The 56,450-nt window shown below is 71.4% G+C and carries 51 protein-coding genes and 2 pseudogenes (1 of these 53 running past the window's edge); 27 read left to right on the top strand and 26 right to left on the bottom strand.

The annotated features are described in order from the left end of the window. Both ACH4F2_RS24565 and ACH4F2_RS24560 read right to left on the bottom strand, forming a co-directional pair. Nucleotides 1–116, bottom strand: the 5' portion of a protein-coding gene (locus tag ACH4F2_RS24565; RefSeq protein ID WP_398134889.1) for a hypothetical protein. It extends 100 nt beyond the left edge of the window; 116 of the gene's 216 nt are visible here — the first part of the coding sequence; its start codon is at nt 114–116; its stop codon lies beyond the left edge, outside the window. 337 nt (nt 117–453) lie between these two features. Continuing rightward, a complete protein-coding gene (locus tag ACH4F2_RS24560) occupies nt 454–765 on the bottom strand; it encodes a hypothetical protein (RefSeq protein WP_398134888.1) in 312 nt (103 codons plus the stop codon). A 240-nt stretch (nt 766–1,005) separates the two neighbouring features. Here ACH4F2_RS24560 and ACH4F2_RS24555 point away from each other — a divergent pair. From ACH4F2_RS24555 to ACH4F2_RS24545, 3 genes and pseudogenes are all read left to right on the top strand, one after another. Continuing rightward, nucleotides 1,006–1,461 (top strand): annotated as a pseudogene (locus ACH4F2_RS24555) (methyltransferase domain-containing protein); the annotation flags it as partial. 466 nt (nt 1,462–1,927) lie between these two features. Next, nucleotides 1,928–2,584, top strand: a complete 657-nt coding sequence (locus ACH4F2_RS24550) for a hypothetical protein (protein ID WP_398134887.1) — start codon at nt 1,928–1,930, stop codon at nt 2,582–2,584. Next, complete coding sequence (locus tag ACH4F2_RS24545) at nt 2,572–3,600, top strand: hypothetical protein (protein ID WP_398134886.1); 1,029 nt, start codon at nt 2,572–2,574, stop codon at nt 3,598–3,600. Before ACH4F2_RS24550 ends, ACH4F2_RS24545 begins: the two co-directional genes overlap by 13 nt. Before the next feature lie 416 nt (nt 3,601–4,016). Here the strand turns inward: ACH4F2_RS24545 and ACH4F2_RS24540 are convergent, their stop codons facing one another. Next, entirely contained in the window at nt 4,017–4,388 is a 372-nt protein-coding gene (locus ACH4F2_RS24540) for a DUF192 domain-containing protein (protein ID WP_398135004.1), read from the bottom strand. 117 nt (nt 4,389–4,505) lie between these two features. Here ACH4F2_RS24540 and ACH4F2_RS24535 point away from each other — a divergent pair, with 117 nt between their 5' ends. From ACH4F2_RS24535 to ACH4F2_RS24520, 4 genes are all read left to right on the top strand, one after another. Beyond that, nucleotides 4,506–4,850: a hypothetical protein gene (locus ACH4F2_RS24535; RefSeq protein WP_398134885.1), complete on the top strand. Its 345-nt coding sequence runs from the start codon at nt 4,506–4,508 to the stop codon at nt 4,848–4,850. A 254-nt stretch (nt 4,851–5,104) separates the two neighbouring features. Continuing rightward, entirely contained in the window at nt 5,105–5,362 is a 258-nt protein-coding gene (locus tag ACH4F2_RS24530) for a hypothetical protein (protein WP_398134884.1), read from the top strand. Nucleotides 5,363–5,613: 251 nt separating this feature from the next. Then, nucleotides 5,614–6,405: a class I SAM-dependent methyltransferase gene (locus ACH4F2_RS24525; protein ID WP_398134883.1), complete on the top strand. Its 792-nt coding sequence runs from the start codon at nt 5,614–5,616 to the stop codon at nt 6,403–6,405. Nucleotides 6,406–6,638: 233 nt separating this feature from the next. Further along, the gene (locus ACH4F2_RS24520; protein WP_398134882.1) at nt 6,639–6,989 is read left to right on the top strand and encodes a hypothetical protein; all 351 of its coding nucleotides are present in this window, start codon (nt 6,639–6,641) and stop codon (nt 6,987–6,989) included. Between the two features lie 80 nt (nt 6,990–7,069). On the opposite strand, the pseudogene ACH4F2_RS24515 reads toward ACH4F2_RS24520, so the two are convergent. Further along, nucleotides 7,070–7,330: pseudogene (locus tag ACH4F2_RS24515) on the bottom strand (winged helix DNA-binding domain-containing protein); the annotation flags it as partial. Nucleotides 7,331–8,387: 1,057 nt separating this feature from the next. On the opposite strand from ACH4F2_RS24515, the gene ACH4F2_RS24510 reads away from it, so the two are divergent. From ACH4F2_RS24510 to ACH4F2_RS24500, 3 genes are all read left to right on the top strand, one after another. Beyond that, nucleotides 8,388–9,713 carry a PhoH family protein gene (locus ACH4F2_RS24510; RefSeq protein ID WP_398134881.1) on the top strand — a complete coding sequence of 442 codons (1,326 nt, stop codon included), beginning with the start codon at nt 8,388–8,390 and terminating at the stop codon, nt 9,711–9,713. 438 nt (nt 9,714–10,151) lie between these two features. After that, nucleotides 10,152–10,847, top strand: coding sequence for a transglycosylase SLT domain-containing protein (locus ACH4F2_RS24505; RefSeq protein WP_398134880.1), 696 nt, complete (start codon nt 10,152–10,154; stop codon nt 10,845–10,847). Nucleotides 10,848–11,005: 158 nt separating this feature from the next. Next, nucleotides 11,006–12,421, top strand: coding sequence for an AI-2E family transporter (locus tag ACH4F2_RS24500; protein WP_398134879.1), 1,416 nt, complete (start codon nt 11,006–11,008; stop codon nt 12,419–12,421). A 73-nt stretch (nt 12,422–12,494) separates the two neighbouring features. On the opposite strand, the gene ACH4F2_RS24495 is transcribed toward ACH4F2_RS24500, so the two are convergent. Further along, nucleotides 12,495–13,031 (bottom strand): alkyl hydroperoxide reductase, encoded by a 537-nt coding sequence (locus ACH4F2_RS24495; protein ID WP_398134878.1) that lies wholly within the window; start codon nt 13,029–13,031, stop codon nt 12,495–12,497. A gap of 6 nt (nt 13,032–13,037) precedes the next feature. After that, nucleotides 13,038–13,592, bottom strand: a complete 555-nt coding sequence (locus tag ACH4F2_RS24490; RefSeq protein ID WP_398134877.1) for a peroxiredoxin — start codon at nt 13,590–13,592, stop codon at nt 13,038–13,040. A 137-nt stretch (nt 13,593–13,729) separates the two neighbouring features. Here ACH4F2_RS24490 and ACH4F2_RS24485 point away from each other — a divergent pair, with 137 nt between their 5' ends. Then, nucleotides 13,730–14,668, top strand: a complete 939-nt coding sequence (locus ACH4F2_RS24485) for a LysR substrate-binding domain-containing protein (RefSeq protein WP_398134876.1) — start codon at nt 13,730–13,732, stop codon at nt 14,666–14,668. Nucleotides 14,669–14,773: 105 nt separating this feature from the next. Here the strand turns inward: ACH4F2_RS24485 and ACH4F2_RS24480 are convergent, their stop codons facing one another. The 5 genes from ACH4F2_RS24480 to ACH4F2_RS24460 form a co-directional block, all read right to left on the bottom strand. Continuing rightward, nucleotides 14,774–17,116, bottom strand: coding sequence for an ABC transporter permease (locus ACH4F2_RS24480; protein ID WP_398134875.1), 2,343 nt, complete (start codon nt 17,114–17,116; stop codon nt 14,774–14,776). Then, nucleotides 17,113–17,802: an ABC transporter ATP-binding protein gene (locus ACH4F2_RS24475; protein WP_398134874.1), complete on the bottom strand. Its 690-nt coding sequence runs from the start codon at nt 17,800–17,802 to the stop codon at nt 17,113–17,115. Before ACH4F2_RS24475 ends, ACH4F2_RS24480 begins: the two co-directional genes overlap by 4 nt. After that, a complete protein-coding gene (locus tag ACH4F2_RS24470; protein WP_398134873.1) occupies nt 17,799–18,323 on the bottom strand; it encodes a PadR family transcriptional regulator in 525 nt (174 codons plus the stop codon). Before ACH4F2_RS24470 ends, ACH4F2_RS24475 begins: the two co-directional genes overlap by 4 nt. 189 nt (nt 18,324–18,512) lie before the next feature. Further along, a complete protein-coding gene (locus ACH4F2_RS24465; RefSeq protein ID WP_398134872.1) occupies nt 18,513–18,827 on the bottom strand; it encodes a hypothetical protein in 315 nt (104 codons plus the stop codon). Continuing rightward, nucleotides 18,824–19,771, bottom strand: a complete 948-nt coding sequence (locus ACH4F2_RS24460) for an SPFH domain-containing protein (RefSeq protein ID WP_398134871.1) — start codon at nt 19,769–19,771, stop codon at nt 18,824–18,826. Before ACH4F2_RS24460 ends, ACH4F2_RS24465 begins: the two co-directional genes overlap by 4 nt. 271 nt (nt 19,772–20,042) lie before the next feature. On the opposite strand from ACH4F2_RS24460, the gene ACH4F2_RS24455 reads away from it, so the two are divergent. Continuing rightward, nucleotides 20,043–22,355 carry a transglycosylase domain-containing protein gene (locus ACH4F2_RS24455; RefSeq protein ID WP_398134870.1) on the top strand — a complete coding sequence of 771 codons (2,313 nt, stop codon included), beginning with the start codon at nt 20,043–20,045 and terminating at the stop codon, nt 22,353–22,355. 60 nt (nt 22,356–22,415) lie between these two features. Here the strand turns inward: ACH4F2_RS24455 and ACH4F2_RS24450 are convergent, their stop codons facing one another. From ACH4F2_RS24450 to ACH4F2_RS24435, 4 genes are all read right to left on the bottom strand, one after another. Continuing rightward, entirely contained in the window at nt 22,416–24,539 is a 2,124-nt protein-coding gene (locus ACH4F2_RS24450) for a SpoIIE family protein phosphatase (RefSeq protein WP_398134869.1), read from the bottom strand. Nucleotides 24,540–24,819: 280 nt separating this feature from the next. Further along, entirely contained in the window at nt 24,820–25,536 is a 717-nt protein-coding gene (locus ACH4F2_RS24445; RefSeq protein ID WP_398134868.1) for a DUF402 domain-containing protein, read from the bottom strand. A 129-nt stretch (nt 25,537–25,665) separates the two neighbouring features. Next, the gene (locus ACH4F2_RS24440; protein ID WP_398134867.1) at nt 25,666–27,069 is read right to left on the bottom strand and encodes a class II fumarate hydratase; all 1,404 of its coding nucleotides are present in this window, start codon (nt 27,067–27,069) and stop codon (nt 25,666–25,668) included. A gap of 78 nt (nt 27,070–27,147) precedes the next feature. Continuing rightward, nucleotides 27,148–28,815: a fumarate hydratase gene (locus ACH4F2_RS24435; protein WP_398134866.1), complete on the bottom strand. Its 1,668-nt coding sequence runs from the start codon at nt 28,813–28,815 to the stop codon at nt 27,148–27,150. Nucleotides 28,816–29,036: 221 nt separating this feature from the next. Here ACH4F2_RS24435 and ACH4F2_RS24430 point away from each other — a divergent pair, with 221 nt between their 5' ends. Further along, on the top strand, nt 29,037–29,744 hold the full coding sequence (locus ACH4F2_RS24430) for a DUF1707 domain-containing protein (protein ID WP_398134865.1): 708 nt from the start codon (nt 29,037–29,039) through the stop codon (nt 29,742–29,744). 104 nt (nt 29,745–29,848) lie between these two features. Further along, entirely contained in the window at nt 29,849–30,226 is a 378-nt protein-coding gene (locus tag ACH4F2_RS24425; RefSeq protein ID WP_055418078.1) for a WhiB family transcriptional regulator, read from the top strand. A gap of 195 nt (nt 30,227–30,421) precedes the next feature. On the opposite strand, the gene glpX is transcribed toward ACH4F2_RS24425, so the two are convergent. After that, a complete protein-coding gene (gene glpX / locus ACH4F2_RS24420; protein WP_398134864.1) occupies nt 30,422–31,453 on the bottom strand; it encodes a class II fructose-bisphosphatase in 1,032 nt (343 codons plus the stop codon). A gap of 125 nt (nt 31,454–31,578) precedes the next feature. On the opposite strand from glpX, the gene ACH4F2_RS24415 reads away from it, so the two are divergent. Next, nucleotides 31,579–32,115 (top strand): DUF4245 domain-containing protein, encoded by a 537-nt coding sequence (locus tag ACH4F2_RS24415; RefSeq protein ID WP_398134863.1) that lies wholly within the window; start codon nt 31,579–31,581, stop codon nt 32,113–32,115. A gap of 216 nt (nt 32,116–32,331) precedes the next feature. Here ACH4F2_RS24415 and ACH4F2_RS24410 read toward each other — a convergent pair whose 3' ends face one another. After that, the gene (locus tag ACH4F2_RS24410; protein ID WP_398134862.1) at nt 32,332–32,922 is read right to left on the bottom strand and encodes a malonic semialdehyde reductase; all 591 of its coding nucleotides are present in this window, start codon (nt 32,920–32,922) and stop codon (nt 32,332–32,334) included. 213 nt (nt 32,923–33,135) lie between these two features. On the opposite strand from ACH4F2_RS24410, the gene ACH4F2_RS24405 reads away from it, so the two are divergent. From ACH4F2_RS24405 to ACH4F2_RS24390, 4 genes are all read left to right on the top strand, one after another. After that, entirely contained in the window at nt 33,136–34,602 is a 1,467-nt protein-coding gene (locus tag ACH4F2_RS24405) for a nucleotide sugar dehydrogenase (RefSeq protein WP_398134861.1), read from the top strand. Continuing rightward, a complete protein-coding gene (locus ACH4F2_RS24400) occupies nt 34,599–36,062 on the top strand; it encodes a glycosyltransferase (RefSeq protein ID WP_398134860.1) in 1,464 nt (487 codons plus the stop codon). The genes ACH4F2_RS24405 and ACH4F2_RS24400 overlap by 4 nt, the downstream gene beginning before the upstream one ends. A gap of 252 nt (nt 36,063–36,314) precedes the next feature. Then, the gene (locus ACH4F2_RS24395) at nt 36,315–37,853 is read left to right on the top strand and encodes a polysaccharide deacetylase family protein (protein ID WP_398134859.1); all 1,539 of its coding nucleotides are present in this window, start codon (nt 36,315–36,317) and stop codon (nt 37,851–37,853) included. A gap of 98 nt (nt 37,854–37,951) precedes the next feature. After that, the gene (locus ACH4F2_RS24390) at nt 37,952–38,164 is read left to right on the top strand and encodes a DUF4287 domain-containing protein (RefSeq protein ID WP_398134858.1); all 213 of its coding nucleotides are present in this window, start codon (nt 37,952–37,954) and stop codon (nt 38,162–38,164) included. Nucleotides 38,165–38,350: 186 nt separating this feature from the next. Here the strand turns inward: ACH4F2_RS24390 and ACH4F2_RS24385 are convergent, their stop codons facing one another. The 3 genes from ACH4F2_RS24385 to ACH4F2_RS24375 all read right to left on the bottom strand — a co-directional run bounded on the left by ACH4F2_RS24385 (nt 38,351) and on the right by ACH4F2_RS24375 (nt 41,350). Beyond that, on the bottom strand, nt 38,351–38,605 hold the full coding sequence (locus tag ACH4F2_RS24385; protein WP_398134857.1) for an exodeoxyribonuclease VII small subunit: 255 nt from the start codon (nt 38,603–38,605) through the stop codon (nt 38,351–38,353). A 9-nt stretch (nt 38,606–38,614) separates the two neighbouring features. Continuing rightward, a complete protein-coding gene (xseA, locus tag ACH4F2_RS24380; RefSeq protein ID WP_398134856.1) occupies nt 38,615–39,823 on the bottom strand; it encodes an exodeoxyribonuclease VII large subunit in 1,209 nt (402 codons plus the stop codon). A gap of 111 nt (nt 39,824–39,934) precedes the next feature. Then, nucleotides 39,935–41,350, bottom strand: a complete 1,416-nt coding sequence (locus ACH4F2_RS24375) for an APC family permease (protein WP_398134855.1) — start codon at nt 41,348–41,350, stop codon at nt 39,935–39,937. A gap of 127 nt (nt 41,351–41,477) precedes the next feature. On the opposite strand from ACH4F2_RS24375, the gene ACH4F2_RS24370 reads away from it, so the two are divergent. Next, nucleotides 41,478–42,494, top strand: coding sequence for a 4-hydroxy-3-methylbut-2-enyl diphosphate reductase (locus tag ACH4F2_RS24370; protein ID WP_398134854.1), 1,017 nt, complete (start codon nt 41,478–41,480; stop codon nt 42,492–42,494). Between the two features lie 29 nt (nt 42,495–42,523). Next, complete coding sequence (gene ppgK / locus ACH4F2_RS24365) at nt 42,524–43,288, top strand: polyphosphate--glucose phosphotransferase (protein WP_398134853.1); 765 nt, start codon at nt 42,524–42,526, stop codon at nt 43,286–43,288. Nucleotides 43,289–43,346: 58 nt separating this feature from the next. Here ppgK and ACH4F2_RS24360 read toward each other — a convergent pair whose 3' ends face one another. Further along, on the bottom strand, nt 43,347–43,844 hold the full coding sequence (locus ACH4F2_RS24360) for a DUF6542 domain-containing protein (RefSeq protein WP_398134852.1): 498 nt from the start codon (nt 43,842–43,844) through the stop codon (nt 43,347–43,349). 447 nt (nt 43,845–44,291) lie between these two features. On the opposite strand from ACH4F2_RS24360, the gene ychF reads away from it, so the two are divergent. Then, nucleotides 44,292–45,380 carry a redox-regulated ATPase YchF gene (ychF, locus tag ACH4F2_RS24355; protein WP_361733924.1) on the top strand — a complete coding sequence of 363 codons (1,089 nt, stop codon included), beginning with the start codon at nt 44,292–44,294 and terminating at the stop codon, nt 45,378–45,380. A gap of 159 nt (nt 45,381–45,539) precedes the next feature. Here the strand turns inward: ychF and ACH4F2_RS24350 are convergent, their stop codons facing one another. The 4 genes from ACH4F2_RS24350 to ACH4F2_RS24335 form a co-directional block, all read right to left on the bottom strand. Then, nucleotides 45,540–46,187: a response regulator gene (locus ACH4F2_RS24350; RefSeq protein ID WP_398134851.1), complete on the bottom strand. Its 648-nt coding sequence runs from the start codon at nt 46,185–46,187 to the stop codon at nt 45,540–45,542. Nucleotide 46,188: 1 nt separating this feature from the next. Continuing rightward, a complete protein-coding gene (locus tag ACH4F2_RS24345) occupies nt 46,189–47,367 on the bottom strand; it encodes a histidine kinase (protein ID WP_398134850.1) in 1,179 nt (392 codons plus the stop codon). Nucleotides 47,368–47,373: 6 nt separating this feature from the next. Next, nucleotides 47,374–49,539, bottom strand: a complete 2,166-nt coding sequence (locus tag ACH4F2_RS24340) for an MMPL family transporter (RefSeq protein ID WP_398134849.1) — start codon at nt 49,537–49,539, stop codon at nt 47,374–47,376. Nucleotides 49,540–49,798: 259 nt separating this feature from the next. Further along, nucleotides 49,799–50,569 carry a TetR/AcrR family transcriptional regulator gene (locus ACH4F2_RS24335; protein WP_398134848.1) on the bottom strand — a complete coding sequence of 257 codons (771 nt, stop codon included), beginning with the start codon at nt 50,567–50,569 and terminating at the stop codon, nt 49,799–49,801. Nucleotides 50,570–50,658: 89 nt separating this feature from the next. Here ACH4F2_RS24335 and ACH4F2_RS24330 point away from each other — a divergent pair, with 89 nt between their 5' ends. Further along, nucleotides 50,659–51,624: an ATP-binding cassette domain-containing protein gene (locus tag ACH4F2_RS24330; protein ID WP_398134847.1), complete on the top strand. Its 966-nt coding sequence runs from the start codon at nt 50,659–50,661 to the stop codon at nt 51,622–51,624. Then, nucleotides 51,617–52,360, top strand: a complete 744-nt coding sequence (locus ACH4F2_RS24325; RefSeq protein WP_398134846.1) for an ABC transporter permease — start codon at nt 51,617–51,619, stop codon at nt 52,358–52,360. The genes ACH4F2_RS24330 and ACH4F2_RS24325 overlap by 8 nt, the downstream gene beginning before the upstream one ends. Before the next feature lie 203 nt (nt 52,361–52,563). Here the strand turns inward: ACH4F2_RS24325 and ACH4F2_RS24320 are convergent, their stop codons facing one another. Beyond that, entirely contained in the window at nt 52,564–53,508 is a 945-nt protein-coding gene (locus ACH4F2_RS24320; protein ID WP_398134845.1) for a LysR family transcriptional regulator, read from the bottom strand. 95 nt (nt 53,509–53,603) lie between these two features. Between ACH4F2_RS24320 and ACH4F2_RS24315 the strand changes: the two genes are divergently transcribed. The 3 genes from ACH4F2_RS24315 to ACH4F2_RS24305 form a co-directional block, all read left to right on the top strand. After that, on the top strand, nt 53,604–54,434 hold the full coding sequence (locus ACH4F2_RS24315; protein WP_398134844.1) for an oxidoreductase: 831 nt from the start codon (nt 53,604–53,606) through the stop codon (nt 54,432–54,434). A gap of 226 nt (nt 54,435–54,660) precedes the next feature. After that, nucleotides 54,661–56,253, top strand: a complete 1,593-nt coding sequence (locus tag ACH4F2_RS24310) for a S8 family peptidase (RefSeq protein ID WP_398134843.1) — start codon at nt 54,661–54,663, stop codon at nt 56,251–56,253. 15 nt (nt 56,254–56,268) lie between these two features. Continuing rightward, on the top strand, nt 56,269–56,450 hold a 182-nt coding region (locus ACH4F2_RS24305), incomplete at its 3' end, for a hypothetical protein (protein ID WP_398134842.1).

Genomic DNA, 56,450 nt, shown 5'->3' with positions numbered 1-56,450 from the left:
GCCGACTGACCACCGGCGCCGCGTTGGGAGCGGCGGTTGGCGCTCTGGGGCTTCAGCTCTTCGGCCTTTGGGTCATGGCCGAGCTCACATTCGCCAGCATGGGCTGAACTCGACACTCGGAGATCTTGGAGTTTTCCGGTGCGTCGCGGTGGCCGGTGGGCATGCGACCGGCAAGCTGCTGAGGCGGTTCGCTGCCGCACGTATCGTTCCGCTACCGCGACGAAGGCCTCCGCGTGACCCTCTACGACGCACACCCCCGCCACACGCACCCCCGCCTGGCGACGGCCTGCGACACCCGCTGCCGAGCCGCGCTCCGCGTCCTCGCCTGTGTCGTCAAGGCGTGCGCCGGCGGCTGGGGTTTCGGTGACGCGAGGGGGCCCGGTGGGGGCACCCGGATGTGGGCCGTCCTGCCGAGGGCGGGTACGCGCACGTACACGTCGGCCCAGCGGCCGGTCAGCAGTTGTAGGAGTGCAGGACGCGGTCGTAGCGGCCGGCGAGCAGGTCCTCGCGGCGGATGATCCAGCCCAGTTCGCCGTCACCCTGGCGGAAGACCGCGTCCTCGCCGAACTCCACGAGGTTCAGCCACGGTCCTCCCTCCCGTTCCTCGACAGCCTCCTCGAGGGCCCTGCTGTACAGCTCGTCGAACCTCTCCGGGTCGTCCCTGAGCGTGATGACGGCTTCTTCCCTCTTCCTCAGGAAGTCACGTCCGTAGTCGGCCCGCCAGTAGGGAGGATTCATCTCCACGCCGCGCAGTTTGTCGGCCATGCGATTCACGACCGGTTCGTCCCCGACCTTGGAGCGGTACTCCTCGATGGCCGACGCGAGTTGGGCGTACCACTCGTTCTCCTCGTCGTGTGCGTGCGGAGTTGCGCCGCCAGCGCGGCGAGGGTCTGGGCGGTCTCGGACAGGCTCGCGACGGCGGCCTGGAGCTCCGAGGCGACGCGGGGAGCGGCGGGAAGGGCGGAGGGCTCAGCGGCGACCGGCCTGCCGCGATAGCCGATGGAGCCCTCGTGGAGGTATGCCACGACGATGGCCGGGTGGCTGGGCCGGGCCGACGCCGTGCTCGACATCCGGACCGGGGGAGGGGAGGTCCTGGACTTCGCCCTCGCCGAGGCCTCTCGACGGCCCCGGCTCGCCGTCGCCACCGAGGGGCTGGGCGCCCAACGTCGCCACGGCCACGGCCCTGCTCCGGCCGCGCGGTGTCGCCGTCGTCGCCCCGCCCGAGGACGCGCCGCTGCCCTTGCGGACGGGGCCTTCGACCTGGTCGTGAGCCGGCATCCCGTCGAGCCGCACTGGGCCGAGATCAGCCGCGTGCTCGCGCCCGACGGCACGTACTTCGCCCAGCACGTCGGCCCCGGCAGCGTCTTCGAGCTCGCCGAGTACTTCGTCGGACCCCAGCCGGAGGAGAGCCGCAACCACCGCCACCCCGACCGTGAGCGCGCCGACGCCGAGGCCGCCGGTTCGCAGGGGAAAGCCTTTCACGGGCTGACGGCAGCTCCGGCCGTCCCACTGTCCCCCGCCCTCGGCACGGGGACCGTGCCGTCGCTCACCAGGTCCGCGACCGCGTCGGCGTGTTCCCTGATCAGATAGTCCATCGCATGCTCGGTGGACGACTGGTACTCAAGCTGCTCGCTGTAGAAGCGGAGCCGTTCATGAGCGTCCTCGATGATTTCGCCCCAGGTACGTACCCAGATCCGGTAGGCAGGCTGTGTGACAGCGCATCCGGGCAGCCGGTCCGGTTGCTGGGCGAGTTGGCGGAGGTTCTCGTCCCCTGTGACGGAACCGTTATTGCTGACGAACCCCCACGTCCGGTTGCTGCGAACTCACTGCGCACCACCGGGCGCCAGGTTTCACCCTGGTGCCGCCTGGCCTCGGTGGATAGCGTTGCTTCGCTCAAGAGAAGCCCCGTCCCACCCAGGAGCCGACTGTGAATCGCCGCCCCACCCTGCTTGCAGCGCTCACGCTGACCGCCGCAGCGGCCCTGACGCTGTCCGCATGCGGAAGCGACGACAGTCCCTCCAGCGACAAGGACACGATCGCGGGGGCGGATACAGGAGGCAAGCCGTCGGTTTCGCCCAGACCGAGTGAGACGGCTGCCGGTGACCGTCCCGAGATCGCCTTCCCGTCCGACGCCAAGAACGTCTTCGAAGGCGGGAAGACAGGCGATGCAACGAAGGATGCTGTTCTCGCGGACAGCGCGCTGAGCATCAACGCCGTGGACGAAGCGATCTTCGAAGGAAGTACGGGGACGAAGGCGCTCGGGTACTACAACACCGAGAAGGCCTTGAGCTCGTCGATCACCTACGTGCAGGGCTACATCGACGACAACGACACGTGGACCGGTGTTACCAGGTACTTCAGCCGAAAGGTCACCCTCTCCGGAGACAGTCAGGCATACGTCAGGTACTGCTCCGACGAGAGCAAGTCCTACATCAAGAACAAGAAGACCGGGAAGGTCGACAAGTCGGCGGCGACCGCGGACAGCTACGTCCTCTACAACGCGAAGCTCGCCAAGAATTCCGCCGGGGTCTGGCAGACCACCGACATCGTCTCGAACAGGGGAGACAAGGCGTGCCAGCCGTAAGAGCGACTGCGAGGGCCCTGACGGTCCTGACTCTCGTCTGTGCTTACGCCTTGGTCGCGCAGACGGCCTACGCCGACCGCGGCAAGCACGGCAGCAACGGCCAGACGGACCAACGCGCCGAAACCGGTGCTGACGGAACCGTGTCGGTCACCGTCGGAGGCGTCGTCTTCGACCGTTCGAAGAATGGCTCCGGCGGTTCCGCCGGGGCGTTGACGTCGTCCACGTCGTGGAGCCCGCCACCCTGCTGGTACGGCCCCAAATACACCCCCGAGCAGTTGCAGAAGTACCTGGAGCCGATCTGGGAAGCCGGCTCCACCGGGCACGAGTGGGACGCCGAGCAGCGCCAGGAGTACAACGCCGACGACGAGAAGAAGGGCTTCAACAAGGACAAGTCCGGCAAGGGCTACTGGTGGGGCTCGTACGTGAACGAGAGCTACCCGCCGGGCTGGGACTCCTGCGACAAGGACTACTTCTGGGTGGACACGGGCGATGCCCCGCCCCCGGACGTCGAGAACGCCCTCACCCCCGAGATCCTCGCCGAACTCGCCTACGCGGAGATCCGCGTCCCGAGCACCGAGGTGACGCTGGCGCCCGCGGAAGCCACCAAGGTGAACCTTCCGACGTGGGCGTGGCTGAACGGTGCCGAGTTCCGGCCGGTGTCGGTCACCGCGTCCGTGGAAGCGATCGGTATCGAGGCGACGGCCACGGCGGAGCCGGTCGCGCTGGAGATCGAGCCGGGTACCCCGGACGCCTTGGCCTACCCGGCCTCGGGTGTCTGCGGGATCGAGGGCGGTCGCATCGGCGAGCCGTACGAGAAGGGCCGGGCCGACGACACGCCGCCGTGCGGAGTGAAGTACCTGCGCTCCTCGGGTGACGGGACGTTCCCGCTCCAGGCGACGGTCACGTGGAAGATCCACTGGACCGGCAGCGGCGGCGCGGGCGGTGACCTTCCGGACGGTACGTTCGGGGCCACCCAGGACGTCGTCGTACAGGAGATCCAGGCCGTCAACCGCTGACCAGGCCCCCCGGGGCCACCCGGTGATGGTGTCGTCCCGCGCACTGGGTTCCGGGTAGGAAGCGGCATGACTGGACTCGGTGCCGTATCCGCCCCCAGTTCGTCCCCGAGCGGCTGCGTTCGAGGCCGAAGGCCCCTTCGTCGCCCACGGCGCGCGTCACCTTTTCGTGGGAGGCCCGCCTGTAACGGCCGACTTACTCGCGAGATTTCGTTGAACTCTTGAATACCTGCTCGCCGGTCACCGAAAATACAGTCGAAGCTCGTCCCTCGAAACGCCTCCGTCGACCTGCGGCCCACCGACCGCGAGGAGGTCGCCGCCGTCGTCCGTGCCGTCTCGACCGGCACCACTGAACAGGATCGACCGGGCGGTCCTCGGACGAGAGCAGGGTGAGCGGACCTCTCGGACGCCGCGTGCCCTCACCCTTCCACCACCTCGATCCGCACCCCCACCCGCACTCCCCACCCGGCCATCGCCCCGGCCTCGGCCTCCAGTACATGCCGGGCACGCAGGCGGGGCAGCCCCAGCCGGCCCGGCCGCATGGTGCGTACGGCTATGACGGTGAGGCGCCGGTCGAGGTAGGCCACGTCGATGGGCATCCGCATCCGGAAGGTGTGCACGCTGTTGGCAGGCGACAGGAGGATGGCCCCGTCGACGAAGGACCGCCCCAGCAGTCCCTTGGTGCGCGCGCGGTAGGAGCCGGCGATCTCCAGCGGAACACGGACACCCCCACCGCCGGCCTCTTCTTCCACGACCAACACCCCTGCCCCGTCCCGCCGGCGCCGTCCCATGCCGATGCCCCTCCCGCAGCCCTGCCGTCCCACCGAACGTATCCGCCCCGAGGGGATCGAGAACAACGGCTGGGCACGGATCGTCACGGACAACTATCTGTCCCCTCCCATGACGCGATGGGCATCCGGGTCGGTTTTCCCGGCCGTCGTGTCATCGGCATGCACGTGACCGGGTTCAGCCACCCGTACATACGTGAGTACTTCGTGAACGGCCCGGGCTTCACGCACGGAGACGGCCACGTCGAGCTGCCCAAGGTGGAGCTCGAGCGCGGTGCCCACTACCAGGTGCTGGTGCTCCTGGACCGCGCGGAAGGCTTCATGGAGCCGATGTTCCCCGATCCGCGGGTTGTCGCAGGCATCGCGGGCGGAGTGCGGGGCAGGGCCGTGTGGGAGTCCCGGGCAGGCCCACGACGTCGCGTCGGGTCCTGGCCCTGGTTGCCTTTCTCGTCGCCGTCATCCTGACTCAGCTGTTGCCGCGGTGAGCGGGGACGGAGGCGATGCCCCCGTGGTGGACGTCGACGTGAGCGACCATGCCATCAGCTGGGTGGCGTTGCTCTTCGGCCTGGTCGCCGTCGCCATGGTCTCGTGGCTGTTGCTCACTCGCCGTCCGGGCGGCACACCGTTCAGCCCCCCCCTCTCGCCCCCTCCGCGTCGGGCGCGGCGCGACATCGACGCGTCGAAGCATGGGTCGCGGTGTGGCTGACCGTGGTGCCGGTGTGGCCTATTTGGTGGCCTACCTCGCCGGTCGTCCCGTGCTGGACAGCATTCAGAGCGATCAGCTGGGACCGTCGGAAACCGTTCAGGTGATCGCGGCCATCGGCGCGCTGGGCTCGGCCATCGGCATGAGCACGGCCGCGGTCAGCAAAGCCGTGGCGTTGCTGATCCACGCGCGAGCGGACATGGAGCGAGCCCGGTCGGGACAGCCGCGATCGGAGCAGGAACTCGAGCCGGGTCCCGGGGACGAACAGGCGTGAGTCGTCGAGTCACTTCACCATGGCGGCCCGGCGGGAAAGACGTTGCCCCGCCGCTCCGTCAAAGGTAGGAAGACCTCATGACCGGACTCGGCGCCGTGTTCCGTCCTCAGCTCGCCGACGGGTGACGAGCCCGACCCCGAGAGGTTCGTGCGGTTCACCGCCGAGCAGGTCCGGCCCCTGGCCGGCTGAGCTCCGCCGCCGGTCACCGACACCGCACCCACCCTCGTACCCATCGATCGGATCGCACTTCCATGACGCCCGCACCCTCCCGCTCCTTCGACGACCTCGTGGCCGAGGGCGCCTCCGTCCCCACCGCCGGTTGGGACTTCTCCTGGTTCGAGGGGCGGGCCACCGAGGCCCGGCCCTCCTGGGGGTACGCGCGGTCCATGGCCACGCGGCTGACCGGGGCCACCGCCGTACTGGAGGTGCAGACCGGGGGAGGGGAGGTCCTGGACCAGGCCCTCGAAGCCGCCGCCCCTCACCGGCCGCCGCTCGTCGTGGCCACCGAGGGCTGGCCGCCCAACCTCGCCGAGGCCACCGCACTGCTCCGCCCGCGCGGCGTCCCCGTGGTCGCCTCGCCCGACGACGCGCCCCTCCCCTTCGCGGACGGAGCCTTCGACCTGGTCGTGAGCCGGCACCCCGTCCAGCCGCACTGGGCCGAGATCAGCCGCGTGCTCGCGCCCGGCGGCACGTACTTCGCCCAGCACGTCGGACCCGGCAGCGTCTTCGAGCTCATCGAGTACTTCCTCGGTCCCCAGCCGGAGCAGAGCCGCAACCACCGCCACCCCGACCGTGAGCGCGCCGACGCGGAGGCCGCCGGTCTGGAGGTCGTCGACCTGCGGGCGGAACGGCTGCGGATGGAGTTCCACGACATCGGCGCCGTCGTCCACTTCCTGCGCAAGGTGGTGTGGATGGTCCCCGGCTTCACCGTCGAGAAGTACCGGGACCGACTGCGCGACCTGCACGAACTCATCGGGGTCGAAGGCCCCTTCGTCGCCCACAGCGCGCGCCACCTCTTCGACGCCCGCAAGCCGCATCACTAGCCCCGGTCTCCCGGGCCGGGCCGGGCAGGGCGAGCCACGGCGTCCGGGCCGGCAGGCCGAGGGGGCCCTGGACGATCTCCCAGCCAGACCCCGTCCCCCAGCGGGACACCCGTCGCCAACGGCCGGCTCACTCGCGAGATTTCGTTGAACTCTTGAGTATCTGCTCCCCGAGCACCGACAATGCAGTCGAAGCTCGCCCCTCGAAGCACTGCTGAAGAGAGGAACCGAAGCAGATGAAGAGCCGGTCCAGATTAGCCCTGGGTACCCTGACGGCCGTCGCGCTGACTACCGCACTTTCCGGATCGCCCGCGTTCGCCACCGACGAGCTCGACTGTGGCGCCAGTGACGACTACGTCGCGGTGACGTACGTGCAGAACGGCGCGGAGCACATCCGATGCTGGGACAACCCCGACGTCGTTCCCCTCAACCTGGACAACGTCACCTCCTTCTACTCGGGCGCCAACAAGGTGGTCGTCTTCTGGACGACGGGACGTGGCTGGGAGGTCGACGTGCTGGAGCCCCACACGTCGGTCCCCTTCACCGGTGCTGACACCTACCGCGTCTTCGGCTTCGAAGTCGTGTAATCGCGGGACGCGGCAGTGACGGGCGGTGGCCGGTCCCCTTCCCGGAGGACCGGCCACCGGCCGCCCCGACCGGCCGGCGTCCCACCCGTCTTCACGGGTGACGGTGGTACGCGAGGCGATCCGGCCGGCCACAGGACCGTCCGTACGTCCACGCGGGTGACGCCGTCGGTCCGCAGGCCGACGGACAGCTAGGCCGCCGACAGTACCTGGGCGTGGACGCCGAGCATCGCGCCGACCACGTCGGCGACCGGAGTGCCCGCTCGGGCGGACATGGCCAGGAACTGCCGTTCGAGCCGCCGTGCGCCCGCCGCGCTCCGAGTGATCCACACGGTCTTCGTCATGAGGAGACGTCAGAAGGGGAGTAGGACGGAAGGCGTCCCAACGGGTGGCCGGAGCGACGTCTCTTCAGGGCGTATGGGGCGTACCTTCGCAAATATCTCCGTGCCAGGAAGAGTGTGCGGAATCACCCATCGATCCTCACAGGGTTTCCACATCGTTATTCATCGTTGTCCTCCTTGGGTCGAAAGCGTCCCGCCCGATCGCATAAGTTCGAGCCCAGGTAATTCGCGTGAGCAAAGCTGCACGTGTGGCACCGCGCAGCGGAGGGGGCTGCGCGGTGCCCGGTCAAGCGGGCGTCCGCCGACGGGTTCACCCGGTTGGGGGAACCGAGGGGGTTAGTCGGCCGGGGTTCGGTGCGCACCGGATCCGCTTCGGATGCGCCGCAGAATCACTCCGGGCGGCCCCTCGGCCTCGTCAGACACCCTGGTCACCCATGGGTTCAGTGTGTTCTGGCCATGATTCAGCGCGGAATAAGCAGTTCCGTGGCCACCCGGGCGTCGCCGGGTGATTTCGGAGAGTAGTTTTGGCACGCCGATGCGCGCGACATCACTTACAAAGGGTTATGGTGGAAACCCCCCCTCGGGCCGGTCCGTCTCCCCCCCACGGACCGGCCCGTTTTTTCTGCCTCCCCGTGCCCGCTCCCCGTCCCCCGGCACGCCCCCTCCCCGTCGCCCCGGCGCGGCCCACTTTCCGCCCCCCTCTCCGCCCCCCCGGCGAGAGCTCGCGCGGCAGCCTCCTGGCGGGACGCCCGTAATGAGGAGTTCACCGGTGCGCCGTCCTGTGCCGTGGCATGGCGGCGCTCGTTCAAGGGCATAAGCCAAGCAGGTCGACGCCCGAACCACGGGTGTCGGATCTCAGCGGACGGCACGGAGCCGTCCGCCCGGGAGGCCCTTTGCACCAGCCCCACCGTGCGGTCACGGCACGGAAGACGCGGCGGAGGGCCGGTTCGCGGCCCGCGCCAGTGCATGGCGGTCGTAGACCGGTCGGCTCGTTCCCGCCCTCCCGGCCCAGAGTCCACTCCGTCGCTCCCCGACCTCTTCCGAGGGGGTACGTCCTTCCGTGGTGACCAGCACAAAGCGCCACAAGCCCGATAGGCGCACCTACGTTCTCGACACCAGCGTCCTGCTGGCCGACCCGAACGCTCTGAACCGCTTCGACGAGCACGAGGTCGTGCTCCCCATCGTCGTGGTGACGGAGCTGGAGGCCAAGCGGCACCATCCCGAACTCGGGTACTTCGCCCGGCAGGCCCTGCGCCTGCTCGACGAGTTCCGCGTACGGCACGGTCGCCTCGACGCCCCCATTCCGACCGGGGATCTCGGCGGCACCGTGCGTGTCGAGCTCAACCACTCGGACCCCAGCGTGCTGCCCACCGGCTACCGCCTGGGGGACAACGACTCCCGCATCCTCGCGGTCGCCCGCAATCTGCAGGCGGAGGGATACGACGTCACCGTCGTGTCCAAGGACCTCCCGCTGCGGATCAAGGCGTCCTCCGTCGGCCTGCTCGCCGAGGAGTACCGCGCCGAGCTCGCCATCACGGACGCCTCCGGCTGGACCGGCATGTCCGAACTGACCCTGCCCGGCGAGCAGGTGGACATCCTCTTCGAGGAGGGGCGGGTGTACGTCCCCGAGGCCGCCGAGCTGCCCGTGCACACCGGCCTGACCATCCACTCGGAGCGCGGCAGGGCCCTCGGCCGGGTCACACCCGACGGCAGCGTCCGTTTGGTGCGCGGCGACCGGGAGGCGTTCGGTATCAAGGGCCGCAGCGCCGAGCAGCGGATCGCGCTCGACCTGCTCCTCGACCCGGACGTCGGAATCGTGTCGATGGGCGGCCGGGCGGGCACCGGCAAGTCGGCGCTGGCGCTGTGCGCGGGGCTGGAGGCCGTGCTGGAGCGCCGGCAGCACCAGAAGGTGATGGTCTTCCGTCCGCTGTACGCGGTGGGCGGGCAGGAACTCGGCTATCTGCCCGGCTCCGAGGCCGAGAAGATGAGCCCCTGGGCGCAGGCGGTCTTCGACACCCTGTCGGCGGTCACCAGCCGGGAGGTCATCGAAGAGGTGACGGCGCGCGGGATGCTGGAGGTGCTCCCGCTCACCCACATCCGCGGCCGCTCGCTGCACGACGCGTTCGTGATCGTGGACGAGGCGCAGTCCCTGGAGCGGAACGTCCTGCTGACCGTGCTGTCCCGCATCGGGGCCAACTCACGGGTCGTACTCACCCATGACGTGGCACAGCGGGACAATCTGCGGGTGGGGCGGTACGACGGAGTCGTCGCCGTCGTCGAGAAACTGAAAGGCCATCCGCTCTTCGCGCACGTCACCCTGACGCGCTCCGAGAGGTCCCAGATCGCGGCACTCGTGACCGAAATGCTGGAGGACGGCCACATCTGAGCTACATCTGACGCTTCGCGAACTCCGACCCGTCCAGGGTGGGTTACCCGACAGTCGGCGCCGTTCGGAAAGGCCAAGAGCCTAGCCGGGCGGCGCCTTCGTGTGTGGGGGTTTCCGGAAACCCCATGGGGCAAACGGGATGTGAGCTTTCACACGCAACACAGAATTGCCTCACCCCGCCGGGTTACGGCAGAGTCTCCTTCCTGTCAGGCCCCGCATACGACACAGCTGTACCCCCAGCGGTACGGCGCCACAGAAGCACCAGTTTCAACTCCATAGCAGCGTCGTATGCCGCCCGAGCACCACGCGGCGCTCCCCCGCAGGGGAGTTGCCCACCGGGTCCGTGCCTCCCGTGACCCGTAGTTGGGGAGGCCAGTGCCAGGGGCACGATTGCGTCCGCGAGGGTCACCGAAGCGGGCGATGCTGGAAGGAAACCGTGTGAGCCGGATCTCGGTCCGGGGATTCGCAGTGGCCTCGGCCACGGCGGTCACCGCAGTCGGAAGCGTCGTCGGCGTTGCCTCGGGCAGCACCGCGCAGAACAACGACGCGGAGGCGACAGCAGCCGGCACGACGCTGCTCGCGGACATCCCCATGGGCGAGCAGGCGCAGGTGCAGACCGCGTCCCTGACGCAGCAGGCCGACGTACAGGCCATCGCCGCGGACGCGAGCGCCAAGAAGGACGCCGAGGAGGCGGCCCGCAAGGCAGCCGCCGCTACCGCCGTGGCCAAGCAGGAGAAGGCCAAGGAGGCGGCCAAGGCGGCCAAGCAGCGTGAGGCGCAGAGGGAAGCGGCCAGCCGCGACGCCCAGCGCGACGCCAGCAGCTTCAGCGTCCAGAGCTCCTACAGCACCAGCCAGATCCAGGCGATGGCCCGTCAGATGGTGCCCAGCGGCCAGTGGCAGTGCTTCAGCAACATCGTGGACCACGAGTCCAGCTGGAACTACAAGGCGGTCAACCCGTCCTCCGGCGCGTACGGCCTCTTCCAGGCGCTGCCGGCGGGCAAGTACGTCTCCGCGGGCGCCGACTGGCGGACCAACCCGGCCACCCAGATCAAGTGGGGCCTCAACTACATGGACAGCCGCTACGGCAGCCCGTGCGAGGCCTGGACCTTCTGGCAGGCCAACCACTGGTACTGAGCCCGCCCGGCGCGGCCCACCGCTCCGGCCCACCGCTCAACCTCGCGCAGCCCCTCACCGTCCTACGGTGAGGGGCTTTCGCGCTCCCGCCATGTACGGTCGGACCGGAAACGACTCCGGGGGGAGTGGTGGGGAAAGACGGGGGAAGAGGACGGATCATGTCTCGAGTGCCAGGGTGGCTCGGCCGGCTCGGCGCCGGACTGACCCGGATGAGCGCGCGGCTGGAACAGCGCCGCGAGGCGGCCCGGCAGGACGGCCCCGACGACGGACCGTCGCCGTCCGCCGACCACGTACCGCCGTCCCCGCCACTGTCACCGTCGCCGTCGGTGGAGGACGCGCTGTCGGAGCACGGCTCCACGCCGCACCAGCTCGTGGTCCAGTCCCGTCCCGACCCGGCGCAGGCCGTGCCCTGGGGCGTCCGGGTCGCCGCGGAGGCCGGATGGCGGCTGCTGGTCCTCGCCGGCACCGTGTGGGTGCTGATGCGGGTCATCAGCGCCGTACAGCTGGTGGTGCTGGCGTTCGTGATCGCGCTGCTGATCACGGCGCTGCTCCAGCCGACGGTGGCGTGGCTGCGCCGGCACGGGGTGCCGCGGGGGCCGGCCACCGCCCTGACCGCGATCCTCGGATTCGTGGTGATGGGACTGATCGGCTGGTTCGTCACCTGGCAGGTCATGGAGAACATCGACGATCTCTCCGACCAGGTCCAGGACGGCATCGACGAACTGCGCAACTGGCTGCTCAACAGCCCGTTCCACGTCACCGACAAGCAGATCAACGAGATCGCCAAGAACCTGCGCGAGGCGGTCGGCGCCAACACCGACCAGATAACGTCCGCCGGTCTCGAGGGCGTCACGGTCGTCGTCGAGGCCCTCACGGGCATACTGCTGGCCGCCTTCTCGACGCTCTTCCTGCTCTACGACGGCAAGCGCATCTGGCGCTGGACGCTGAAGCTGGTACCGGCGGCGGCCCGGCCGGCCGTGGCCGGCGCCGGTCCGCGGGCGTGGCGGACGCTGACGGCGTACGTGCGCGGCACGGTGATAGTGGCGCTGATCGACGCCATCTTCATCGGCCTCGGCATCTACTTCCTCGATGTGCCGATGGCCGTCCCGCTGGCCGTGTTCATCTTCCTGTTCGCCTTCATCCCGCTCGTCGGCGCGGTGATGTCGGGCGCGCTCGCGGTCGTCGTGGCGCTGGTGACCCAGGGCATGTTCGCGGCGGTCATGACGCTCGTCGTGGTGCTGGTGGTGCAGCAGATCGAGGGCCACATCCTGCAGCCGTTCATCCTGGGGCGCGCGGTGCGGGTCCACCCGCTGGCGGTGGTGCTGTCGGTGGCCGCCGGCGGCATGGTCGCCGGCATCGGCGGCGCGGTGGTCGCCGTACCGCTGGTGGCGGTGGCGAACACCGTCGTGGGCTACCTGCGGGCGTACTCCCGAGAGGCCGCCGTGCGGCAGGCGCCGAAGCCGAGCGGGGCGACGTCCACGGACCCGTCCCCGGCGGGCCCGGCGGCCTCGGCGACGGACCCTTCGCCGGCGCCCGCCGGGAGCGAACCGCCGGCGGACACCTCCACGGCGTAGCGACACGCACGACGACGGGCCCCGCTCACCATCAGGGTGAGCGGGGCCCGTCCTCGTGAGCCGCGTCGCGGGACTACTGGGCGGCCAGAACCGCCTCGGCGTCCAGCGTGACGCCGACGGCCTCGACCACGGCGGCGATCTTGAACGCTTCCTGGATCGTCTCGCGGTCCACACCGGCCTTGCGGAGCACCTGCTCGTGCGAGTCCAGGCACATGCCGCAGCCGTTGATGGCGGACACCGCGAAGGACCACAGCTCGAAGTCGACCTTGTCGACGCCCGGGTTGCCGATGACGTTCATCCGCAGACCGGCGCGCAGGGTGCCGTACTCGTGGTCCGACAGCAGGTGCCGGGTGCGGTAGAAGACGTTGTTCATCGCCATGACGGCGGCGGCCGACTTGGCGGCCGAGTACGCCTCCGGCGTGAGGTTCGCCTTCGCCTCCGGCTCCAGCTCGCGCAGCACGATCGGGGAACGCGAGGCGATGGCGGTCGCCAGCACGGTGCCCCACAGCTGCTGCGCCGGGAGGTCGGAGTTGCCGATGACCGAGCCCAGGTTGAGCTTCAGGTCCTTCGCGTAGTCCGGTACGGCGGACTTCAGGGAGTCGAGCGACATCTCAGATCACTCCCCGGCCAGCAGCGCGACCGGGTCGAGGGTCTCGTCGCCCTTGCTCCAGTTGCACGGGCAGAGCTCGTCGGTCTGCAGGGCGTCGAGGACCCGCAGGACCTCCTTCGGGTTCCGGCCGACCGAGCCGGCGGTCACCATGGTGAACTGGATCTCGTTGTTCTGGTCCACGATGAACACGGCGCGCTTGGCGAAACCGTCCTCGCCCTCGATGCCGAGGTCGCGCATCAGCTCGTGCTTGGAGTCCGCCATCATCGGGAACGGCAGGTCGGTCAGGTCCGGGTGGTCCTTGCGCCAGGCGTGGTGCACGAACTCGGAGTCGCCGGAGAAGCCGAGCACCTGGGCGTCACGGTCGGCGAACTCGTCGTTCAGCTTGCCGAAAGCGGCGATCTCGGTCGGGCACACGAAGGTGAAGTCCTTGGGCCAGGCGAAAACGACCTTCCACTTGCCCTCGTAGGTCTTGTGGTCGATCGTCCCGAACTCCTTGCCCTTCTCCAGCGAGACGCAGGCGGTCAGTTCGAACTCGGGGAACTTGTCACCGACAGTGAGCACACGCTCTCCAAAAATGCAGCGAAGAAACACCCATTTTGCGAGTGTTTCCCATGGGTTGGACGTTATTGATGTTGGCACAGGGTGCATTGATTAGTGAAATAGCTACACTCGGTCGAGTTGATCGGAGGTGGCTATTAGTGACAGGCAGGAAGAGGCAGCCCAGCCTCGCCCAGCTGCGGGCCTTCGCGGCCGTCGCCGAGCATCTGCACTTCCGCGACGCCGCCGCCGCGATCGGCATGAGCCAGCCCGCGCTCTCGGGTGCCGTCTCCGCGCTGGAGGAGGCACTGGGTGTCACGCTGCTGGAGCGTACGACGCGCAAGGTACTGCTCTCGCCCGCCGGGGAACGCCTCGCGGTCCGGGCGAAGGCGGTACTGGCGGAGGTCGGCGCGCTGCTGGAGGAGGCGGCGGCGGTACGGGCGCCGTTCACCGGCGCGCTGCGGCTCGGGGTCATCCCGACGGTGGCGCCGTACCTGCTGCCGACGGTGCTGCGGCTGGTCCACGACCGCTACCCGGACCTGGACCTCCAGGTCCACGAGGAGCAGACGGCGAGCCTGCTCGACGGCCTCACGACCGGCCGCCTCGACCTGCTCCTGCTGGCGGTGCCGCTCGGCGTCCCCGGCGTCACGGAACTCCCGCTCTTCGACGAGGACTTCGTGCTCGTCACCCCGCTCGACCACCGGCTCGGCGGCCGGGAGGGCATCCCGCGCTCGGCGCTGCGCGAGCTGAAGCTGCTGCTGCTCGACGAGGGCCACTGCCTGCGTGACCAGGCGCTCGACATCTGCCGGGAGGCGGGGCGCGCGGGCGTCCCGGCGACGACCACGGCCGCCGGACTGTCGACGCTGGTGCAGCTGGTGGCCGGCGGCCTCGGGGTGACGCTGCTGCCGCGCACGGCGGTCCGCGTGGAGACGTCCCGCTCCAGCCAGCTCCTCACCGGCTCCTTCGCCGACCCCGCCCCCACCCGCCGTGTCGCCCTCGCCATGCGCACGGGCGCGGCGCGCTCCGCGGAGTACGAGGAACTGGCGGCGGCCCTGCGGGAGGCGATGGGGGACCTGCCGGTCCGGACGGTCCACGACTGAACGGACGCGGGTCCCGCAACGCGCCCGGCCGGGGCGGGGCACCGGCCGCCCCGAGGGCAGCGGGCCCCGCCCCGGCCGGGCGGCCGGCGCCACGCGCCGACGGAGCTACTCCGTGCGCAGGCCCTCCGGCCGCATCAGCCGCAGCAGCGGAGGAAGGCTGCACAGCGTCACCACCAGGACGACCGCCGCGCCGATGCCGGTCATGGACAGGACGCTGGTCCAGTCGACGCGGACCGGGGTGCCCGTCATCTTCAGGAGCACCGTGCCCAGGGTCAGGCCCACCACCGCGGCCAGCACCAGACCCAGCGCGATGGGTATCGCGGTCTGCCACAGCACCGACAGGCTGAGCGTGCGGCGCCGGGTGCCGAAGGCGACCAGGGCCGACAGCAGCTTCTTCCGCTCGCGCAGCTGCTCCAGCTGCGAGACCAGCAGACTGGCACCGATCAGCGCCAGCACACACGCCGATCCCACGAACAGACCGGTGCGGATGGCGTCGAACCGGCCGGTCCGCTCCGTTGCCGACCACGTCATGGTGTCCGTCAGCGGATGGAGGGCCGCCGCGGTGTTCCGTACCCGGTCGTGCACGTCCGCCACCGACTCGTCCAGCTTGAGGTAGGCGTGCCCGGTCAGGCCGGGCGCGAGCGCGGCCGCCATCGCCTTCGGAGTGATCAGGAAGCCGCCCCGGTCGATCCCGGCCAGCAGGCCCCGGCGCGGCTCCGCCGCCTTGACGCCCTGCGGCACCGTCCAGGGGACCTCCCGGCCCTTCGGGCTGCCGTCGTAGGTCGGGTCCAGGTACAGCTTCCGGCCCGGCGCGGCCAGCTTCGCCATGTCCTCCCCGGCGTCCCACTCGGCACCGTGGACGGCGAACACGTCCCCGTCGTCACAGGAGGGCAGGCGGGCGATCTCCCGCAGCGACGCGCAGTCGCCCACGGTCATCATCGTGCCGTGGTCCGGGATCCGGGGGCGGTCGCCGACATAGCCCTCGGAGTAGCCGTAGACGGCCTTCACGCCCTCGGTGTCCCGGAACTCGTCGGTCGCCCGAGCCAGCGGCACCTCGCTCGGCAGAGCCGCCTCCATCTGCGCCAGCGACACGTCCTGTCCGGTGGACCTGGTGTAGTCGTCGTCCACGCCGACGAAGAGCATCTGCAGCGCGATCGCCCCGGCGACGGCCACGGCGATGCCGTTGACCATGCGGGCCGCCGTGCCACTGCTCATCTGCAGCCTGCGCACGGCCAGCTGCCAGGCCACGCCGCCGGAGCCGAGCCGGGCGACGACGGTCTCCACGATCCACGGCAGCAGCGCGGTCACGCCGACCAGGAGCAGCACGACACCGCCGGTCACCAGGTACTGGTTGAAGTCGCCGTTCTCGCGCCCGTTGCCGATCATCGGGTAGAGCATGGCCAGTCCGGCCAGCGGCAGCAGCAGCCGCCACCACAGCCGGCGTCTGGCGGGGCGGCCCGCGCGCACCACGCCGAGTGGTTCGATGACCACCCCGCGCAGCGCGAACAGGGTCACGAGCACCGCCGCCGCCGGCACCGCCACCGCGACCAGCAGGGCCAGCAGCGGCGAGGGGTTGAGATAGCTCGGGAACACGCTGATGCGGTACACCTCGGCCGTGCCCGCGAGCTGGCGGCCGACCAGGAAGAACCCGGTGCCGAAGACCAGCCCGAGGACCGCGCCCGCCATCGCCTCGCCGGCGGCGATGCGCCGGGTCATGCGGCCGTCGGAGCCCACCAGCCGCAGTGCCGCGAGCCTCCGGTCCCGCCGCTCGCCGCCGAACCGCACGGCCGCCGCGATGAAGACGGCTACCGGTGTCAGCAGCACCACGAAGACGACGAGGACCAGCAGGAGCAGCACCGGGTCGGACTGATCCTCCCCCGGGGCCGGGTCGCCGAACCGGTCGATACGCTCGATCCGGCCGGGATCGATGTGCTGAGCGAGCCCTTCCGCACCCTGGTAGAAGGCGAGTTCGGCCGAGCCGATCAGCCCGCTCTCCCCGATCGTGCCGACGATCCGGTCCGACAGCCGCTCGCGCAGCAGCGCGCCGGAGTCCGACTCCAGCAGCTCCTTCAGCGCGGGGGAGACCACCATCTCGCCCACCGCCGGGAACTCGTCCACCCCCGGCGGCAGCGGTGCCCGCGGCCCGTCGGGATCCAGTGCCCGGCCCCGGATGTCGTCGTCGCGGAAGTTCGCGTCGAGCCTGGCGACCACGAGCGTGTCATTCGCCTCCGGTATCTGCTCGGAGCTGAAGGTGATGTCGGTGCGGGCGGCCTCCCTCTCGTGCCGGACGTCGAGCGCGTTCGGTATCGCCGTCGTCAGCAGGAGCAGCGCGACGCCGAGTCCGACGCCGACGGCCGTCAGCACCGCCCGGGTCCACCCCTCGCGCCCGCCGGTGAAGGCGAAGCGGACGCCCATGGCCAGGTCCCGGGCCCACTGTCGCACGCTCATACGGCGCGCTCCATGTCCCGGGACCTGCCGTCCCGTACGACGATCTCGCGGTCGGAGTAGGCGGCCACCCGTGCCTCGTGCGTGACGAGGACGACGGCGGCGTTGGTGGAGCGGGCGGCGTCCGTGAGGAGTTCCATCACGCGTTCGCCGTTGAGGGAGTCCAGGGCGCCGGTCGGCTCGTCGGCGAAGAGCACGCGGGGGTTGGTGACCAGCGACCGCGCCACCGCGACCCGCTGCCCCTGGCCGCCGGAGACCTCACCGGGCCGCTTCTTCCCCAGGTCGTCGACCTCGAGGCGCTCCATCCAGGTCAGCGCGGCCCGCTCGGCCTCCTTGCGGGAGGTGCCGTTCAGACGCAGCGGAAGGGCGACGTTCTCCACGCACGTCAGCTCCGGCACGAGCTGCCCGAACTGGAAGACGAACCCGAACTCGGAGCGGCGCAGCGCACTGCGCTGGGCGTCGTTCATGGCGGACAGTTCACGCCCGTTGTACGTGATCGTCCCCGAGTCGGGCGGCACGATGCCGGCGAGGCAGTGCAGCAGCGTCGACTTGCCGGACCCTGAGGGGCCCATCACGGCGACGACCTCGCCGGGGTGGATGGAGAACTCCGCGCCGTCGAGGGCGAGGGTGGGGCCGTAGGCCTTGCGCAGCTGCTCGGCCGAGAGCAGCGAACCTGCGGGAGGAGTCATCGGGTTACCGCCTCACGGAGCTTGTCGAGGCGCGCGGCGGTGAGTTCCAGCCAGCGCAGATCGGCCTCGAGGTGGAACAGGGCGTGGTCGCAGATGAGCTGGTCGGCGAGGTCGCCCTTGCGTTTGCGGTCGGTGAGGATGCGCATGCCGCGCAGGTGCTCCGAACGCTGCGTGTCGAGGATGTCGGCGGCGTCGCGCCGGGTGAGCAGTGCGAGGACGACCTTGGTGTACAGGGTCGACTGGAGGTACGGCTCGGGCTTCTCGGGTGTGGCGAGCCACTGCTGTACGTCGGTGATCCCGGCGTCGGTGATCGCGTACCGCTTGCGCTCGGGGCCGCCGCCCGCCTCGATGCCGTCGACGACGACGAGGCCGTTCTTCAGCAGGCGGGACATCGTCGAGTAGACCTGGCCGTAGTGCAGCGGCCGGTCGTGACCGAACTTCTCGTCGAAGGCGCGCTTCAGGTCGTAACCGTGGCGCGGCCCGGACTCCAGGAGCCCGAGGAGGGTGTGACCGATGGACATACGGAGCACTCTACATACGGTGTATACCCACTATGTATACGCCCGGTGTAGAGGTCGTGTCGGCGTGGACGGAACCGCAGGTCAGGGCCGATTGTCACGGTTCCGCTACGACGGAAGCCGCGCCTCCGGTCGATGCGACGCGGTGGCGCGGCGTGTGCCCGGCTGTCGTCCCTGTCGTCCTGGTCGTCGTCACGACGGCGGGGTGGGAGGAGTGGGCGGCGGAGGCGGCGGCCCCGCGCCCGAGTCCGAGCCCCGGGGCGGGCGGCCCCGGCGTGGCAGCGGGCCGGTGTCCTTGGGCAGGCGGCCCGCCTCCGCGAGCGCCCGGCGGATCAGGAACTCGATCTGGGCGTTGGCCGAGCGCAGCTCGTCGCCCGCCCAGCGGGCCAGTGCCTCGTAGACCTGGGGGTCCAGCCGCAGCAGCACCTGCTTGCGCTGCTGGCGCGCCCGGCGCGGTGTGGGCGGCCCCCCGGGCTCCGGGGGCGGCCCTTCGGGGGAGGACGTCACTGGTAGAGGGAGCCCGTGTTCAGGACCGGCTGGGCGGCGCGGTCCCCGCAGAGCACGACCATCAGGTTGGACACCATCGCCGCCTTGCGCTCGTCGTCCAGCTCCACGATGCCCTGCTCGCTGATCCGGGCGAGCGCCGCCTCGACCATGCCGACCGCGCCGTCCACGATCTGCCGCCGCGCCGCGACCACCGCGCCCGCCTGCTGCCGCTGGAGCATCGCCGAGGCGATCTCCGGCGCGTACGCGAGGTGAGTGAAGCGGGACTCGATGATCTGCACGCCGGCCGCCTCCACGCGCGCGTGCAGCTCGACGGCGAGCTTCTCGGTGATCTCCTCGGCGTTGCCGCGCAGCGAGAGGCCGTCCTCGTCGTGGGCGTCGTACGGGTACTCGATGGCGATGTGCCGCACCGCCGCCTCGGTCTGGGTGGAGACGAACTCGACGTAGTCGTCCACCTCGAAGCTGGCCTGCGCGGTGTCCTCCACCCGCCACACCACGACGGCGGCCAGCTCGATCGGGTTGCCGTAGGCGTCGTTCACCTTCAGGACGGCCGTCTCGTGGTTGCGCACCCGCGTGGAGATCTTGGTGCGCGAGGTGAGGGGATTGACCCAGCGCAGTCCGTCCTGCCGGATCGTCCCCCGGTACCGCCCGAAGAGCTGCACCACCCGGGCCTCGCCCGGCGCCACCATGTTCAGCCCGCACATCGCGAGGAACGCGGCCAGGGCGATCACGATGCCCGCGATGATCAGCGCGGCCTTCCCTCCGGCGGAGGCGACCGCCGTGGCGGCGACGATCAGGCCGGTGCCGGCGACCAGCCCGATCAGTCCCAGCAGCAGCGCGAGGCCGCCGCCGATGCTGTGCGCCTGGATCTCGCGCACCCGCGGTGCCGGCATCTCGGGCACATCCGCCGTGACCTGCGGGGCGTCGTGCGCGTCGAGTGTGGACATGGGTGGTTCCCCCGTTCTCGCGAGGCGCGCTCGTGCACGCCCGGCGAATATCGTCGGTCTAGCTAAGTGATATCACTTTACCCCGGGACGGCAACCCTGAACCCCTCTCGTACGTCGGTTCCATAGGAGCGGGTGCTGATTCTCACGTCCGTACAAGGCCGGATCGGCAGCCGTTTGTCACATCTCCCGGTGTTAGCTTTCTGAGCTGACCTGAGCGGCGAACCTGTGTGACACGTGAGCACACATGACCGAAGCGGAGCGGATCGGACCCATGGGACGAGCGGAAGAGAGAAAAGCGCGACAGCGCGGTAGCCGCCGCGCGGCGCCGAAACGCCGCCGTCCGTCGGGCGCGGGCGGGAAGAGCGGCATACGCAGGCTGTTCACCTGGAAGAAGATCGTCGGTACCTTCTTCGGCCTCTGCCTGCTCGGCATGGGCGCCTTCATCGTCCTGTACATGGTGATCGAGATCCCCGAGGGGAACCCCGAGGCGGAGCTGCAGAGCAACGTCTACAAGTACAGCGACGGCAGCATCATGGCCCGCACGGGCGAGCGCAACCGTGAGATCGTCGACCTGGCCAAGGTGCCCAAGGAGGTCCAGCGCACCTTCGTCGCCGCCGAGAACAAGACCTTCTACAAGGACTCCGGCGTCGACCTCAAGGGCACCGCGCGCGGTGTGCTCAACACGCTCTCCGGCAAGGGCGCGCAGGGCGGTTCGACGATCACCCAGCAGTACGTCAAGAACTACTACCTGTCCCAGGACCAGACGGTCACGCGCAAGCTGAAGGAACTGGTCATCTCCCTGAAGCTGGACCGGGAGAAGCCCAAGGACTACATCCTCGCCGGCTACATCAACACCAGCTACTACGGCCGCGGCGCCTACGGCATCCAGGCCGCCGCGCAGTCCTACTACCGCGTCGACGCGGAGGACCTGACGGTCGAGCAGGGCGCGTACCTCGCGGCGCTGCTCCAGGCACCGAACCAGTACGACTGGGCGATCGCCAGCGACACCGGCAAGAAGCTCGTCCAGGAGCGCTGGAACTACGTCCTGGACAACATGGTCGGGGAGGGCTGGCTGAGCGGTTCCGACCGCCAGGGCATGAAGTTCCCGGAGCCCAAGGAGCCCAAGGCCGCCGCCGGGATGGAGGGGCAGACCGGGTACCTGGTCGAGGCCGCCAACTACTCGCTCAAGAAGCAGCTCGTCGCCCAGGGCGCCGCCGAGGACATGGAACAGGCCAAGGCCCTGGTGGACCTCGGCGGCTACACCGTCACGCTCAACATCGACAAGAAGAAGCAGGCCGAGCTGGAGAAGGCGGTCAAGACCAGGCTCACCAGCAAGCTGGACCCCGCCAAGCGCGCGGTCGACGCCGACGTCCAGGCCGGCGCCGTCTCCGTGGACCCGAAGACGGGCTCGGTCCTGGCGATGTACGGCGGCGTGGACTACGTGAAGCACTACACGAACAACGCCACCCGCGACGACTACCAGCCCGCCTCCACCTTCAAGCCGGTGATCCTCGCCGCGGCCGTGGCCCAGGACGCCGAGACCCAGGACGGCGTGCCGATCACGGCCAACACGATGTACGACGGTACGAGCAAGCGGCCCGTGATGGACGGCGACCGCAAGGTCGGCTTCGCACCCCCCAACGAGGACGACGTCGACTACGGCGACATCACCGTCCAGGAGGCGATGAACAAGTCCGTCAACTCCGTCTTCGCTCAGATGGGCACCGACGTCGGCATGTCCGAGGTCATGAAGGTCGCCGGCGACCTCGGCATGGACACCGAGGGCGTGCAGGCCGTGCCCGCGCAGACCCTGGGCAGTATGGGTGCCAGCCCGCTGGAGATGGCCGGCGTCTACGCCACCCTCGACAACCACGGCAAGAAGGTCACCCCGGCCGTCGTGAAGTCGGTCGAGCACAAGGACCGCACGGTCGAGTTCCCCGACCCGATCGGCGAGCAGGTCATCAGCCGGGAGGCCGCCGACACGGTGACCTCCGTCCTCACCGGCGTGGTCGACGACGGTACGGCCAAGAAGTCCGTGCGGGAGAACCCGCTGCGCGACGGCCAGCAGGTCGCCGGCAAGACGGGTACGTCCGACAACAACAAGTCGGCCTGGTTCACCGGCTTCACCCCCGGCCTGGTCACCTCGGTCGGCCTGTTCGGTGAGGACGACAAGGCACCGCACCCGCAGGTCGCGATGTACAAGGCGGGCGGCGTCGACCACCGCGTCAACGGTGGTGGCTTCCCCGCGGAGATCTGGGCGGCCTACACCTTCGGTGTCATGGACGAGGTCACCGAGTTCGACCTGGAGACCAAGCAGGGCAACGCGGTGAAACCGAGCAGCACGCCCACGCAGAGCGAGTCGCCGACCCAGTCGCCGACGCAGGAGGAGACGACCGAGGCACCGCCGTCCGACGAGCCGACGACCGAGGCACCGCCGTCCGGCGAGCCGACGACCGAGGCACCGCCGTCCCAGTCGCCGTCCCAGTCGCCGTCGGGCAGCCCGTCGTCGGAGCCGCCGACGGACGGGGAGTCGACGGAGCCGGAGGACCCGCTCTTCCCCGGGCTTGACCGGCAGAAGCAGTAGCCGAGGGAACACGCGAGAAGGGGCGCCCGGACCGGGCGCCCCTTCTCGCACGTACGGGCCTCAGCCCCGGTTCAGCTCGAACCAGACCACCTTGCCGGTGCTCAGCCGCGTCGCGCCCCAGCGCCGGGCCAGCCGGTTCACCAGGTACAGCCCGCGCCCGCCCTCGTCCGTGGCGCGCGCCTGCCGCAGCCGAGGCAGCTGCGGCACGTCGTCGCCGACCTCGCAGCGCAGTACGTCCGTGCGCAGCAGCCGCAGGGTGACCGGCTTCGTGGCGTACCGCACGGCGTTGGTCACGACCTCGCTGACCAGCAGCTCGACCGAGTCCGTCAGGTCCTCCATGCCCCAGCGGGCCAGCGCGCGGCGGGCCAGGCGCCGGGCCCTGCCCGGAGCGGTGTCATCGGCTTCCAGGAACCAGTACGCCACGTCGCTGGGCGCGATGCCGTCGAAGCGGGCGGCGAGCAGGGCGATGTCGTCGTCCCGGTCGCCCGGCCCGAGCATGTCCAGCACCTCGTCGCACAGGGCTTCCAGGGGCGGCGGATGGTCCGGCCCGGTGAGCTGCGCGGTCGCGGCGAGGCGCTCCCGCAGCTGCTCTATGCCGGTCCACACGTCCCGCAGGCGGGACTCGACCAGCCCGTCGGTGTACAGGAGCAGGGTGGCGCCGGCGGGGGCGTCCAGCTCGACGGCCTCGAAGTCCACGCCGCCGACCCCGATCGGGGCGCCCGCGGGCACCCGCAGCACCTCGGCGTGGCCGTCCATGTGCAGCAGCACCGGCGGCGGATGTCCGGCGTTGGCGACGGTGATGCGGTGCGATACCGGGTCGTACACGGCGTACAGGCAGGTCGCCATGCGGTCGGTGCCCAGGCGCTGGGCCTGCTCGTCGAGGTGGTGCAGCACCTCCTGCGGGGGCAGGTCGAGCCCGGCCAGGGTCTGCGCGGTGGTCCGCAGCTGGCCCATGATGGCCGCCGACGTCATCGAGTGGCCCATGACGTCCCCGACGACCAGCGCGACCCGGCTGCCGGGCAGCGGGATGGCGTCGTACCAGTCGCCGCCGACGCGTGCCGTCTCGGCGGCCGGGAGGTAGCGGGAGGCCAGCCGCACGCCGGTGCAGCGCGGCAGGTTCTCCGGGAGCATCGTGCGCTGCAGCTCGTCGGCGATGTACGCCTCCCGCCCGTACAGCACCGCCTTGTCGATGCCGAGCGCGCTGTGCGTGGCGAGCTGGGCGGCGACCAGCAGGTCGTCGGCCTCGAAGGCGATGCGTTCGGGGCCGCGCAGGAACAGGGCGGCCCCGATCACCCGGCGCCGGCCGCGCAGCGGCGCGAGGATCGCCCGCCGGCCGTCGGGTACGGCGAAGTCCTCGCCGTCACCGAGAAGCTCGGGCAGGGCGGCGCGGGCGGCGGGGGTGTCCGTGAACACCGGGCGCACCCCGCGCAGCACCTCGGCGAGCGCGCTGCCCGGCCGCACCTCGCACAGTTCGGAGCCGACCGTCTCCAGCTCGGAGGGCTCGGGCTGGGCCGCGGGCGTGAACCCGCCCTCGGTGTCCCGCTCGGCCGGAATCCGGTCGGTCCGGCGCAACCGCAGCACCAAGGGGCCCGTGGGCCGCTCGTCGCCGACCGGCAGCGGCTCGCGCAGATAGACGAGGATCGCGTCCGCGAACGTCGGCACGGTGGCCCGGCACAGCCCCATCACGATCTCGTCGAGGTCCATGCCCCGGGCGATCCGCCGGGTCGCGGCCCCCACGAACCGCAGCCGGTCCCCGTCCCGCCGCATGGGCGTGGGCCGTCCGGGCGCGGTGGGCTGCCCGGTGCGGCGGTCCGGGTCGAGCGGCGCGGCACGGCGCTCCGGCCCCGCCGGCGCCCCGGGGCCGGGAGCGGCTCCGGGGAGGGTCCCCGCTGCGGTCGGCGCGCCGCCCGGCTGGACCGGTACGCCCTCGGGCGCGGGCCGCGGACGGTGCGTGCCGGGCTCGGCGGCCTGCTCGGCGCCCGGCTGGGCGTGCTCGAAGGCGCCGGGGGAGTCCGCGCCCGCGGTGGGCGGCGTCTCCCCGGTGCGTCCCTGTGCCGGTAACGCGGCCTCAACGGCGCGCGGCACGGGGGCAGGCAGGAGCGCCCCGCGGGGATCCGTGGGGTCGCCGCCCGTCGGGGGGCGGTCGAAGGAGGTCGGGTGCTCCGTCACGCGTGTCGAATCCATCCGTCCGGGACTGCCCGCGGCGCGTGCAGTACGTCCCGCGGAATTCCCGATACCCGGAATACGTGCCCCGGGAACGGGATTCCCGCGTGGTCAGAGGCTGTTCCTGTGTCACCGGCGGACCGCCTGCGGCCCGTATCCGTGTTGCCCTCGTACCCTTCGCTCACGTCCTGCCGCCCCTCGGTGACGATCGGTCAAGCACAGCGCACGCTCCGCCGGTTGCTGCCGCGCTTCCTCGCGGAGGACGATCCTACGGTTCCCGCCCGGGGGCGTAACAAGGGTCTCATGAGGACGCGTGCGCGGGCGTGCGGTCCCAGTCCCCGGGGAGTGAAGGTACCGCCCAGGAGGGATCAGGTCGCCAGTGTTCCCAGCCGTCCGCGAACGGGGAGCCCCAGGCGCGGATCTCCGCCACCGCCGCGCGCCCCGCCGCGCGCACCCGCCCGGCGAGCCGGGCGTCCATCAGCCGGTCCCGCTGGGCCTGCGCGAACTCGTCCTCGTCCCGCCAGTGCCAGGTGCGGTCCGGGTGGACGGAGATGTCCAGGAAGTGGTCCTCGGAGTCGACCCCGCCCTCCCAGCGGGTCAGCGGCTCCTCCAGGTTCACGTACCAGTTCTTGAAGCGCCAGCCCGGATCCCAGAACAGCCACACCGACCAGGGCTCGCCCGGCCGCGCCAGCTTCAGCACACCCGTGCCGAACCACCGGTCGCGCTGCACGGCGCGCGGTCTGGTGTAGCGCGACGCCAGCGGTTCCAGGTGCACGGGCGTGCCGTCGGCGAGCACCGGCTTCACGCACTCGGTGCCGGGTGCCAGCCACACGGCGAGCAGGTCGGCGTCGTCCTGTACGACGGTGACGGGGCGTGCGATGTGGAGGTGCGGGCCGCCGTTCTCCCGGTACCGCCACAGGATGTGACTGCCGGGCGCCCAGTACGCCGCCGGGGCCGCCGGACCGCCGGCCTCCGCCTCCGCTTCTGCCGCCGCGCTCACCGCTTCACCGTCTGTCATGGACAGATATTAGGTGTCCCGGCCACGCGGCGCGCCGGTGATCGCGGCGAGCGCCCGCGACGGGCGACCGCGTCCACGGCGAGCGCCCGCGTCCACCACGAGCGCCCGCCTCCACGACGGGCCGTCCGGTCACGGACGGGTCATCCGCAGTACGTCCAGTGCCTCGTCCAGCTGCTCGTTCGTGAGGTCGCCGCGCTCGACGTAGCCGCCCTCCAGCACGACCTGACGGATCGTCTTCCGCTCCGCCAGCGCCTTCTTGGCGACCTTGGCGGCCTCCTCGTACCCGATGTACTTGTTGAGCGGTGTGACCACGGACGGCGACGACTCCGCGTACTCGCGGGCCCGGTCCCGGTGGGCGACGACGCCGTCGACGGTGCGGTCGGCGAGCAGCCGCGAGACGTTCGAGAGCAGCCGCACCGACTCCAGTACGTTCTTGGCGATGACCGGCAGCATGACGTTGAGCTCGAAGTTGCCGGCCGCTCCGGCGGCGGCGACGGTCGCGTCGTTCCCGGTGACCTGGGCGGCGACCATGAGCACGGCCTCGGGGATCACCGGGTTGACCTTCCCCGGCATGATCGACGACCCCGGCTGGAGGTCGGGCAGCGAGATCTCCGCGAGCCCGGTGCGCGGACCGGACGCCATCCACCGCAGGTCGTTCGCGATCTTCGTCAGGCCGACGCCGATGGTCCGCAGCTGCCCGCTGGTCTCGACGATGCCGTCCCGGGCGCCCTGCGCCTCGAAGTGGTCGCGCGCCTCGGTCAGCGGCAGCCCGGTCGCGCGGGACACCTCCTCGATGACGGCGGCGGAGAAGCCGGGCGGGGTGTTGATGCCGGTGCCGACGGCGGTGCCGCCCAGTGGCAGCTCGGCGAGGCGGGGGAGCGACGCCCGAAGCCGCTCGATGCCGTACCGCACCTGGGCCGCGTACCCGCCGAACTCCTGACCCAGCGTGACCGGCGTGGCGTCCATGAGGTGCGTACGCCCGGACTTCACCACGTCGGCGAACTCCGCCGCCTTGCGTTCCAGGGCGCCGGCGAGGTGGTCGAGGGCCGGGATCAGGTCACGGGTGACGGCGGCGGTGGCGGCGATGTGGATGGAGGACGGGAAGACGTCGTTGGACGACTGGGAGGCGTTGACGTGGTCGTTGGGGTGCACGTCCCGGCCGAGCCGCTCGGTGGCGAGGGTGGCGACGACCTCGTTGGTGTTCATGTTGGACGAGGTCCCCGACCCCGTCTGGAACACGTCCACGGGGAAGTGCTCGTCCCACTTCCCCTCGGCGACCTCGCCCGCCGCCGCCTGGATCGCGGCGGCGACGTCCTTGTCCAGGACCCCCAGCTCGGCGTTGACCTTGGCCGCCGCGCCCTTGATCCGGGCGAGCGCCTCGATGTGTGCGCGCTCGATGCGCTGCCCGGAGACGGGGAAGTTCTCCACCGCCCGCTGGGTCTGGGCCCGCCACTTGGCGTCCGCCGGGACGCGGACCTCGCCCATGGAGTCGTGCTCGGTGCGGTACTCGGTCCTGTCCTGCTCGTCGGTCATCGACGATCACCTCCACGTCTCACAGCGTCCGCGACCCGACCACTGTTCCCCGTGGAGGCGAACCGTCACCACCGCTTGTCAGGCGAGTCCGGGACCCCGCACCGGAATCGACGTGAACGTCGGCGCCGGCGCCGGGTCCTGGAAGAAGTCGTTGCCCTTGTCGTCCACCACGATGAACGCCGGGAAGTCCTCGACCTCGATCTTCCAGACCGCCTCCATGCCGAGCTCCTCGTACTCGACGACCTCGACCTTCTTGATGCAGTCCTGCGCGAGCCGGGCCGCCGGGCCGCCGATGGAGCCGAGGTAGAAGCCGCCGTGCGCGTCGCACGCGTCGGTGACCTGCTTGCTCCGGTTGCCCTTGGCCAGCATCACCCTGGAGCCGCCGGCCGCCTGGAACTGCTCCACGTAGGAGTCCATGCGCCCGGCCGTCGTCGGACCGAAGGACCCGGACGCGTACCCTTCCGGGGTCTTCGCCGGACCGGCGTAGTACACCGGGTGGTCCTTCAGGTACTGCGGCATCTCCTCGCCCGCGTCCAGCCGCTCCTTGATCTTGGCGTGCGCGATGTCGCGGGCCACGACCAGCGGGCCGGTCAGGGACAGCCGGGTCTTGACCGGGTGCTTGGTCAGCTCGGCCAGGATGTCGTCCATCGGCCGGTTGAGGTCGATCTTCACGACGTCCCCCGCCTCGTCGAGGTGCTCGTCCGTCGTCTCCGGCAGGAAGCGCGCCGGGTCGGTCTCCAGCTGCTCCAGGAAGACGCCCTCGGCGGTGATCTTCGCGACCGCCTGCCGGTCCGCGGAGCAGGACACCGCGATGGCGACCGGGCAGGAGGCCCCGTGCCGCGGCAGCCGCACCACGCGCACGTCGTGGCAGAAGTACTTGCCGCCGAACTGCGCGCCGATGCCGATCTTCTGCGTCAGCTCGAAGACCTTCTCCTCCAGGTCCTGGTCCCGGAAGCCGTGCCCGAGCTCGGAGCCCTCGGCCGGGATCTCGTCCAGGTAGTGCGCGGAGGCGTACTTCGCGGTCTTCAGCGCGTACTCGGCGGACGTACCGCCGACCACGATCGCCAGGTGGTACGGCGGGCAGGCGGCCGTACCGAGCGAGCGGATCTTCTCCTCCAGGAACTTCATCATGGAGGCCTCGTTCAGGACGGCCTTCGTCTCCTGGTAGAGGAACGACTTGTTGGCCGAGCCGCCGCCCTTCGCCATGAACAGGAACTTGTAGGCGCCGCCGTCGGTCGCGTACAGCTCGATCTGGGCCGGGAGGTTCGAGCCGGTGTTCTTCTCCTCCCACATGGTGAGCGGAGCCATCTGCGAGTAGCGCAGGTTCAGGTTCTTGTACGCGTCGTAGATGCCCCGGCTCAGGGCCTCCTCGTCGCCGCCCGCCGTCAGGACGTTCTGGCCGCGCTTGCCCATGACGATCGCCGTGCCGGTGTCCTGGCACATGGGCAGGACGCCCGCCGCCGCGATGTTCGCGTTCTTCAGCAGGTCCAGCGCCACGAACTTGTCGTTGCCGGACGCCTCGGGGTCGTCGATGATGCGCCGCAGCTGCGCCAGGTGGGCCGGGCGCAGGTAGTGCTGGATGTCGTGGATGGCCTCCTCGGCCAGCTTGCGCAGCGCCTCGGGCTCCACCTTGAGGAACGTCCGCCCGTCGGCCTCGAAGGTGGAGACGCCCTCGGAGGTCACCAGCCGGTACGGAGTGGTGTCCTCTCCCTGGGGGAGCAGATCGGTGTACGCGAACTCAGGCATCTCGCCCATTCCTCACTCGGCATCACGCGCGGCTGGATTCCTCAGCAACGACGGCTGGCCTCCATCGGCAGCGTCAACCAGCGTAAAACCTGCGGTCGGCGGCGGGCTTGTGAGGTAAGGCTCAGTAGCCGCGACGGGAGTCACGCGGAGGGGGGCGCGGGATGTGACAAGGTTGTCCACAGGGCTGGTCGCGATCTATCGCGTTTCGGTACGCTGCTGCCGTGGACCTTCACAAGCACGCCCAACCGCAGGACGCGGCACCGCGCGGCACCGCGCCGCGGGTCTCCGAGATGCGCGCCTCGGACGCCGACCGCGACCGCATCACCGACATGCTGCGCGAGGCCCTCGCCGAGGGGCGGCTCACCGCCGAGGAGCACGCCGAGCGCGTCGAGGGCGTGCTGACCGCCCGGACGGTCGGCGAGCTGGACGTCTTCGTGCGGGACCTGCCCGCCGCGCACGCCGGGCGGGACACGGCCTCCGCCCCGGTCCCCGACCGCCCCACCGCGGGCGCCATCCCCGCGGACCCCGACGAGAACGTGGTGGCGGTGTTCAGCAGCGCCGTCCGCAAGGGCCGCTGGCGGGCGAGCCGGCGCATCCACGCGTACGCGGTCTTCGGCAGCGTCGAGATAGACCTCAGCGAGGCGGTCTTCGAGCACCAGCAGGTCGTGATCAAGGCGTTCTCGGTCTTCGGCAGCGTCGAGGTGCGCGTCCCGGAGAACGTGTCGCTGCGCGGCGCGGGCGGCGGGGTGCTCGGCAACTTCGAGGTCCACGCCCTCGATTCGGCCGAGGCCGAGGCCCCCGTCGTCTACGTGGACGGCTGGGCCGTGCTGGGCAGCGTCGAGGCGCGTCCCAAACGCGGCAAGCTCGTCGCGGACATCCTCGACCGGGTGCACCGGAAGGTGGACAAGGGTTTGCGCAAGCACTTGTAGCCCGGCGCCGGTGGCGGTCGGGAACCCAGTGCATAGGCGCGCGTACAACGGGTAAGCCTTGACGCATCGTCTCTCGCTCGCGAAGCCGTCGTCAGGAGTAGACCGTGCTGCAACCGCCGCATTCGTCCCTGCAGGTAGCCGCCGTTCCGGCCCAGCGGGTGCCCGTGCGGGACAGGGACCAAGACGCTCCCTGGCACACCGAGGCGGTGTGCCGGCGCGACGAGGCCGGACTGTTCTTCGCACCCTCCAAGGAGCCCACCGCCGCCCGGCTCTCCCGCGAGGAGGCGGCCAAGCGGGTCTGCGCCCGCTGTCCGGTCATGGTCGAGTGCCGCGAGCACGCCCTGCTGCAGCCCGAGCCCTACGGAGTCTGGGGCGGCCTCACCGCCGCCGAACGCCGTGTGGTCCTGGCCCGCCGCCGTCGCCGCGACGTCGAGCTGAAGAAGACGGCCCGCACGACGGGTCACATAGCGGCGGCCGGTTAGGACGCACGCACGCGAAAGGGCACCCTCTCCGCACAGAGGGCGCCCTTTTGGCGCCGGGTGGCCGGAAACCCGAGGGGCGCGGGGCGCCGACACCGTGCGGCTCCGCCGCGTGGACTCGACCGGCCACGACGCACCCGCACCCGCCACACCGCGGTGCCCCCCCACTTCAGCGGGCGCGCCGCACCGCCGGCGGCGTCACTTCGCCCGGTCGAAGTCCACCGCGCTGTAGGCCCGCAGCTTGCTCAGCCGGTGCTCGGAGTCGATCCGCCGCACCGTGCCCGACTTCGACCGCATCACGATCGAGTCGGTCGTGGCCGTCTCGGACCGGTACCGCACCCCCCGCAGCAGCTCACCGTCGGTGATCCCGGTGGCGACGAAGAAGACGTTGTCCCCGGAGACGAGGTCGTCGGTGGTCAGCACGCGGTCCAGGTCGTGCCCGGCGTCGATCGCGCGCTGCCGCTCCCCGTCGTCCTTGGGCCACAGCTTGCCCTGGATGGTGCCGCCCAGGCACTTCACGGCACAGGCCGAGATGATGCCCTCCGGGGTGCCGCCCACGCCGAGCAGCAGGTCGATGCCGGTGCCCTCGCGCAGCGCCAGGATGGAGCCGGCCACATCGCCGTCGGAGATCAGCTTGATGCGGGCGCCGGTCTCCCGGACCTCCTTGATGAGGCTCTGGTGCCGCGGCCGGTCGAGGATGACGACCGTGACGTCCTCGGGGGTGCGCCGCTTGGCCTTGGCGATCCGGCGGATGTTCACGGACACGGGCGCGTTGATGTCGACGAAGTCGGCGGCCTCCGGCCCGGTGACCAGCTTGTCCATGTAGAAGACCGCGGACGGGTCGAACATGGAGCCGCGCTCGGCGGCGGCCAGCACCGCGATCGCGTTGGTCATGCCCTTGGCGGTGAGCGTGGTCCCGTCGATCGGGTCCACGGCGATGTCGACCTCGGCGCCCGTGCCGTCGCCGACCCGCTCCCCGTTGAAGAGCATCGGGGCTTCGTCCTTCTCGCCCTCGCCGATGACGACGACGCCGTTCATCGAGACGGTGTGCACGAGGGTCCGCATGGCGCGCACCGCGGCACCGTCGGCGCCGTTCTTGTCACCGCGCCCGACCCAGCGGCCGGCGGCCATGGCCGCGGCTTCGGTGACCCGTACGAGTTCCATGGCGAGGTTGCGGTCGGGGGCCTCTGAGGGGACGTCCAGCTCGGACGGCAGATGATGCTCGGTCATCGGAACGCACCTTTCTGATACGACGACGGCCGGATGAGGGTGTGCCCCGACTCTATCGCCAGTCTGACTAAATGAGCAGGGGACCCCACGTTTGAGCGCACCGGGGACCTGCGACGATAGGGGGCGTGGCAGGTACGAAAGGCAAGCAGAAGACGGCCCGGGACATGGTCCTCTCCCTCGGCGTCATCGTTCTCGCTGGACTGGTCATGTGGCTTTTCATCCCGCACGACGACGACGGTGAGCCCGACCTCAAGCGGGTCGACTACTCGGTCGAGCTGGTCACCGCGCGCCGCGCCGCACCGTATCCGGTGGCGGCGCCCGAGGGGCTGTCCAAGGACTGGAAGCCGACCCTGGTCCGCTACCGGGGCGACGAGTTCGACGCCTGGCACCTGGGCTACCGCGCGCCCGACGGGGAGTACGTGGCGATCGAGCAGTCCACGGAGAAGCCGTCCGAGTTCATCGACGAGGCCAGCCAGGGCGCGCAGCGCACCGGGACGACCGAGGAGATCGGCGGCCGGACGTGGACCCGGTACACGGGCGGCCGGTACGACGCGCTGGTGCTGCACGACACCGACGGCGTGAAGGGTGCGACGACGGTCGTGGCGGGCACGGGGACGTTCGACCAGCTGAACGAGATGGCGGCGGCGCTGAAACTGGCGTGAGCCGCCGCCGTGCTCAGCGCGGTGGCGTGAGTCACCGCCGCACTTCGTGTGGTGGCGGCCGTACTTCGCGTGGTGGCGTGAGTCACCGCCGTGCTCCGCGCGGTGGTCCGAGTCGTCGCCGCACTCCCCGCGCACGACGAAGCCCCCGGTGACGTACCGGGGGCTTCGTCGTGCGCGCGGGGTGCAGGGGCCCCGGAATCCGCCGGGGTGCCGCTCTCAGACCGTGGTGACGACCTGGTCGTACGCCAGGCGCGGCGAGCGCGGGAACCATGCGTCCGGGCCCGGGCGGCCGATGTTGACGACCATCAGCGGCGTGTGGTCGTCGTCCAGGAACTCCTTGCGGACGCCCTCGAAGTCGAGGCCGGTCATCGGGCCGGCGGCCAGGCCCGCGGCGCGGACGCCCACGATGAAGTAGGCGGCCTGGAGGGAGGCGTTGAGCAGGGCGGCGCCCTCACGGGCCGGACGCTCGCTGAAGAAGGCGTCCTTGGCCTGCGGGAAGTGCGGGAAGAGCTGCGGCAGTTCCTCGTGGAACTCGTTGTCCGCCGAGAGGATCGCGACGAGCGGTGCGGCGGCCGTCTTGGGCTGGTTGCCCTCGGCCATGAGCTGGACGAGACGCTCGCGGGCCTCGGGGGAGCGGACCAGCGTGATGCGCAGCGGTGACTGGTTGAAGGCGGTCGGGCCGTACTTGACCAGGTCGTAGATCGCCTGCACCTGCTCGTCGGTCACCGGCTCGTCGGTGAAGGTGTTCGCGGTGCGGGCCTCGCGGAACAGCAGGTCCTGGGCGGTGGGGTCAAGAACGAGAGACATGCGTGATCTTCCTCGGGGGTGCTTCGGTTCCGCGTGGATCGGTGCGGAGCCGTTGACGGGAACGACGCTACGCCAAAGAAGTTCAAGCTTCAACCAAAACAGGAGGGCGGTGATCCGCTTCACACGGCCGCCGGAGTGACGAGGAGCCGGAGGGCTGCGACGCCTCGCGTGTCGGACGAGTGGTGCGCGGGGGAACTGCGTCTATATGGCGATGTGAAATTCAAGTCAAATGATGACGTAACCGGACTCACCGTCGCTGTCGTCGGACTCGGCTACGTGGGACTGCCCACCGCACTCGCCCTCTCGGACGCGGGCGCGACGGTCGTCGGCGTGGACAGCAGCCCCGCCCGACTGCGGGCGATCGCCCGGGGAGCCGTGGACCTCCTCCCGTTGCATCACGCGCAACTCGCCTGCGCCTCGGCCGGAGACGGTTTCCGGCTCACCTCGGACCCCACCGCCGTGGGCGCCGCGGACGCCGTGGTCATCTGCGTGCCGACCCCCGTCGACGCCCGGCGCGAACCCGACCTCACCGCACTGTCCGCCGCCTGCGCCTCGGTGGTGGAGCACGCCGTGCCCGGACAGCTGATCGTGCTCACCTCCACCAGCTACGTGGGGACCACACGTGACCTGCTCGTCGAACCGCTGCGGGCCCGCGGACTCGTCGTCGACGAGGACGTGTACGTGGCCTTCGCCCCCGAGCGGATCGACCCCGGCAACGAGCGCCACACCCCCGAACGCACCCCGCGTCTGGTCGGCGGCGCGGGACCGCACAGCACCCGGGCCGCGGCCGCCCTGCTGGCACCGACGGCCTCCCTCATCCGGACGGTCGCCGATCCCGAGACCGCGGAGATGGCGAAGCTCTGGGAGAACACCTACCGTGCCGTCAACATCGCCCTGGCCAACGAACTGGCCGACGCCTGCCACGTCCTCGGCCTCGCACCGGTCCCGGTCATCGAGGCGGCGGCGACCAAGCCGTACGGCTTCATGCCCTTCTACCCCGGGCCCGGCGTGGGCGGCCACTGCATCCCCTGCGACCCCCACTACCTGCTCTGGCAGCTCGGCAGGGTCCGGCAGCAGGCCCCGGTCGTGGCCACCGCCCTCGCGGCCAACACCGCACGGCCCGGGCGGATCACCGAACGCGCCCTGGAGCAGCTGGCCCGGTCCGCCGTCCCCGCGCGCGGCGCACGGGTGCTGCTGATCGGCGTCGCCTACAAGGAGGGCGTGGCGGACGTCCGGGAGAGTCCCGCGCTGGAGATCCTCGCCGGGCTGGCCGCGGCCGGCGCGGACGTCGCCTACTGCGACCCCCTGGTGCCGACGATCGGCGTCGGCGCGAGCCTGCTGCAGCATGTGCCCGACCCCCACACCCGCCCCTGGGACCTGGTCGTCCTGCACACCGTCCACCCCGTGCACGACCTGACCTGGCTGTGCGCCGCCGACGCCCCGTCCGTCCTGGACACCCGGCAGCGCGGAGCCCTGGCCATGGCAGGGGCCGCGGCGGGGACCGGGGCCGCGGCGGGGTCCGGGGTCACGGCGGCGGCCGGGGCCACGACAAGGGCGGGGACCACGTCGGGGACCGGGAGCACGTCGGGGACCGGGCTCACGGCGGGGGGCCGGGCTGAGCAGGAGACCGAGGTCGAGGGGAAGGCCGAGGTCACGGCCGAGGCCGAGGTCACGGCATGACCGTCCTCCGCCCGGGCCGCGTGCCGGCCACCCCCCTCCGAACGGGCGCCCGCCAACGGCTGGGCACCCGGCTGGACGCCCTGGACCCCGGCGTCCGCCGCGACGTCGTACGACTGCTCACCCTCCTGGCGCTGCTACCCCTCCTCCTGCTCCTGGCCCGCCGCGCCGTCCGCCTGCCGCACGGCTTCGACCTGCTCACGCTCTACGGCCTGACCGTCCTGGCCGGCACCATCTGCCTCCTCCACCTCGCCTACAGCCGCTACGACGACCCGGCCGTACGCCTCCTGCGCCGGCGCCCACGCCACGCCCAGGCGTTCCCGGCCCTCCCGGCACAGCCCCGGGTCAGCTTCCTGCTGGCCGTGCGCAACGAACGCGAGCACATCGAGGACTGCGTGCGCTCCATGGCCGCCGTCGACTACCCGGACCTCCAGCTCGTCGTGGTCGACGACGCCTCCGACGACGGCACGGCGGACGTACTGCGCCGCCTCGCCGACGAACTGCCGCTCACCCTCATCCGACTGGACGAGAACCTCGGCAAGAAGGGCGCGCTCGTCCGCGCCTGCGCCGTCGCCGACGGGGACGTCCTGCTGTTCACCGACTCCGACTGCGTCATCGCACCGGACGCCGTACGGCACTGCGTCACCGCGCTGGTCCGGCACCCGGAACTGGGTGCGGTCAGCGGACACTGCCGGGCGCTCAACACCGACGCCGGACTGCTGGCCCGCGTCCAGGACGTCTGGTACGAGGGCCAGTTCCGGATCACCAAGGCCGCCGAGGCCGCCTTCGGCTCGGTGTCCTGCGTCTCCGGTCCGCTGGCCGCGTTCCGCCGCGACGCGATCTACAACTACCTGCCCGCCTGGGCCGAGGACCGCTTCCTCGGCGCCCCCTTCCGCTTCGCCACCGACCGCCAGCTCACCGGCTACGTCCTGGGCCAGGCCTGGCACGGCCGCGCACTCAAGGACCGGCACGCCGACTCCCCCTTCGTCAGCGAGCACGACTACCCCGAGCTGCGCTGGGAGGTCGGCTACACCCGCGCCGCCCGCGTGTGGACCCGGGTGCCGTCGCGGCCCTCCTCCTTCCTGCGCCAGCAGATCCGCTGGAAGAAGAGCTTCATCCGGAACCTGTTCTTCACCGGCCGCTTCATGTGGCGCCGGGGCCCGGCCGCCGCCGCGCTGTACTACGGGCACGCCCTGTGGGTGATCGCGGCGCCGGCACTGGTCGTACGGCACCTGGTGTGGGCTCCGCTGAACCTGGCCGCCGTGCTGACCCTGCTCTACCTGTGCGGGGTCCTCCTCAAGGGCTGCGTCTGGGGCATCGCCTACCGGTTCGACCACCCGAGGGACCGGGCCTGGCGCTGCCGGCCCCTGATGAGCCTGCTGTCCTGCTGCGTACTGGCCTGGCTGCTGCCGTACGCCCTGCTCACCCTGCGCCGCAACGTCTGGTCGAGGAGTGCCGCATGAGAAGCCTGAGGAATGCCGGAAGTCCGGGGAAAGCCGGAAGCCCGGGGAAAGCCGGAAGCCCGGGGAAAGCCGGAAGCCCGAGGAGTGCCGAGGGTCCGAGGAGCGTCAAAGGTCCGAGGAGCGCCGGAAGTCCGAGGAGCGCCGCCGCATGAGAAGCCTCCTGCACGGGCTGGGCCGTGCTCTCACCGTCGGCGTCACGCTCGCCGTCATCGCGCTGGTCTACCTGTTCGTCATCACCCGAGGACGCCCGCTGTGAAGCGCGACGGCTCCACTGCCGGCCGACCGCGCCGGCCGCTGCTGCGCGCGGCCCTCGGACTGCTCGCGCTGGCCCTGGTCGCGCTGCCCTTCACTGCGGCCTGGAAGTACGACGCCTTCCGGCGCGCGGTGGCCCACCAGGCGCCGCCGCCACCGCTCGCGCACGGTGCCGCCGGCGCGGACGCGAAGGCGGCTCCCGCCGGGAACGCGCCGGTCGTCCTCGCCTACCACGACATCGGCCCCGACGACCGCAGCCGGTACACCGTCTCCGCGGCGCACTTCGACGCCCAGCTGCGCGCCCTGCGCGAGGCCGGCTACCGCACGCTGTCCACCCGGGAGTTCACCGACTTCCTGCGCACCGGCCGGACCCCCGCGCCGCGCACCGTCTACCTCACCTTCGACGACGGCACGCACGGGCTGTGGGTGCACGCCGACCGGATCCTGGCCCGGCACCGGATGAAGGCGGCGGCCTACCTGATCACCGGGCAGGTCGGCACCCACCGGCCGTACTACCTGTCCTGGGCGGAGATCGAACGGATGGCGGGCTCGGGACGCTGGGACTTCCAGGCCCACACCGACCTCAGCCACGCCCGCGCGGCGGTGGACGCGGCCGGGCGCCGGGCGCCGGTACTCACCAACCGGCTGTGGCTGCAAGGGGAGGAGCGGCTGGAGACCGACCGTGAGTACCGGAGTCGCGTCGCGGCGGACATCGACCGGTCGGCGGCCGCGTTCGCCCGGCACGGTCTGCCCCGGCCGGAGCTGTTCGCCTACCCCTTCTCCGAGCGTCTGGAGGACAGCAACCTCGGCCCGCGCGGGGCGGACGCACTCCGCGCACTGCTGCGCGAACACTTCACGGCCACGCTCACCAACAGTGCGGACCGGCCGCTTCCGCCGGGGCCGCGATCGGCCGCGGCCGGAAAGATCCAGCGCCTGGAGGTCATGCGGGACACCACCCCGGCGGCCCTGCTGAGAGACATCGCCCACCGGACCCCGGTGCGGCCCTCCGACGTCCGACGGCCGCTGTCCCACCCCGAACACTGGCAGGTGTCGGGCGGCCCCGTGCGGGCCGGGCTCGGCGCGCTCACCGGTACGGCCCCGCAGCCGCGCGGCACCCACCACGTCCAGGCCGCCTACCGTCCGATCGCCACCGCCGACTGGACCGCGTACCACCTGCGCGCCACCGCCGGACGACTGCACGAGCGCGCCGGTGTCACCATCACCGTGCGGGCAGGCAGCGATCACCCCACGACGCTGTGGGTAGGCCGCAACACCGCGCACCTCACCGAACGCGGGTCCGGACGGGCCCGTACCGGGCCGACCCGTCACCTCGACCCCGCCGCCTCGCACAGCGTGAGCGTCTCCGTGACACCGCAGGAGGTGCGCGTGGTGATCGACGGCACCCACCGCCTCACCCTGGAAGCGGACCGGCGGGAACCGGCGGAGGGGGCGGGCGGCTTCGTCCTCAGTACCGGCATCGCGGACGACGCCGGGCCGGAAGCGGCGTGGCCCCGGTTCACCGCCCTGGAGGTGGGGTGACGCGGATCACACCGGCCGGGCGATCACTTCTCCCGTCGGCCGAGGTCATACACGGCAGTACACCGCCCACCGCCTCGTACAGATGGGACCGCATCGACATGACCGCCACCGTGAAGGGCCCGGCCTCCTACTTCCCGTCGATCGAGAAGAAGTACGGCCGTCCGGTCGCGGAATGGAAGGAGCTGATCCGCTCCTCGCCGCTCACCAAGCACATGGAGCTCGTCTCGTGGCTCAAGGCCGAGCACGGGCTGGGCCACGGGCACGCCAACGCGCTCGTCGCGCACACCCTCGCCGAGGACAGCGCCAAGTAGGGCGGTCGGGCCTCGCCGGCCGGGTGGGGCCCCGACGCGCCGGTCGGACCCTCGCCGGGCCGGTGGGGGCCGGCCGGGCCTGTAGGGGAGACCTCCACCGGGACCGGCGAGGCCCTGCCGGAGCCGACAAGCCCGGAGCGACAAGCACCGCCGGGACCGGCGAGGCTCCGTCAGGCCCGGGGGCGACTACTCGCCCCCGTCGCCGTCCTCCGCCCCCGCCTCCTCGTCGGCCAGTGCCGCGTCGAGGCGGGCACGGGCGCCGTCCAGCCGGCGGCGACAGACCTTCGCCAGCTCCTCGCCCCGCTCCCACAGGGCGAGGGACTCCTCCAGCGTCGTACCGCCGGCCTCCAGCCGCCGTACGACCTCGATCAGCTCGTCCCGCGCCTGCTCGTACCCGAGCGCCTCGGACATGGCCGTCGGCTGCTCCACCTCGCTGGTCATCCACCCACCTTATGCGTCGACTCGTACGGAGAAATCACCCTCGGAAACCCGTGCGCGCAGCGTCTCGCCCGGCTGCACCTCGCCGGGGCCTCGGACGGCGTGGCCGTCGGCCCGCTGCAGTACGGCGTACCCGCGCTTCAGGGTCGCGGCGGGGGAGAGGGCCACCACGCGCGCGTGCGTGTGTGTCAGCTCGGAGTCGGCGCGGTCGAGGTGGTGCCGCAGCGAACGGCGGGCCCTCTCCAGCAGCGCCGCCACCTGATCGGACCGCTCGTCGAGCATCCGGTGCGGATCCTGTATCGACGGCCGGGCCAGGGCATGGGCCAGGCCCCGCTCCTCGCGGTCGACGTACGCCGCCACGCACCGCCGCGCGCGGTCCCGCAGCTGGCGCACCCGCTCGTACTCCTCGCCGACGTCCGGTACGACCTTCTTCGCGGCGTCGGTCGGCGTGGAGGCGCGCAGGTCGGCGACATGGTCGAGGAGCGGATTGTCCGGCTCGTGCCCGATCGCCGAGACGACCGGCGTACGGCACGCGGCGACCGCCCGTACCAGCTGCTCGTCGGAGAACGGCAGCAGATCCTCCACGCTGCCGCCACCCCGCGCGACGACGATCACGTCCACGTCGTCCATCGCGTCCAGCTCCTTCACCGCCTGCACCACCTGCGGCACCGCGTGCACGCCCTGCACGGGGACGTTGCGCACCTCGAAGCGGACGGCGGGCCAGCGGTGCCGGGCGTTCTCCAGGACGTCCCGCTCGGCCGCCGAGGCCCGCCCGCACACCAGGCCGATCAGCCGCGGCAGGAACGGCAGCGGCTTCTTCCGCTCCGGCGCGAACAGCCCCTCGCGCGCGAGCGCCTTCTTCAGCTGCTCCAGACGCGCGAGCAGCTCCCCGACACCCACCGGTTTGATCTCGGCGGCCCGCAGTGACAGCTGCCCGCGCGGTGCGTACCACTCCGGCTTGGCGTGCACGACCACCCGCGCGCCCTCGCCGACCACGTCCGCCACCGCGTCGAACACCTGCCGGTAGCAGGTCACGCTCACGGAGATGTCGTACGACGGGTCGCGCAACGTCAGGAACACGACTCCCGCGCCCGGCCGCCGGGACAGCTGCGTGATCTGCCCCTCGACCCACACCGCGCCGAGCCGGTCGATCCAGCCCCCGATCAGCCGTGACACCTCACCCACGGGCAGAGGGCTTTCGGGAGACGAGTTGGCAGCCATGCGGTCGAGCGTAACGGCCGGGTGTGACAACCCGCCCCGCGCGCGGCGCCCGCTTCCCGGGCCCCGTCCGACCGGCTCACGTTCCCGCTTCCCGGGCCCCGTCCGACCGGCTCACGCTCCCGCAGGCTCACGCTCCCGTCGGTTCCTCCCCCGTGCCTGCACCGCCAGTACCACCAGCCCCACTCCCAGCCAGACCGCCCCGACCACCTGCGCGGTCCCCGACGCCTCCACGATCACCGCGACGGTGATCGCCGCACCGAGCACCGGGATCAGCACATGACGCCACCAGCTGACCGGGCCCGAGCCACGCCGGACCGCGAACCAGCCCACCACGCTCGCGTGGAGCAGCGTGAACGCGGTCAGCGCGCCGACGTCGACCACCGAGACCAGATGGTCGAGACCGTCGTCCCGCCGCGCCGCCCACACCGCCGCCGCCATCGTGATCACGGCGGCGACCAGCAGGGCCACGCGCGGCACCCCGGAGTCCGTCCGCGCCAGTGCCTTCGGCAGCCGCCGGTCGCGGCCCATCGCGAACAGCAGCCGCCCGGCCGCCGCCTGCCCGGCCAGCGCCGCGAACGCCGCGCCGATCGCCTTGCTCACCGCCACCAGGTCGTGCAGCCACGTCCCCACGGACGCGTCCACCGCGTCGTAGAACGCCGACCCCTGCCGCTCGGGCTCCGCCGCCAGCCGCGCCGACGACACCGGCTCCAGCAGCGCCACCAGGTACGTCTGCGCGATGAACAGCACGCCCGTCAGCGCCAGGCAGAACAGCAGCGCCCGCGCGACCTTCGCCGAACCCCCGGTGACCTCCTCCGCGAACGTCGCGATCGCGTCGAAGCCCAGGTACGACAGCACCGCCACCGACACCGCGCCGACCACCGCCGACAGCGCGAACGCCCCCTGCGTGCCGTCCCCGGTCAGCGGCGACAGCCAGCCCCGCTCGGACCCGTCGCGCGCGAGGACCACGACCGCCGCCACCACGAACACCAGCAGGACCACGATCTCCATGGCGAGCACCAGGAAACCCACCCGGGCCGCCGCGCGCACCCCCCACAGGTTCAGCGCGGTCGTGACGGCCACCGCGATCGCCGTCCACACCCACCTGGACACCTCGGGAACCAGCGCCTCCATGGCGATGCCGGAGAACAGGTACGCCACCGCCGGGATGAGGACGTAGTCCAGCATCGCCATCCAGCCGGCGATGAACCCGGCCCCGTTGCCGAGCCCCGCGCGCGCGTAGGCGAACACCGACCCCGCCTGGGGGACCACCCGCACCATCTGGGCGTAGCTGAACGCGGTGAACGCCATCGCGATCGTGGCGACGACGTACACCAGTGCCACCGCGCCGTGCGACTTGGCGTCCAGCGTGCCGAACACGCCGACCGGCGCCATCGGCGCGATGAACAGCAGCCCGTAGACGACCAGGTCCCTGAAGCCCAGACTGCGCTTCAGCCGGTTCTCCCGCTGTCCCCGGTGCCCCTGGGGTTCGCCACCGGCCCCCTGGGCCGCCGTACCGGTCTCGGACATCGTGCCTCCGCCAGCGCATCGGACTGTGTCTCGTCGCGTCCCCGTCAAAGTCCCGGAGACGCCCCCGTCAGTCTCCACGGCAACGCCGTACCCACGCGATCTCCGACCCGCCGAACGCACCCTTACGATGGGTGCCATGACTGCTTCGCCTGGCCGCCGTGTCCTGCTCGCCGCCCCCCGTGGCTACTGCGCGGGTGTGGACCGCGCCGTGATCGCCGTCGAGAAAGCCCTGGAGCAGTACGGGGCTCCGGTCTACGTCCGGCACGAGATCGTCCACAACAAGTACGTCGTCCAGACCCTGGAGAAGAAGGGCGCCGTCTTCGTCGAGCAGACGGAGGAGGTCCCCCCGGGGAACATCGTCATGTTCTCCGCGCACGGCGTGGCCCCCGTCGTCCACGAGGAGGCCGAGCGCGGCAAGCTCGCCACCATCGACGCCACCTGCCCGCTCGTCACCAAGGTGCACAAGGAAGCCGTCCGCTTCGCCAACGACGACTACGACATCCTCCTGATCGGCCATGAGGGCCACGAGGAGGTCATCGGGACCTCCGGCGAGGCCCCCGACCACATCCAGCTCGTCGACGGCCCCGAGGACGTCGCCAAGGTCGAGGTCCGCGACCCGTCGAAGGTCGTCTGGCTCTCCCAGACCACCCTCTCCGTCGACGAGACCATGGAGACCGTCGACGCGCTGAAGGACAAGTTCCCGCAGCTCATCTCCCCGCCGAGCGACGACATCTGCTACGCCACGCAGAACCGCCAGCTCGCCGTGAAGCAGATGGGCGCCGAGGCCGACCTGGTGATCGTCGTCGGTTCCCGCAACTCCTCCAACTCCAAGCGCCTCGTCGAGGTCGCCAAGCAGGCCGGCTCCCGCGAGGCGTACCTGGTGGACTTCGCCGACGAGATCGACGAGTCCTGGCTGGAGGGCGTCACCACCGTCGGTGTCACCTCCGGCGCCTCCGTCCCGGACGTGCTGGTCGAGCAGGTCCTGGAGTGGCTGTCGCAGCGCGGCTTCGAGGACGTGGAGATCGTCAAGGCCGCCGAGGAGTCGATCATCTTCTCGCTGCCCAAGGAGCTCCGCCGCGACCTGCGCGAGGAGGCGGCGTCCCTGGTGGCGGAGCGGGGCGGGTCGGGTACGGCCGGGGCGTGACCGTCCATCGTCCGTCGTAACGTGGTGCCATGCAGATCTTCGGCGTGGACATCGGCGGATCCGGGATCAAGGGCGCCCCTGTGGACCTCGACAGGGGCGACCTGGCCCAGGAGCGCTGCAAGGTACTGACCCCGCATCCGGCGACCCCCGACGGCGTGGCCGACGGGGTGAAGCAGGTCGTCGAGCACTTCGGCTGGCGGGGACCGGTCGGGCTCACCTTTCCGGGCGTGGTCACGGGCGGTGCCACGGTCCGCACCGCGGCCAACGTCGACAAGAGCTGGATCGACACGGACGCGCGTGCCCTGTTCGGGGAGCGGCTGGGCGGACTCGACGTCACGGTCGTCAACGACGCGGACGCAGCGGGCGTCGCCGAGATGCGCTTCGGCGCCGGCCGTGACCGCAAGGGCACGACCATCCTCCTCACCTTCGGCACCGGCATCGGCAGCGCCGTCTTCACCGACGGCGTGCTCGTCCCCAACAGCGAGCTGGGCCACCTGGAGCTGGACGGGCACGACGCGGAGAAGCGCGCCTCCAGCAAGGTCAAGGACGACCACGACCTGTCCTGGGAGCACTGGGCCCACCGTGTGCAGCGCTACCTCGCCCACGTCGAGATGCTGTTCTCACCCGACCTGTTCGTCATCGGCGGCGGGGTCAGCCGCAAGGCGCACAAGTTCCTGCACTACATCGAGGGCGTCCAGGCGGAGATCGTCCCCGCGCAGCTCCAGAACAACGCGGGGATCGTGGGGGCGGCGATGCGGGCGGCGGAGGCGGCCGGCCGGCAGGCCGCGGACTGAACCAGCCCTCGTGGGCCGGCGCGCCGGCCGCCCGCAACCGTGCCCGAACCGTTCGCCCTCACACCGGCGGGCGGTTCCGGGCGGCGTCGGCCCGGTGGCGCAGCAGCCGGACCCTCCGGACGATCACGGTCGATCCCGCGACCAGGGTCCCGCCGTACAGCCAGCCCGCCTCGGTGGCCAGCGCCGTCACCAGCCCCGTCAGCCACCCTCCCGACGCGTTGCCGCTCCCGGCGACGGCCACCAGGCCCACGGCGAAGGCGATCGGCACGACGACGGGTGCGGTCAGCAGGTCGCCCTTGCGCACCCCGAGCGCGGTGAGCAGGGACACCGGCAGGAACAGCACGCCGTACACCGTCAGGGACGCGCCGAACAGCAGCCGGTCGAGGAAGCCGAGCACGAGCATCACCGCCGCGCAGAGCAGGCCGCTGCCCAGCCCGGTCAGCCGGGGGTTCGGCACCCCGCGCATCCCTGACAGGGAGGACAGGGAGGACAGGGAGCGCACGGTGCGCAGGGAGCGCGCCGTGCCCACGGTGCGCAGGGATCGCAGGGCGTACACGGCACGCCGCACCAGAGGCCCGGACCTGGCCGGCCGTACGGCGGCCGGCCGCCGCGTCCCGCCCCCCGCAGCCTGCCTGACGGATTGCCCGACCGGCTTTCCGACCGGCTTTCCGACCGGCTTTCCGACCGGCTTTCCGACGGGCCGCCCGACCGGCTTTCCGACGGGCTGCCCGACCGCGGCGCCGCCCGCTCCCCGCCCCTGCGGGGGCAGTGGCGCCCGGCCCCGTCGTGGTCCGTACTGCGCAGGTCGCGTCCTGTGTTGCTCCACTGGACCAACTTAGGTCGGTTTATGTGTCGAATAGCCCGACAGACACGCCGTGGGGCACAGCTTGGCCAAGCGTTCGACACCGCGCGGGGCGGGCACCGCTCACCCCGTAGACTGGTGGATCGGCCCTTGCCTGGCCCGCCCCACCCCTCCGCATCCTCACGTACGGGAAGTCGCAACGTGTCGCTCACGATCGGAATCGTCGGTCTGCCCAATGTCGGCAAGTCGACCCTGTTCAACGCCCTGACCAAGAACGACGTGCTCGCGGCCAACTACCCGTTCGCCACGATCGAGCCCAACGTCGGCGTCGTGGGCGTCCCGGACCCCCGCCTGACGAAGCTGGCCGAGATCTTCTCCTCGGAGAAGGTCCTCCCGGCGACGGTCGACTTCGTCGACATCGCGGGCATCGTGCGCGGCGCGAGCGAGGGTGAGGGCCTGGGCAACAAGTTCCTCGCCAACATCCGCGAGTCCGACGCGATCTGCCAGGTCATCCGCGCCTTCAAGGACGAGAACGTCGTCCACGTCGACGGCAAGGTCTCGCCCAAGGACGACATCGAGACGATCAACACCGAGCTGATCCTCGCCGACCTCCAGACCATCGAGAAGGTCCTCCCGCGCCTCCAGAAGGAGTCCCGGATCAAGAAGGACGTGGCTCCCAAGGTCAAGGTGGTCGAGGAGGCCAAGGAGATCCTGGAGAAGGGCGACACGCTCTTCGCCCACGGCATCCTCCAGGGCAGCGAGCGCGCCGAGCTCCTCCACGATCTCCACCTCCTCACCACCAAGCCCTTCCTCTACGTCTTCAACGTCGACGAGGACGAGCTGACCGACGAGGCCTTCAAGGACGAGCAGCGCGCCCTGGTCGCCCCCGCCGAGGCGATCTTCCTCAACGCCAAGCTGGAGGCGGACCTCGCCGAGCTGGAAGAGGACGAGGCCCTCGAGCTCCTCCAGTCCGTCGGCCAGGAGGAGCCCGGCCTCGCCACCCTCGCCCACGTCGGCTTCAACACCCTCGGCCTGCAGACCTACCTCACGGCCGGCCCCAAGGAATCCCGCGCCTGGACCATCAAGAAGGGCGCCACCGCCCCCGAGGCCGCCGGTGTCATCCACACCGACTTCCAGAAGGGCTTCATCAAGGCCGAGGTCATCTCCTTCGACGACCTGGTCGCCACGGGTTCGGTGGCGGAGGCCCGCGCGAAGGGCAAGGCGCGCATGGAGGGCAAGGACTACGTGATGCAGGACGGGGACGTGGTGGAGTTCCGCTTCAACGTGTAGCGGCTGAGCTGTCACCACGTCGCTGATCCGGCGAACGTGCTGGTCAGTAGGGTCCGGCTCTTTGGAGTCGGGCCCTTTGGTCTTTTCCCGCCGGGGTGGTGCTGGGATTTGCTGTCATTTGTTGTACCGCGGCCCTCGCAGTGGACGCCGCCCCGAGCGTCACGTGCCCGTCCGCCGCAGCAGGCCCTGCTCCATCGCCACCACCACGGCCCGGGTGCGGTCGCTGACGTCGAGCTTGGCGAAGACCCGTAGCAGGTGGGTCTTCACCGTCGCCTCGGCGATGAAGAGGCGCTCGCCGATCTGCGCGTTCGACAGGCCGTCGGCGACCGCGGTCAGTACGTCCACCTCTCGGCCGGTCAGTTCCACCGGCGCCGGTCGGCGCATCCGCGCCATCAGCCGCTGGGCGACCCGCGGCGCCAGCACCGTCTCGCCGCGGTGGGCCGCGTGGATCGCCTCCACCAGGCGCTCCCGGGTGGCGTCCTTCAGCAGATAGCCGGTCGCGCCGGCCTCCACCGCGCGTTCGATCTCGGCGTCGGTGTCGTACGTGGTGAGGATCAGTACCCGGCTGCCGGGGTGCTCCGCCACGATCCGCTGCGTGGCGCCGACCCCGTCGAGCACCGGCATCCGCAGGTCGAGCAGCACCACGTCCGGCCGTACCTCGCCGACCAGGGACACCGCCGCGCGGCCGTCGCCGGCCTCGCCGACGATCTCGATGGACGGCTCCGCGGAGAGCAGGGCCACCAGTCCGGAGCGCATGACGGTGTGGTCGTCGGCCACGAGGATGCGCAGCTTGGGCTCGTCCGTCATGTCACTCCTGACCTGTCGCGGGGAGTACGGCGAGGACGCGGGTGCCGTCGCCGGGGGAGCTGGTGACCGTGAGCTCGCCGCCGAGTTCGGCGAGCCTTCGGCGCATGCCGTCCAGGCCGAAGCCGCTCGCGTCGTCGACGCGGAAGCCACGGCCGTCGTCGGTGATCTCGAGCTCGACCGCGTCGGGGCCGACGCCGAGCACGATGCCGACGGCGGTGGCGGCGGCGTGCTTGCGGACGTTGGCCAGGGACTCCTGGGTGCAGCGCAGCAGGGCGATGCGGGTGGTCTGGTCGAGCTCGAGGCCGTGCTCGGGCAGCTCGGCCGCCACCGGGATGCCGGTGTCCTCGGTGAAGCGCTCCAGGGTGCGGCGCAGCGCGTCGGCGGACGCGCCGGTCCGCGGGGCCGAGCCGACCAGGGCGCGGGCCTCCGCCAGGTTCTCGCGGGCGGTCTGCTCGATGGAGCGCAACTGCTGCGCCCCGCGCGCCGGGTCGGACTCCAGCGAGGTACGGGCCGCCTCCGTCAGCACCACGATGGAGGCGAAGCCCTGCGCGAGCGTGTCGTGGATCTCCCGCGCCAGCCGCTCGCGCTCCGCGGCGGCGCCCTCGCGGCGGTGTGCCTGCGCCAACCTCCGCTGGGCGTCCTCGAGTTCGACGCTCAGCCGTTCGGCGCGAGCGTCGTTGCGGGTGGTGATGTGGTGCAGCCAGAGCCCGAGCAGCGAGCCCGTGGCGTAGCCGATGAGGGCGGCGGTGGCGTTGCCGGTGCGGAAGTCAGGGCTCCAGCCCTGGTCGGCGACGCCGCCGAGGACGGTGGCGGCGGTGGCCACGCCGCTGAGCGCGACCGCGCGGCGGGGCCCGTCCGCGTAGATCCAGAACATCGGCAGCGACACGATCAGCAGCGCCGCTCCGCCGCCCGGCAGCGCCGCCATCGCTCCGAGCGCGGGGATCAGCAGCCACAGGAAGACGAGCGGTCGCACCGGCCGGTCGCCCGGCCACAGCCGCAGCAGCCCATAGCTCACGCCGAGTACGGCGAGTACCGCCGCCGACAACCAGCCCCTCCGGCCGCCGTCGTGCAGGGCGATGGCCGAGGGGGCCAGCCCGAGGAACACCCAGCAGGCGTCGTACCAGCGGCTGAGCCCGCGTATGCCGATGGCGTCCTCGGGCTGCTGCGGTTCGCTGCTCATGCCGCGTCAGCCTACGGGCACGGCCGGCTCGGTCCGCGCGACGCGGGCCGCGGCCCGGCGCGACGGCCACCACGCCCGGTCGTCGAGCAGCAGCAGCGCGGCCGGCAGCACCATCATCCGGATCACCACCGCGTCCAGCAGCACCGCAACCGCGAGGCAGAAGCCCATCTGCTTCATCTCCGCCAGGTGCAGGGCGACGAAGCCGCCGAAGACCGTGACCATGACGATCGCCGCGCTGGTGACCACCTTCGCCGACTTCCCGATGCCGTCCAGCACCGCCTCGCGGGAGGAGAGACCGCGCTGCCGAGCCTCCTGGATCCGGCTGACCACGAACACCTGGTAGTCCATCGAGAGTCCGAAGAGGATCACGAAGAGGAACAGTGGCACCCGGGACGCGATCGCGCCGTTCGAGTCGAAGCCCAGCAGGGTCTCCGCCCAGGTTCCCTGGAAGACCGCCACCATCAGCCCGAGCGCGGCGGCCGCGGAGAGAAGGTTCAGTACGACGCCGAGGAGGCCGATCACCACCGAGCGGAACGCCCACACCGTCATCAGGAACGTCACCAGCAGCAGCGCGCCGAGCAGCAACGGCAGCTTGCCGCGCTCGTGGTGCACATAGTCCTGACCGCGCGCGACATCACCGCTGACGGCGGTCTCGGCGCCCCGCAGCTCCCCGGTGGTGGCCGGGATGTGGACGTCCCGCAGCCGCTCCAGCGACCGGACCGCCTCGTCGGCCTGGGCGGGGTGCGGCACGGACAGCTCCAGAACACTGGTACGGCCGTCCGCGGAGGTGCGCAGCGAGGACGCGGCGTGCTTCGCGAAGAGTGCGTCCGCCCGCGCGCGCTCGTCCAGCTCGGTCAGCGCCCGCCGTGCCTCGTCCTCCTGCCCGGGCGCGTTCCGCACCACCACCTCGTGCTTCACCAGCAGCTCGGGAAAGTCCGCGGTCAGCCGGTCGTACGCCTGCATGGCAGGGATGTCGCGGGAGAAGGTGTCCCGGCCCGGGTCGATCAGCTTCATCTGCAGCACGGGCGCCGCCAGCGCCAGCAGCGCGAGTACGGAGACGACCAGCGTCGCCGCCGGGTGCCGCCGCGCGGGCCGCAGCAGGGCGGCGAAGAACCGTCCGGTCTCGGCCCGTTCGGCACGCGGCGCCTTGCCCTTCCGTGCCCGCCGCGCGGCCCGGCGCTCGGTGCGCCGGCCGAGCTTCACCAGCAGCGCCGGCAGCACGGTCAGCGAGCTCGCCACCGCCACGGCGACGACCAGGACGGTGCCCGTGGCGAGCGAAGAGAAGATCACGTCGGTGGCGAGGTAGAGGGTGGCCGTGGACGCGATCACCGCGAGTCCGGAGATCACGATCGACCGCCCGGCCGTCGCCGCCGCCAGCTCCACCAGCGCCTGTGACGTGAGCCGCCCGCCCGCGCGTGCCCGTTCCTCGCGCTCCCGCTTGAGGTAGAAGAGCGTGTAGTCGACGCCGACCGCCAGGCCGATCAGGAGGATCAGGTTCGTGCCCACGCCCGCGTCCGGGATCAGGTGCGAGGCCAGCATGTTGAGGCCCATCGCCGCGGCGATCGAGGTCAGCGCCAGCAGCAGCGGTACCCCGGCCATCACCGCCGAGCCGAAGACGACCAGCAGCGTGATCAGCGTGACCGGCAGCGAGATCCGCTCCGAGAGGGCGAGGTCCTCGTCGCGCTGGTCGTTGACGCCCTTGCTGATCGCGGGGGAGCCGGTCTCCTCGATCTCCAGACCAGGGCGGGCCTTCGCCACCTTTTCGGTCTCCGCCAGCAGCGGGACGACGTTCTTCCTGCCCTCCAGCTCGGGGCCCTTGAGGGTCACCGACACACGGACGGTGTCGCCGTCGCGCGAGCGCACCGGGTCGGCGACGCTCTCGACTTCCGGCAGCTTCGCCATCCGCGCGGCGACGTCCCGGGCCGCGGCCTCGGCGCCGTCGCCGCCGCGGATCGTGACGTGCTCGACCGGCTTGCGCTGCAGCCCGGCCTCGGTCGCCAGCTGCTCGGCCCGGCCGGCCTGACCGACCCAGTAGTCCTCGGTGGTCGCCTGGTGGGTTCCGGCCGTGATCCCTGCGCCGAGGCACAGCACCACGAAGAGGAGCCAGCCGATGATCGCCCGCCAGGGGCGGAGGGCGCTCCAGCGCGCCATCCTCACGGAGATGTTGGTCATGACATCGATGCTGGCCGCGAGGCCAGGGGTGGCATGAGGACCGGCAGGTTGAACCTCGTGTCCACCGACCGGTGGACACGGGCCGGGGGTTTTCCCCACGCATGGGCACAAGTGCAACGATCGGTGCGGCGGTCGCCCCACGAGATCGTCCCGCGTCTGTCCGTGCTGGGACGTGCCTGTTCAGGGCCGGGCGGCGGGGGAGTTCGCGAGCGGCGTCCTCTTCGCGACTTCTGGGCCGCCCCGAGGAGACCGGCCCCCCTCACTCCCCCAGGTACGCCGCTACTCCATCCAGCGCCCGCGCGAGTCCGAAGGCGAAGTCGTCGAAGTCGTCGGCCGTAGGAGCCGTATCCGCGTCCAAGTCGTCGAAGGCGCCGTCCGCCACCGCCTGCGCCAGTGCCGGAAGCCGACCGCTCTCCGTCACCCGGCGCAGGAACTTCCCGTAGCCCGCCATCCGCCCCGCCGACCCCTCCGGGTCCTGGTGCAGCAGCGACCGGATGCTCAGCTCGCCCCGCACCTGGCCGCTGATCAGCAGTGCCACCGCGACCTTCTCGCCGTGGCCGAGGCGCGTGTGCGCGAGCGCCGCCATGCACTGGTCCAGCCAGGCCAGTTGGTTCGGCGTCACCGGCGGGCCGTGTGCCGCCAGCAGCGGGACCGTCCACAGGTGCGTGAGCAGGGAATCGCGCATCGCCGTCGCCCAGTGCTCCAGTCCCGCCCGCCAGTCGCCCTCGGAGGTCTCCGGCAGCGGCACCGGCGGGCCGATCGCCGCGTCGACCATCAGCATGACGAGCTCGTCCTTGGTCGACACGTACCGATACAGCGCCATCGTCGAGGCGCCGATCTCCTTGGCCACCCGGCTCATCGACACCGCCTCGATCCCCTCGGCATCCGCCACCGCGATCGCCGCCGTCACGATGCCGTCCAGGGTCAGGCCGCGCTTCGGGCCCTTGTGCGGGCGCTCGCGCAGGCCCCAGGCGACCTCGAGGCTCGCGGGGAAGGGCTCCGGGGACCGTTCCGGGATTTCGCTCTGCATGGTAGGCGAGTTTATGACATACGCAGTACCGTGTATGTTCTACGCAGTAGCGCGTACAGCATACGCAGAAGAGTCGGCAAGGAGTCAGCGTGGAGAGCCCATCCGCCATCGAGGCCCGCGGCCTCGCCAAGTCCTTCGGAGACGTCGGGGTCCTGCGCGGGATCGACCTCGCCATCGCCCCCGGCACCGTCTTCGCCCTGCTCGGGCCCAACGGCGCCGGCAAGACCACCACCGTCCGGATCCTCGCCACCCTCCTCGCCGCGGACGCCGGCGAGGCCCGCATCGGCGGGCGCGACATCGTCACCGAGCGGTCCGCGGTCCGCCGGACGATCAGCCTCACCGGCCAGTACGCCGCCCTCGACCAGGAGCTCACCGGCGTCGAGAACCTCCGCATGATGGCGCGGCTCGCCGGCCTCTCACGCGCCGCCGCCCGCACCCGCGCCGACGAGCTGCTCGCCCGTTTCCGGCTCGCCGACGCCGCGCGCCGGCGCGTGAGCACGTACTCCGGAGGCATGCGGCGACGCCTCGACCTGGCCGCCTCGCTCGTCGGCGAGCCGGTCGTCGTCTTCCTCGACGAGCCGACCACCGGGCTCGACCCGCGCAGCCGGCAGGAGGTGTGGGAGCTGGTCGCCGGGCTGGCGGACTCCGGGGTGACGGTCTTCCTCACCACGCAGTACCTGGAGGAGGCCGACCGCCTCGCCGACCGGATCGCGCTGATCGACGGCGGGCTGATCGTCGCCGAGGGTACGGCCGAGGAGCTGAAGCGGCGGGTGGCGGGCGAGCGGCTGGATCTGACTCTCGCCGGCCCCGAGGCGTACCGAACCGCCGAGCGGTTGCTCGGCGACCTCGTCGTACGGCGCGATCCGGACGGCCTGCGGCTCGGGGTGTCCACCAGCGGCCGCGCCGACCACGTGCGTGAACTCCTCGACGCCGTCGACCCGGAGCACCGCCTCGTCACCCGCTTCGCCGTCCACGGCGCCACCCTCGACGACGTCTTCATGGCCCTCACGGACAGCACGCGCCGTGACGAGCCCAAGGAGCCCGCCCATGTCTGACGCCCTCACCATGACCGGCCGGTCCGTCCGCCTCAGCGCCCGTACACCCGACGCGCTGATCGCCGCGCTCGCGATGCCGGTGATGCTGATGCTGGTCTTCGTCTACTTCTTCGGCGGGGCGATCGAGACCGGCGGGACGTACGTGCAGTACGTGGTCCCGGGCGTGCTCGTGCTCTGCGCCGGCTTCGGCGCCGGCAACACCGCGATGAGCGTCGCGAACGACATGCACAGCGGGATCATCGACCGCTTCCGGTCCATGGACGTCGGCGGTACGGCGATTCTGGCCGGACATGTCGCGGCCTCGGTGGTGCGCAACCTCGCCGCCACCGCCGTCGTCTTCGGGGTGGCCGCCGCGATCGGCTTCCGTCCCCAGGCGTCGGCGGCCGGGTGGTGCGCGGCGATCGGGGTGCTGGTCTGCTACATCGTCGCGCTGTCGTGGCTGTCGGCGGTGGTCGGCCTGATCGCCAGGTCCCCGGAGGCCGCGGCGGGATTCACCTTCTTCATCGCCTTCCTGCCGTACCCGTCCAGCGGCTTCGTGCAGATCGACACGATGCCGTCCTGGCTCCGCGGCCTCGCCGAACACCAGCCGCTGACACCGGTGATCGAGTCCATGCGCGGTCTGCTCCTCGACCGGCGAGTGGGCGACGACCCGTGGCTGGCGCTGGCGTGGTGCGCGGGGATCACGGTGGTGTCGACGGCGGCGGCCGGGGCTCTGTTCCGGCGCCGTGCGCACTAGACGAGCGGAAGGCCGGCGGGCTGCGGGCGGCTCGGTCGCAGACCGGACCGGGCTGGTGTCGTAGGCGCGGATGGCGGTGGTGGTGCTCACGTCGGATGCCGACGACACGGCCGAGCCGTGTGGGTGGCGCGTGCGGGTCATCGGCCTGCGGGGACCTGTGGGGAAACGCCTTCCGGGAGAACCTCGGACCCCGGCACGTGTGCTCAGCCGGGCCCAGCGGTTCCCGGCCCCGGGCCCACCACGCGCCGGCAAGCCTCCACGTACTCCCGCACCAGCGCCCGCCCCTCGTCCTCCCGGCGCCACGCGAGGACGTAGCGGCTGGGGGCCAGTCCGCGGACCGGGCGGGTGGTCACGCCGCCCAGGGTGATGAGCGGTGCGTTGCCCGTGGCCACGAGGCAGACGCCGAGGCCGGCCACGAGGGCCTCGTACGTCTCCTCCGTGCCGGAGATCTCCGCGCCGACGCGTGGCGGGCGGGCGGCGGGTCCGGCCAGCGCGCGCCGTTCGTCCAGTGCCAGCCAGAAGTCGCGCAGGACGCCCGCCTCCGGCGGCAGGGCCAGGAACGGTTCGTCGGCCAGGTCCGCGAAGTCGAGTTCCGGGCGGGCCGCCAGGGGGTGGGTCTCGGGGAGGGCGACCAGGCGGGGCTCCTCGGCGACCACGTGCCACGCGTAGCGGTCGGCGTCGGGCACGGGCAGCCACACGTAGGAGACGTCGGCCGTGCCGTCGGCCAGGCCCGCGGTCGGGTCCTCCCAGCTCACCTGCCGCAGTCGTACGAGCGCCTGGGGGTGGGCCGCCGTGAAGCGGGAGCGGATCGCGGGCAGCAGGCCACCGCGTCCGGGGCTGGTGCTCATGCCGACCACCAGGGTGCCGCGCCGCGCCGCCACGGTCGCCTCCACCGCCGCCGCGCCCCGCTCCCAGTCGGCCAGCACGCTTCGGGCGTGCGGCAGCAGTGCCGTGCCCGCCTCGGTGAGGGTCACCGTCTGCGGCTCCCGGTGGAACAGTTCGGCCCCAAGACGGCGCTCCAGCACCCGGATCTGCTTGCTCAGCGCGGGCTGGGACACGTACAGGCGCCCGGCCGCCCGCGTGAAGTGCAGTTCCTCGGCCACCGCCACGAAGTAGCGCAGCTCCCGCACATGTACGTCCGTCGTCATGCCCGTTGGTTATCACCGAAAGTCTTGGACGGACAACCGGCTTGTGGAGCAAGGTGGTTGGCGGTTGAGCGGACTCGAGTCGCGAGGGAGTCGACATGAACAAGGTGTGGCTGATCACCGGTGCGAGCAGTGGTTTCGGGCGGGCGATCGCCGAGGCTGCCCTGGCCGACGGTGACGTGGTCGTCGGTGCGGCACGGCGCCCCGAGGCGCTCGCCGGTCTCGTGGCCGCCCACCCCGACCAGATGGAGGCGCTGCGCCTGGACGTCGCCGACACGGCCGCCGCACAGGCCGCCGTACGGGACGTGGTGGAGCGGCACGGCAGGGTCGACGTACTCGTCAACAACGCGGGCCGCACGCACGTCGGCGCCTTCGAGGAGACGGGCGAGGACGAGCTGCGTGCCCTGTTCGACGTGCACGTCTTCGGGCCGGCCGCGCTGACGCGGGCGGTACTGCCGCACATGCGGGAGCGTCGCTCGGGTGCGATCGTGCAGATGAGCAGCATGGGCGGGCAGTTGTCCTTCGCGGGCTTCTCGGCGTACAGCGGCACGAAGTTCGCGCTGGAGGGCATGTCCGAGGGGCTCGCGGACGAGGTGCGGGAGTTCGGCATCAAGGTGCTGATCGTCGAGCCGGGCGCCTTCCGCACCGGCCTGTTCGGGGCCGGCAGCGCCGGGATGAGCGCGGACAGCGGCGTGTACGCCAAGGTGAGCGAGACCCGCGGGCTCGTCTCCGGCGGCGACGGCAACCAGCCCGGGGACCCCGCCAAGGCGGCGGCGCTCGTCCTCGCCGCACTGGCGGCCGAGCACACCCCGCTGCGTCTGCCGCTCGGCGACGACGGTGTCAGCGCGGTCCTCGGCCACCTCGACCAGGTCCGCGAGGACGTCGAGGCGTGGGAGAAGCGCACCCGGGCCACCGCCTTCGGGGACTGAACGACGGGTCAGGAAGCAGGCAGGCGAGCGGATCGCTCATACGGCACATGGGCCCGCACATCCGTGCAGGGCCCTTGTGCAATTCCTCTGGAAGCCTCAATCTTTCGGCTGACGCACAAAAAGCCGCCCGGATTGACATGCCCATGACTCATGGTCGTGTCCGAGGGCGGCCTGCTCGGCGTGCACGAACCCCACCACGCACCACCGACTGAGGAGGATCCCTCACATGGCAGTGCTGCGTCAGCACCCCCACCGCACCACCCGGCGAAGACTGGCCGCCGTCAGCGCCGCGGCCACCGCGGCCCTCGCCGCGAGCCTCGTCTCCGCGCTCCCCGCGGGCGCCGCCCCGGCCGCCGCGGAGGGCCACGTCCAGTACCAGGACGCGGCGAACGCGGTCGCCGGCAGCTACATCGTGACCCTGAAGGCCGACGAGGCGAGGTCCGGCTCCGCCGAGGGCCGCGCCGTGGCGAAGAAGTACGGCGCCGACATCGAGCGCACCTACACCAAGGCCCTCAACGGCTACGAGGTCGACGCCTCCGAGACCGAGGCGAAACGTCTCGCCGCCGACCCGGCCGTCGCCTCCGTCGTCCAGAACCGCACCTTCCACGCCACCGGCACCCAGCCCAGTCCGCCGTCCTGGGGCCTGGACCGCATCGATCAGCAGAACCTGCCGCTGAACCGCTCGTACACCTACCCGGACAGCGCCGGGCAGGGCGTGACGGCGTACGTCATCGACACCGGCGTACGGATCACCCACAGCGACTTCGGCGGCCGGGCCTCCTACGGCTACGACGCCATCGACAACGACAACACCGCCCAGGACGGCCACGGCCACGGCACCCACGTCGCCGGCACGGTCGCGGGCGGCGCGTACGGCGTCGCCAAGAAGGCGAAGGTCGTCGGTGTCCGGGTGCTCGACAACTCCGGCTCCGGCACCACCGCGCAGGTCGTCGCCGGTATCGACTGGGTCACCCGCAACGCCGTCAAGCCGGCCGTCGCCAACATGTCCCTCGGCGGCGGCGCCGACAGCGCCCTGGACGCGGCCGTCCGGGGCGCCATCGCCTCCGGCATCACCTTCGCCGTCGCGGCCGGCAACGAGTCCACCAACGCCTCCACGAAGTCCCCGGCCCGGGTGACGGAGGCGATCACGGTCGGCGCCACCACGTCGAGCGACGCTCGTGCCTCGTACTCCAACTACGGTACGGTCCTCGACCTGTTCGCGCCGGGCTCCTCCATCACCTCGGCCTGGAGCACCGGAGACTCGGCCACCAACACCATCTCCGGTACGTCCATGGCGAGCCCGCACGTCGCCGGCGCCGCCGCGCTGCACCTGGCCGACAACCCCTCGGCCACCCCCGCCCAGGTCGCGTCCGCGCTGACGTCCGCCGCCACCAGCGGCGTCGTCTCGAACCCGGGCAGCGGCTCGCCCAACCGGCTGCTGTACGTCGGCGACGGCGGCACCACGCCCCCGCCGGGCGACCGCTTCGAGAACACCGGCGACTACACCATCCGGGACAACGCCACCGTCGAGTCCCCGGTGACCGTCTCCGGCGTCCCGGGCAACGCGCCCTCGGCGCTCCTGGTCGAGGTGGGCATCGTCCACAGCTACATCGGTGACCTCCAGGTCCAGCTCGTCGCCCCGGACGGCACGGCGTACACACTGAAGCCGTACGGCACCGGCGGCAGCGCGAACGACATCAACACCACGTACACCGTGAACGCCTCCTCGGAGACCGCGAACGGCACGTGGAAGCTGCGGGTCGGCGACAACGCGTCGCAGGACACCGGGCGGATCGACACCTGGGCCCTGCAGTTCTGACGGACTCCGGAGACTGTGAGCCCGGAGTTCAGCAGGCAGGCGTCCTCGCCCTCGCGGAAGGGCCCCGGGCCGGTGGCCCGGCCCGCCGCGAGGGCGGGGCGTCCGGCTCTAGGTCCAGGTGAGCAGGCGCTTGGGCTGTTCGAGGACGGCCGCCACGTCGGCGAGGACCTTGGAGCCGAGTTCGCCGTCGACGAGGC

It is taken from the genome of Streptomyces sp. NPDC017890, from assembly GCF_044328675.1.
Classification (GTDB): Bacteria; Actinomycetota; Actinomycetes; order Streptomycetales; family Streptomycetaceae; genus Streptomyces.
This window is presented reverse-complemented; position numbering and strand designations above follow the sequence as displayed.

What these genes read in the sequence shown, in the direction of transcription:
- ACH4F2_RS24475 (WP_398134874.1), bottom strand. Translation starts at nt 17,802, where the DNA reads ATGACTCCTCCCGCAGGTTCGCTGCTCTCGGCCGAGCAGCTGCGCAAG.
- ACH4F2_RS24310 (WP_398134843.1), top strand. Translation starts at nt 54,661, where the DNA reads ATGGCAGTGCTGCGTCAGCACCCCCACCGCACCACCCGGCGAAGACTG.
- ACH4F2_RS24535 (WP_398134885.1), top strand. Translation starts at nt 4,506, where the DNA reads ATGGGCATCCGGGTCGGTTTTCCCGGCCGTCGTGTCATCGGCATGCAC.
- ACH4F2_RS24520 (WP_398134882.1), top strand. Translation starts at nt 6,639, where the DNA reads ATGAAGAGCCGGTCCAGATTAGCCCTGGGTACCCTGACGGCCGTCGCG.
- ACH4F2_RS24460 (WP_398134871.1), bottom strand. Translation starts at nt 19,771, where the DNA reads ATGTCCACACTCGACGCGCACGACGCCCCGCAGGTCACGGCGGATGTG.
- ACH4F2_RS24320 (WP_398134845.1), bottom strand. Translation starts at nt 53,508, where the DNA reads ATGACGACGGACGTACATGTGCGGGAGCTGCGCTACTTCGTGGCGGTG.
- ACH4F2_RS24410 (WP_398134862.1), bottom strand. Translation starts at nt 32,922, where the DNA reads ATGTCTCTCGTTCTTGACCCCACCGCCCAGGACCTGCTGTTCCGCGAG.
- ACH4F2_RS24400 (WP_398134860.1), top strand. Translation starts at nt 34,599, where the DNA reads ATGACCGTCCTCCGCCCGGGCCGCGTGCCGGCCACCCCCCTCCGAACG.
- ACH4F2_RS24315 (WP_398134844.1), top strand. Translation starts at nt 53,604, where the DNA reads ATGAACAAGGTGTGGCTGATCACCGGTGCGAGCAGTGGTTTCGGGCGG.
- ACH4F2_RS24440 (WP_398134867.1), bottom strand. Translation starts at nt 27,069, where the DNA reads ATGACCGACGAGCAGGACAGGACCGAGTACCGCACCGAGCACGACTCC.
- ACH4F2_RS24390 (WP_398134858.1), top strand. Translation starts at nt 37,952, where the DNA reads ATGACCGCCACCGTGAAGGGCCCGGCCTCCTACTTCCCGTCGATCGAG.
- ACH4F2_RS24495 (WP_398134878.1), bottom strand. Translation starts at nt 13,031, where the DNA reads ATGTCGCTCGACTCCCTGAAGTCCGCCGTACCGGACTACGCGAAGGAC.
- ACH4F2_RS24340 (WP_398134849.1), bottom strand. Translation starts at nt 49,539, where the DNA reads ATGACCAACATCTCCGTGAGGATGGCGCGCTGGAGCGCCCTCCGCCCC.
- ACH4F2_RS24370 (WP_398134854.1), top strand. Translation starts at nt 41,478, where the DNA reads ATGGGTGCCATGACTGCTTCGCCTGGCCGCCGTGTCCTGCTCGCCGCC.
- ACH4F2_RS24450 (WP_398134869.1), bottom strand. Translation starts at nt 24,539, where the DNA reads ATGGATTCGACACGCGTGACGGAGCACCCGACCTCCTTCGACCGCCCC.
- ACH4F2_RS24335 (WP_398134848.1), bottom strand. Translation starts at nt 50,569, where the DNA reads ATGCAGAGCGAAATCCCGGAACGGTCCCCGGAGCCCTTCCCCGCGAGC.
- ACH4F2_RS24350 (WP_398134851.1), bottom strand. Translation starts at nt 46,187, where the DNA reads ATGACGGACGAGCCCAAGCTGCGCATCCTCGTGGCCGACGACCACACC.
- ACH4F2_RS24385 (WP_398134857.1), bottom strand. Translation starts at nt 38,605, where the DNA reads ATGACCAGCGAGGTGGAGCAGCCGACGGCCATGTCCGAGGCGCTCGGG.
- xseA (WP_398134856.1), bottom strand. Translation starts at nt 39,823, where the DNA reads ATGGCTGCCAACTCGTCTCCCGAAAGCCCTCTGCCCGTGGGTGAGGTG.
- glpX (WP_398134864.1), bottom strand. Translation starts at nt 31,453, where the DNA reads ATGACCGAGCATCATCTGCCGTCCGAGCTGGACGTCCCCTCAGAGGCC.
- ACH4F2_RS24525 (WP_398134883.1), top strand. Translation starts at nt 5,614, where the DNA reads ATGACGCCCGCACCCTCCCGCTCCTTCGACGACCTCGTGGCCGAGGGC.
- ppgK (WP_398134853.1), top strand. Translation starts at nt 42,524, where the DNA reads ATGCAGATCTTCGGCGTGGACATCGGCGGATCCGGGATCAAGGGCGCC.
- ACH4F2_RS24500 (WP_398134879.1), top strand. Translation starts at nt 11,006, where the DNA reads ATGTCTCGAGTGCCAGGGTGGCTCGGCCGGCTCGGCGCCGGACTGACC.
- ACH4F2_RS24470 (WP_398134873.1), bottom strand. Translation starts at nt 18,323, where the DNA reads ATGTCCATCGGTCACACCCTCCTCGGGCTCCTGGAGTCCGGGCCGCGC.
- ACH4F2_RS24560 (WP_398134888.1), bottom strand. Translation starts at nt 765, where the DNA reads ATGGCCGACAAACTGCGCGGCGTGGAGATGAATCCTCCCTACTGGCGG.
- ACH4F2_RS24435 (WP_398134866.1), bottom strand. Translation starts at nt 28,815, where the DNA reads ATGCCTGAGTTCGCGTACACCGATCTGCTCCCCCAGGGAGAGGACACC.
- ACH4F2_RS24325 (WP_398134846.1), top strand. Translation starts at nt 51,617, where the DNA reads ATGTCTGACGCCCTCACCATGACCGGCCGGTCCGTCCGCCTCAGCGCC.
- ACH4F2_RS24480 (WP_398134875.1), bottom strand. Translation starts at nt 17,116, where the DNA reads ATGAGCGTGCGACAGTGGGCCCGGGACCTGGCCATGGGCGTCCGCTTC.
- ACH4F2_RS24345 (WP_398134850.1), bottom strand. Translation starts at nt 47,367, where the DNA reads ATGAGCAGCGAACCGCAGCAGCCCGAGGACGCCATCGGCATACGCGGG.
- ACH4F2_RS24455 (WP_398134870.1), top strand. Translation starts at nt 20,043, where the DNA reads ATGGGACGAGCGGAAGAGAGAAAAGCGCGACAGCGCGGTAGCCGCCGC.
- ACH4F2_RS24445 (WP_398134868.1), bottom strand. Translation starts at nt 25,536, where the DNA reads ATGACAGACGGTGAAGCGGTGAGCGCGGCGGCAGAAGCGGAGGCGGAG.
- ACH4F2_RS24540 (WP_398135004.1), bottom strand. Translation starts at nt 4,388, where the DNA reads ATGGGACGGCGCCGGCGGGACGGGGCAGGGGTGTTGGTCGTGGAAGAA.
- ACH4F2_RS24375 (WP_398134855.1), bottom strand. Translation starts at nt 41,350, where the DNA reads ATGTCCGAGACCGGTACGGCGGCCCAGGGGGCCGGTGGCGAACCCCAG.